A 56,722-nucleotide genomic window follows, 5' to 3' on the forward strand; every position below is an offset into this window, starting at 1 on the left:
CGGGCCCAGGTTTTGTAGGCCTGATAAGCGTAGCGCCATCAGGCAATGCCGCGCCGGATGGCGACGCAGGCGTCTTATCCGGCCTACGGGGCGTAGCGCCATCTGTATCAGGTTCGTTTCGGGGAGGCCATCATGACCACCGACCAACACCAGGAAATTCTCAGTACCGAGGGGTTAAGTAAATTTTTCCCCGGCGTAAAGGCGCTTGATAACGTCAACTTCAGCCTACGCCGGGGCGAAATTATGGCGCTCCTCGGTGAAAACGGGGCCGGTAAATCGACGCTCATTAAGGCGTTGACCGGCGTCTATCATGCCGATCGCGGCGTTATCCGCCTCGAAGGCAACGAGATCTCACCTAAAAACACCGCCCATGCCCAGCAGTTGGGCATTGGGACGGTCTATCAGGAGGTTAATCTACTGCCGAACATGTCGGTGGCGGATAACCTGTTTATTGGACGTGAACCCCGGCGCTTTGGTTTTCTCCAGCGCAAAGAGATGGAGCGCCGCGCCACGGCGCTGATGGCCTCCTATGGCTTCTCCCTCGACGTACGCGAGCCGCTGAACCGCTTCTCGGTGGCGATGCAGCAGATCGTCGCCATCTGCCGCGCTATTGACCTCTCGGCAAAGGTGTTGATCCTTGATGAGCCTACCGCCAGCCTCGATACCCAGGAGGTGGAGATGCTCTTCACCCTGATGCGCCAGCTGCGCGCCCAGGGGGTGAGCCTGATCTTCGTCACCCACTTTCTCGATCAGGTCTATGAGGTGAGCGATCGCATCACCGTTCTGCGCAACGGCGGCTTCGTCGGCTGCCGGGAGACTCGCGAGCTGCCGCAGATCGAGCTGGTCAAGATGATGCTGGGGCGCGAGCTGGAGAGCAACGCCCTGCAGCGGGCGGGCCGGACCCTGCTCAGCGACAAGCCGGTGGCCGCGTTTACTGATTTTGGCAAGAAGGGCACCATCGCGCCCTTTAGCTTCGAAGTACGTCCCGGCGAAATTGTCGGCCTCGCCGGGCTGTTAGGCTCCGGGCGGACCGAAACCGCCGAGGTGATCTTCGGCATCAAGCCCGCCGACAGCGGCAGCGCAACGATCAAAGGCAAGCCGCAGACCCTACGCTCGCCGCATCAGGCGTCGTGCCTGGGGATCGGCTTCTGTCCGGAGGATCGCAAAACCGACGGCATCATTGCCGCCGCCTCGGTGCGGGAGAATATCATCCTCGCCCTGCAGGCCCAGCGCGGCTGGCTGCGGCCCATTCCCCGCCGGGAGCAGAACGAGATCGCCGAGCGTTTTATTCGCCAGCTGGGTATTCGCACCCCCAGCGCCGAGCAGCCGATTGAGTTTCTCTCCGGCGGCAACCAGCAGAAGGTGCTGCTCTCCCGCTGGCTGCTGACCAAACCCCAGTTCCTGATCCTCGATGAGCCGACGCGCGGCATCGACGTGGGGGCGCATGCCGAAATCATCCGGCTTATTGAAACCCTGTGCGCCGACGGCTTAGCGCTGCTGGTGATCTCCTCCGAGCTGGAGGAGCTGGTCGGCTATGCCGATCGGGTGATCATCATGCGCGACCGCAAGCAGGTGGCAGAGATCCCGCTCGCGGAGCTATCGGTTCCGGCGATCATGAATGCCATTGCGGCATAAGGAGTAGAGTGTGATGCCCCGATCCCTTCCGCAAACCGGCCAGCCGAAGCGGCGCATAAGCTGGCCGACGGGTATGCCGCAGCTGCTTGCGCTGATCCTGGTGCTGGTGGCTGACAGCCTGGTTGCGCCGCATTTTTTCCAGATCGTTCTGCAGGATGGGCGGCTGTTCGGTAGCCCCATCGACATTCTTAACCGTGCCGCACCGGTCGCGCTGCTGGCGATCGGCATGACGCTGGTGATCGCCACCGGCGGGATCGATCTCTCCGTAGGGGCCATCATGGCCATTGCTGGCGCGACGGCGGCGTCGATGACCGTGGCCGGGCACAGCCTGCCGGTTGTGCTGCTGGCGGCAATCGGCAGCGGCGTGCTGGCCGGGCTGTGGAATGGCGTGCTGGTGGCCATCCTCAAGATCCAGCCCTTCGTCGCCACGCTGATCTTGATGGTCGCCGGGCGCGGCGTGGCGCAGCTGATCACCGCCGGACAGATCGTCACCTTCAACGCCCCCAGCCTCTCCTGGCTCGGCAGCGGCTCGCTGCTGCTCTTCCCGACGCCGGTGATCATCGCTCTGGTGACGCTGGTTATTTTCTGGCTCTTTACCCGCAAGACGGCGCTGGGCATGTTTATCGAAGCGGTGGGGATCAACATCCGCGCGGCGAAAAACGCCGGGGTGAATACCCGGGTGGTGGTGATGCTGACCTACATCCTGAGCGGCGTTTGTGCCGCCATTGCCGGCATCATCGTCACGGCGGACATTCGCGGCGCGGATGCCAACAACGCCGGGCTGTGGCTGGAGCTGGATGCCATCCTCGCGGTGGTCATTGGCGGCGCCTCGCTAATGGGCGGTCGCTTCAACCTGCTGCTCTCTATCGTCGGGGCACTGATTATCCAGGGAATGAACACCGGCATTTTACTCTCCGGCTTCCCGCCAGAGCTAAACCAGGTCGTGAAGGCCGTCGTCGTCATGTGCGTGCTGATTGTGCAGTCGCCGCGCTTTATCGACCTGATTAAGAGGAGCCGTGGTCATGATAAAACGTAACCTGCCGCTGATGATCACGCTCGGCGTGTTCGTGCTCGGCTATCTCTACTGCCTGACCCAGTTTCCCGGCTTTGCCTCGACGCGGGTCATCTGCAATATTCTGACCGATAACGCTTTTCTGGGGATTATCGCCGTCGGTATGACCTTTGTGATCCTCTCCGGCGGCATCGACCTCTCGGTAGGGTCGGTGATCGCCTTTACCGGCGTCTTTTTGGCGAAGGTAATTGGCTTCTGGGGGATCTCGCCCCTGCTGGCCTTCCCGCTGGTGCTGGCGATGGGCTGCGCCTTCGGGGCCTTTATGGGCCTGCTGATTGACGCCCTGAAGATCCCGGCGTTTATTATCACCCTCGCCGGGATGTTCTTCCTGCGTGGTGTCAGCTACCTGGTCTCGGAGGAGTCGATCCCCATTAACCACCCGATCTACGACACCCTCTCCAGCCTGGCGTGGAAAATTCCCGGCGGCGGTCGTCTGAGCGCGATGGGGCTGCTGATGCTGGGCGTGGTGGTGATAGGCATCTTCCTCGCCCACCGCACGCGCTTTGGTAACCAGGTGTATGCCATCGGCGGTAGCGCCACCTCGGCCAACCTGATGGGTATCTCTACCCGCAGCACCACGATCCGCATCTATATGCTCTCTACCGGGCTGGCGACGCTGGCGGGCATTGTCTTCTCTGTCTACACCCAGGCGGGCTACGCCCTGGCGGGCGTTGGGGTAGAGCTGGACGCCATCGCCTCAGTGGTGATTGGCGGCACGCTGCTCAGCGGCGGCGTGGGGACGGTTCTGGGCACGCTGTTTGGCGTGGCGATCCAGGGGCTGATCCAGACCTACATTAACTTTGACGGCACGCTCAGCTCGTGGTGGACAAAGATCGCCATCGGCATTCTGCTGTTTATCTTTATCGCCCTGCAACGCGGCCTGACGGTGCTGTGGGAGAACCGGCAGAACTCTCCGGTAACACGGGTGAGCATTCCGGCAACGAAGTCATAACTTTTTGATATGGCTAAAAAATAACTAAAGCTTTCCCGGTAGCGGTCGATAACTGTTCGAATCAGCACTATTCACGCTACGAAGTCTCTCTGCTACCGGGATCGCCATCATGCTTAGAACGCTTTCGATTCGCACAGGCCTGCTCTCTCTGCTGGCCGTAATGACGTTACTCCTCCTTCTGGTCAGCGGCATGGGTATTTATGCCCTGACCCAAAGCTCCTCCTCGCTACAGCGTATTAACCACCTTCAGGGTGAGCAGATGGCACGCCTGAACGAGGGCTACACCCTGATCCTACGCGCGCGCAACGAAGCCGGGCAGGCGGTGCGCATGATGGAGGTCGGGCTGCTGGACGACGCGGGCAAGTCAGTAAAAAATATCAATAGCGAGGTCGCACAGGCCCAGAAAGGGTTGCAGGAGACTATCGGCGCGGGCGTAGAGGACGAGCGCGGCCAGGCCCTGCTGACGGCGGTCGCCAAAAGCTATCAGGCTTACAATAGCCAGGGTATCGTTCCGATGCTGACGGCGCTCAATCAGCAGAGCGCGGACGACTACTATTCGCTGCTGGAGAACCAGCTGGTGCCGGTGTCACGCCAGTTTGATAACGATATGCAGGCGTTCCTGAAGTGGGGCGAAGCGCGCGGCAAAGCGGAAGTGGACGCGGTGCAGGCAAGTAAAAAACGGGTGATGGCGTTGATCGTCATCGCCGCGCTGGTAACCGCCGGCATCATCGCCCTGGCCTGGCTGGCGCTGCGCCATATGCTGCTTAAGCCCCTTAACGTCTCTATTCAGCAGCTGGAGCAGGTGGCCGCGGGTAACCTGACGCCCACGCAGGCTGAGTTAACCAGCAAGGAGTTCTCCCGCCTCAACGCCGCCATTGAGAACATGCGCCACTCGCTGGTGAGTTCGGTAACCCGCGTGCGCGACGCCAGCGCCCAGATTGATACCGGCAGCCGGGAGTTAACCGCAGGCAACGTCGATCTGGCCCAGCGCACCGAATCTACCGCCTCCTCCCTTGAGCAGACTGCTGCCAGCATGGAGCAGATCACCGCCACGGTGAAGCAGAACGCCGCCAACGCCGAGCAGGCGCACCAGCTGGCGAAGACGGTCTCTGATACCGCCGATCGCGGCAGCGAAATGGTCTGTTACGTGATCGAGAAGATGCAGGATATCTCCGGCAGTTCGGCGCGTATTGCCGATATACTTAGCGTTATTGACGCCATTGCCTTCCAGACCAATATTCTGGCCCTTAACGCCTCGGTAGAAGCGGCGCGGGCAGGGGAGCAGGGCCGCGGCTTTGCCGTGGTGGCGGGCGAGGTACGTAACCTGGCGAGCCGCAGCGCCGATGCAGCGAAAGAGATCCGCACCCTGATCACCGACTCGCAGACCCACGTTGGCGAGGGCAGCAATCTGGCAATGCAGGCCGGTGAAACGATGGACGAGATCGCCAGCGAAGTAACGCGCATGACGAAGCTGATGCGGGAGATTGCCAACGCGTCCCACGAGCAGAGCCGGGGTATTGAGCAGGTGAATATTGCGGTGAACCAGATGGATGAGACGGCCCAGCAGAATGCGGCGCTGGTGCAGCAATCCTCCGCTGCGACCCACTCCCTGGAGCAGCAGTCTCGCGAGCTGCTGGCCGCGATGGCCTCGTTCCGCCTGCAGACCGCAGGCTAACGGAATTTACCCTCTCCTGGCGGAGAGGGTAGCGTGACTGCGTATTAGGCGTCCGGATATTCGCGCATAAAGCGCTCTACGTCCTCGACCATTGCTTTCGTGCCAACGAAGAACGGACGACGCTGGTGCAGCGACTCGGGAATAATATCCAGAATACGCTCTTTACCGTCGCTCGCCTTGCCGCCCGCCTGCTCGGCCAGGAAGGCCATCGGGTTGCACTCGTACAGCAGACGCAGCTTGCCTTCCGGATGGGTCGCAGTGCTCGGATAGAGGTAGATCCCACCCTTCACCAGGTTACGATGGAAGTCCGCCACCAGCGAGCCGATATAGCGCGAGGTGTAAGGGCGGTGGGTGATTTTATCTTCTTCCTGGCAGAACTTGAGGTACTTCTTCACGCCCTGCGGGAACTTGATGTAGTTGCCTTCGTTAATGGAGTAGGTGTTACCCAGCTCAGGGAACTGCATGCGCTCCTGGCAGAGGGCGAAGACGCCGAGGGAGGGATCGTAGGTGAAAGCGTGTACGCCACAGCCGGTGGTGTAGACCATGATGGTCGAGGAGCCGTATAGCACATAGCCCGCCGCAACCTGCTTGTTGCCCGGCTGCAGGAAGTCTTCCACGGTGACCGGGGTGCCTACCGGCGTGACGCGGTGGTAGATAGAGAAGATGGTGCCAACGGAGACGTTAACGTCAATGTTGGAGGAGCCATCCAGCGGATCCATCAGAACCACATACTTCGCGTGCTCGTAGCCATCAAAAACAACGATCTCATCTTCTTCTTCTGAGGCGATACCGGCCACGATATTGCGCGCGCGCAGCGCCGCCTTCAGTTTTTCATTTGCGAACAGATCGAGCTTTTGCTGCACCTCGCCCTGCACGTTTTCGGCCCCGCTGGCCCCCAGAATATCGACCAGCCCCGCTTTATTAATATCGCGGTGGATGATTTTGGCGCCCAGCTTTATCGCCGACAGCAGCGAGGTCAGTTCCCCGGTAGCATGGGAGAAATCATGCTGCTTCTCGACGATAAATTCACCTAACGTTTTCATAACACTTTCCCTGCAATTAATGTGGAGTAAAGCGACTGTAACAATACTAACAAAGATCCGAATTAATGCGCACAGGTGAATCGCGCCAGCCAGAGTGAGATTCCGCTTAAATGCATTTCTCTGGGCCGGACATGTGAGTAAAATAGGCGCCAGTTAAAATAAGGACCGACGTATGCGCATTCATATTTTAGGAATTTGTGGAACCTTCATGGGCGGGCTGGCGTTGCTGGCACGTGCTTTAGGTCATGAAGTAACGGGATCGGACGCCAATGTGTATCCGCCGATGAGCACCCTGCTGGAGAAGCAGGGCATCTCTTTAATTCAGGGTTACGACGCCAGCCAGCTCGATCCCGCGCCGGATCTGGTGATTATTGGTAACGCCATGAAGCGGGGAAATCCGTGTGTTGAGGCGGTGCTGGAGAAGGGCATTCCCTATATGTCCGGCCCGCAGTGGCTGCACGATTTTGTGCTGCGCGACCGCTGGGTGCTGGCGGTAGCCGGTACTCACGGCAAAACCACCACCGCCGGTATGGCGACCTGGATCCTCGAAGCCTGTGGCTATCAGCCCGGCTTTGTGATCGGCGGCGTACCGGGGAACTTCGACGTCTCCGCCCGTCTCGGCGACAGCCCGTTCTTCGTGATTGAGGCCGACGAGTACGACTGCGCCTTCTTTGATAAGCGCTCCAAGTTCGTGCACTACGCGCCGCGCACCCTGATCCTCAACAATCTTGAGTTCGATCACGCCGACATCTTTGACGACCTGAAGGCGATTCAGAAGCAGTTCCACCACCTGGTGCGTATCGTGCCGGGGCAGGGCAAAATCATCCTGCCGGAGAACGACATCAACCTGAAGCAGGTGATGGCGATGGGCTGCTGGAGCGAGCAGGAGCTGGTGGGCGAGCAGGGCCACTGGCAGGCGAAAAAGCTCACCACCGACGCCTCGCAGTGGGAAGTGCTGCTGGACGGCGAGCGCGTGGGCCAGGTGAAGTGGGATCTGGTCGGCGAGCACAACATGCATAACGGCCTGATGGCGATTGCCGCCGCCCGTCACGTCGGCGTCACGCCTGCGGATGCGGCTAACGCCCTCGGCTCGTTCGTCAACGCCCGCCGCCGTCTGGAGCTGCGCGGCACCGCCAACGGCGTCAGCGTCTACGACGACTTCGCCCACCACCCGACCGCGATTCTGGCAACCCTCGCCGCGCTGCGCGGCAAGGTCGGCGGCACGGCGCGCATTATAGCGGTGCTGGAGCCGCGCTCGAACACCATGAAGATGGGTCTCTGCAAGGACGATCTGGCGCCGTCATTGGGCCGCGCCGATGAGGTCTTCCTGCTGCAGCCGCAGCATATTCCCTGGCAGGTGTCGGAAGTGGCAGAGGCGTGCATACAGCCTGCCCACTGGCATGGGGATGTCGATGTGCTGGCGGATATGATCGTGAAGACCGCCCAGCCGGGGGATCACATTCTGGTGATGAGCAACGGCGGCTTTGGTGGGATCCACCAGAAGCTGCTGGACAGATTAGAGAAGAAATAGCGAAATTGCCCGGTGGCGCTAACGCTTACCGGGCCTACGAAGGGCATCTTGTTCGCGTGTAAACCGTAGGCCGGGCAAGCGAAGCGCCACCCGGCGTTTACAAACTACTCTTCCGCTTCCGACAGCTCGCGCAGATACTGGAAGATCAGGCGCGCGGACTTCGGCGGCTTGTTGCCGTCGCGCTCTTTCTGCGCGTTACGGATCAGCGAGCGCAGCTGCTGGCGATCGGCGTTCGGCCACAGGTTTAACACCTCCGGCACCGCGTCGTCACCCTCGGCAATCAGGCGATCGCGCAGGTGTTCAAGCTTGTGGAAAAACGCCACCTGCTGGTTATGGCGGTTTTTCAGCTTGTCCAGCGCCTGGCGGATCGGATCGACATCGCGCTGGCGCAGCAGTTTGCCAATCAGCTGCATCTGGCGGCGGCGGCCCTCTTTCTTGATACGCTGCGCCAGCTCAATGGCCGCGCGCAGATCGTCATCCAGCGGGATCTTATCGAGGGCGTTCTTGCCCAGGTCTACCATCTCTGCGCCGAGGCGTTTTAACTCTTCCGCATCGCGCTTAATTTCACTTTTACTGACCCAGATGATCTCATCATCTTCATCGTTGATATCATCACCGGGTACGTCGTCGAGCCAGTCATCGGGCTGCTTGGTCATCTCAGGCTCCTTAAAAAAGAGGCTAATACTAACACCCTGGGAGCACACTGAGAATGGGTTCTCTGTTAGACTTCTTTAAAACTCCCCTTACATTATGGCATTGGCGATGAAAGTAATCACACAAGTTGCAGAGCAACGCAAAGCACTGGAAGAGGCCGTCTCCACCGCACTGGGCTTAGCCGCAGGTAAATCAGACGGCGCAGAAGTGGCGGTATCGAAGACTACCGGTATTAGCGTCAGCACCCGCTACGGTGAGGTGGAGAACGTGGAATTCAATAGCGATGGCGCGCTGGGCATCACCGTTTATCATCAAAACCGCAAGGGCAGCGCCTCGTCCACCGATTTGAGTCCGGACGCTATCGCCCGCACCGTGCAGGCGGCGCTGGATATCGCCCGCTACACCTCGCCGGATCCCTTTGCCGGCGTCGCGGACCGCGAGCTGCTGGCGTTTGAGGCGCCGGATCTGGATCTCTTCCATCCGGCGGAGATCACCCCGGACGAGGCGATTGAGCTGGCTGCCCGCGCCGAGCAGGCGTCGCTGAAGGCGGACAAGCGCATCACCAACACCGAAGGCGGCAGCTTCAACAGCCACTACGGAATCAAAGTCTTCGGCAACAGCCACGGCATGCTGCAAAGCTACTGCTCCAGCCGCCACTCGCTCTCCAGCTGCGTGATTGCCGAAGAGAACGGCGACATGGAGCGCGACTATGCCTACACCATTGGCCGCGCGCTGGGCGATCTCAAGTCGCCAGAGTGGGTCGGAGACGAGTGCGCCAGACGCACCCTGTCACGCCTCGCGCCGCGTAAGCTCTCTACCATGAAAGCCCCGGTGATCTTCGCCAACGAAGTGGCCACCGGGCTGTTTGGCCACCTCGTCGGGGCGATTGCCGGCGGCGCGGTCTACCGTAAATCGACCTTCCTGCTGGACTCTCTCGGCAAGCAGATCCTTCCGGAGTGGCTGACCATTGAGGAGCACCCGCACCTGCTGAAGGGGCTGGCCTCAACGCCGTTCGACAGCGAAGGCGTACGCACCGAACGCCGTGACATCATCAAGGATGGCATCCTGACCCAGTGGCTGCTCACCAGCTACTCGGCGCGCAAGCTGGGGCTACAGAGCACCGGCCACGCGGGCGGCATCCATAACTGGCGTATCAAGGGCCAGGGCCACAGCTTCGAGCAGATGCTGAAAGAGATGGGCACCGGACTGGTGGTTACCGAGCTGATGGGGCAGGGCGTGAGCGGCATTACCGGCGACTACTCTCGTGGCGCGGCGGGCTTTTGGGTAGAGAACGGTGAAATTCAGTACCCGGTGAGCGAAATTACCATCGCGGGCAACCTGAAAGAGATGTGGCGCAATATGGTGACCATTGGTGACGATATTGAAACACGCAGCAATATACAGTGTGGTTCTGTGCTGCTGCCGGAGATGAAGATCGCCGGGCAGTAAGCCATTTTTGACAATAATAAAAGGACATGAGCAATGCGGAAAACGTTGTTAGCGATGTTAGCACTCTCCTCTCTCGTTCTGGCCTCGTCTGCCGCGTTTGCGGCAGATCTGGAAGAGGATATGGAGACCCTCAACGATAATTTGAAAGTGGTACAGAAAACGGATGATGCGGCGGAGATGAAGGATGCGTTAACCAAAATGCGCACCGCCGCGCTGGACGCGCAGAAAGCGACGCCGCCAAAAATGGAAGACAAAGCGCCGGACAGTCCGGAGATGAAGGACTACCGTCACGGGTTTGACATTCTGGTCGGCCAGATTGACGGCGCGCTGCAGCTGGCCAACGCCGGTAAAGTTAAAGAGGCGCAGGCGGCAGCGGAAGAGTTTAAAACCACCCGAAATACTTACCACAAGAAGTTCCGCTAATAGCGCAACGGCGGGAGTGACCTCCCGCCTGGCCTGTTCTACTCCACCCCGCTCTCAGAGTTATTATTCGCCTCAATCACCTTTATCTCCGTCGGGGAAATAGCCTGCTGAAGATCCTGTCGCGTTATTCGCTGCCCGGACAGGGTATCAATAATCTCTTCGCTGCCGTTCGGATATTTAGTGATTGAGATGAGACGGCCGCCATACAGCGGAATACCGGTTAATTCCATCGTATAGTCGGTCTTCTTTATCTCCTCTTTTTTTAGCTGCTGCTGTTTATCGATCTCATCCTGCGTTTTAGACGTGAGCGTAATCTTCGTGCTGCCGTCGTCAGAAGGGGTCGTATTATTATCGTTATTAATCTCTGCTAATTTGCTGTTATTTAGCAGAGTGGAGGGGTTATCGCCGTTAGATAAATGCGAATCACCCTGTGCGCTTATGGCACTTATTTTATCTATGCTATTCATCATCATCTCCGAAAAATACTATGCTGTGCGAAACGCAGGGGAACGGGGCCCCCAGGGGAGGTGACTACATCTGCGTTGGATAAACGAGACAGAAAAGTTATCGGCAATGGCGGGAAATGATTTAATAAAAGCCTGCGCCAGATTAGCGCAGGTGGTGGACAACCTGATTGCTGCTGCCGCGCCAGATCAGCATCGGATCTTTCAGATCCTGAACAAACTTACCGTCGATAAGCACGTTAATCAGATCGACAACGGCCAGCTGGTCGCGGCTTAGCTCGTCCAGCTTGTAGCCGGTCCAGACCCAGATATCCTTTCCGGGGCATTCGGCACGGATGCGCTGCACCAGCCGGAGAATATCCGGCACGTTTTGCGGATGGAGCGGATCGCCGCCGGAGAGCGAAATACCCTGGCGTTTGATCCGCGTATCGTTGAGATCGCTAATAATCCGGTCTTCCATCTCAACGGTAAAGGGCTTGCCCGAGTTGAGCCGCCAGGTGCTCTTGTTATAGCAGCCGGGACACGCGTGCACGCACCCCGAAACGAATAGCGTACAGCGCGTGCCGGGACCGTTGACGATGTCGACAGGGTAATATTGATGATACTGCATTACCCAATCTGCCCGTTGCCCAAATGCTTAACGCGGCGCTTCACCTCTTCCTGCTTGCCAGCGTTGAACGGGCGCGCGTCCGGACTGCCTAAATAGCCGCAGACGCGGCGGGTTACCGAGACGCGGGCGGCGTCGTGGTTGCCGCATTTCGGGCAGGTAAAGCCTTTGCTGGTGCACTCAAACTCGCCGGTAAAGCCGCACTCGTAGCACTCATCAATCGGCGTATTGGTGCCGTAGTAGGGCACGTGCTGATAGCTGTAGTCCCAGACATCCTCCAGCGCCTTCAGGTTGTGCTGGATATTGGGGTACTCGCCGTAGCAGATGAAGCCGCCGTTGGCTAACGGTGGATAGGGCGCTTCGAAGTCAATCTTGTCGTAAGGGTTAACCTTCTTCTCCACGTCGAGGTGGAAGCTGTTGGTGTAGTAGCCCTTGTCGGTGACGCCCGGCACCACGCCGAACTCGGCGGTATCGAGACGGCAGAAGCGGTCGCAGAGGTTTTCACTCGGCGTGCTGTAGAGGCTGAAGCCGTACCCGGTCTCCTCTTTCCACCGATCTACCGCCTGGCGCATCCGCTCGACGATGGCGATGCCTTTAGCGCGCAGCGTCTCGCTGTCGTACATGTGCGTCTCGCCAAACAGAGCGTTAATCGTTTCGTGGATCCCGATATAGCCCAGCGAAATCGACGCGCGACCGTTTTTAAAGATCTCAGAGACGTCGTCGTCTGCTTTCAGCCGCACGCCGCAGGCGCCTTCCATATAGAGGATCGGCGCCACGCGGGCTTTAACCCCCTCCAGACGCGCAATGCGGGTCATCAGCGCCTTACGCGCCAGCGCCAGACGCTCGTCGAGCAGGGTCCAGAACGCCGCCTCGTCGCCTTTCGCCTCCAGGGCGATGCGCGGCAGGTTCAGGCTGATGACGCCAAGGTTATTACGCCCGTCGTGGATCTGCTCCCCGTCCTCATCCTCATATACGCCGAGGAAGCTGCGGCAGCCCATTGGCGTTTTAAAGGAGCCAGTCACCTTCACCACCTGATCGTAGTTGAGGATATCCGGGTACATCCGCTTGCTCGCACACTCCAGCGCCAGCTGCTTGATATCGTAGTTAGCGTCGCCAGGCTTATGGTTTAGCCCGTCGCGGATGGCGAACACCAGCTTCGGGAACACCGCCGTTTTGCGGTTTTTACCGAGGCCGGCAATGCGGTTGCGCAGAATCGACTGCTGGATCAGGCGCGACTCCCAGCGGGTGCCCAGCCCAAAACCGAAGGTGACAAAGGGCGTCTGGCCGTTGGCGGTATGCAGGGTATTCACCTCATACTCCAGCGACTGGAAGGCGTCGTAGCACTCTTTCTCGGTACGCGAGCGGGCGTAGCCGTCGGCATCCGGGATCTGCCACTCCTCCGCCGTTTTGCGGTGCTTGTTGAAGCTGGCGGTCACGAAAGGGGCCAGCACCTCATCAATACGGTTGATGGTGGTACCGCCGTAGATATGGCTGGCCACCTGGGCGATGATCTGCGCGGTAACCGCCGTGGCGGTAGAGATAGACTTCGGCGGCTCGATCTCGGCGTTGCCCATCTTGAAGCCCTGGGTCAGCATGCCTTTCAGGTCGATGAGCATGCAGTTGAACATCGGGAAGAAGGGGGAGTAGTCGAGATCGTGATAGTGGATATCCCCGCGCTCGTGGGCCAGCACCACGTCACGCGGCAGCAGGTGCTGACGGGCATAGTGCTTGGCGACGATACCTGCCAGCAGGTCGCGCTGGGTCGGGATCACCTTGCTGTCTTTGTTGGCGTTCTCATTGAGCAGGGCGGAGTTGGTCTGCTCCACCAGGCCGCGGATCTCCTGATTCAGGCGGCCGCGCTTCTCGCGGGAGATATCGCGGTCGTGGCGATACTCAATATAGGCCCGCGCCAGCTGCTTATAGGGGCCGGACATCAGCTGGTTTTCCACCGCCGTCTGGATCTCGCTGATGTCTACCTGCGAGCGCGCCTGCATCTGCTCTCTGACCACCTCTGCGACGGTTGCGCAATAGTCGGCATCATCAACGCCCGCTGCAGCGGCGGCACGCAGAATTGCTTCCTGAATACGCTCTGATTTGAACTGTACCTTACAGCCATCTCGCTTCATCACATGCGGGGTCATGATCTCTCCATAGTTAAAATGTTCTGCACGTCAGCGTTGGAATAATAGACGATCACTACAATATGTAGCGCCGGGACGGCATTTTAAGTGCTACATATAGTGATTTGCATCAAACAAGTTTGCAGTTTTATTGATGCAGAACAAGGTAAAACGGGGAGCGTACAGCGGGCGTGCGCTGCAGGAAATGTAAATCTTGCAGGAGAAATGGCCCTTGCAGATCTGGCAAACGGACGTCGTCAGGGAGACGCTGGTTGAGTGAACGTTTAGTTATTAGGGCGTATTGTACCGCCCGAATAGCCACAAAAAAGGTGGCGATATCCGTATACTGCACGTCAATTTTACTCTTTACCTTACCGGAGGCGACATGGATCCCGATCCCACCCCTCTCCCACGATGGAGACCCCCTTCTTTCCGGTAAGCCTCATTCATTGCCTTACCGGATGCGTGAGGCAGTGACGTCCTGAACGTTCCTGCATAACTTTTTCAGTGCCTGTCAGGTACGGCTTTGCCACGCCTGATGGCAGAGCTGCGCTCGCTCCGGCGAGTGCGGGAGAGGTATTATGTCTGGCAATATCACTCGCTGGCTGCTTGCACAGCTAAACCGTCATCTACCGCGTCGTCTTGTGCAGCGCGATCCCTTACCCAATGCGAAACATCTGGCTGACGTCGCCATTCCGCCAACGCTGACGGCGCAGTGCCTGCGCGCGGCGGCGATGGAGAAAAATGAGCTGTGGCGCGCATTTCACTCCCATCCAGAGGGGCTGAATGCGGGGGAGGTAGAGAAGAGCCGCGCCGGTCATGGCGATAACCATCTTCCGTCAGAGGCACCTACGCCACGGTGGAGGCATCTGTGGTTATGCTATCGCAACCCCTTTAACCTGCTGCTTACCGCACTCGGTATCGTCTCTTATGCCACAGAAGATCTCTTTGCCGCTGGCGTCATCGCGCTGATGGTGGGGATCTCTACCCTGCTGAATTTTGTCCAGGAGGCGCGCTCCACAAAGGCGGCAGATGCGCTTAAGGCGATGGTCAGCAATACCGCCACGGTTCTGCGCGTTATTAATGAGAAGGGTGAGAGCGCGTGGCTTGAGCTGCCAATCGATCGGCTGGTGGTTGGCGATATCATTAAACTGGCGGCCGGGGACATGATCCCGGCAGATATACGCCTCATTCAGGCGCGCGATCTCTTTGTTGCCCAGTCGTCGCTTACCGGTGAATCGCTGCCGGTTGAGAAAGTGGCGTCCAGCCGTAACCCGCTGCAAGCTAACCCGCTGGAGTGCGATACGCTCTGTTTTATGGGAACTACGGTAGTCAGCGGGAGCGCGCAGGCAATCGTCATTGCCACCGGGGGCAACACCTGGTTTGGGCAGTTGGCCGGACGCGTCAGCGACCAGGAGAGCGAGCCAAACGCCTTCCAGAAAGGGATTGGCCGCGTCAGTATGTTACTCATCCGCTTTATGATGGTGATGACGCCGGTGGTGCTGCTGATCAACGGCTATACCAAAGGCGACTGGTGGGAAGCGGCGCTGTTTGCACTCTCTGTTGCCGTGGGGTTAACCCCGGAGATGCTGCCGATGATTGTCACCTCGACGCTGGCGCGCGGGGCGGTGAAGCTGTCAAAGCAGAAAGTGATTGTGAAGCATCTTGATGCTATCCAGAACTTTGGCGCAATGGACATCCTCTGCACGGATAAAACCGGCACGCTCACCCAGGATAAGATTGTGCTGGAGCACCATACCGATATCTCCGGCAACGTGAGCGCGCACGTCCTGCAGGCTGCCTGGCTGAACAGCCACTACCAGACCGGACTAAAAAATCTGCTCGACGTTGCGGTGCTGGAAGGCATCGATGAAACTTCTGCTCGCACGCTTGCAAACCGCTGGCAAAAGGTCGATGAGATCCCGTTTGATTTCGAGCGCCGTCGTATGTCGGTAGTGGTCAGCGAGCAGGCCGACGTGCATCAGCTGATCTGCAAAGGCGCGTTGCAGGAGATCCTCAGCGTCTGTACCCAGGTGCGTTACCACGACGAGATCGTTCCGCTGGATGAGACCATGCTGCGCCGTATCAGACGCGTTACAGATAACCTCAATCGCCAGGGGCTGCGCGTGGTTGCCGTTGCCAGTAAAATCCTGCCGGCGCGGGAGGGAGACTACCAGCGCATCGACGAATCCGATCTGATCCTTGAGGGCTACATTGCTTTTCTCGATCCGCCGAAGGAGACTACTGCTCCGGCGCTCAAGGCGCTGAAGGCCAACGGCATTACGGTGAAAATTCTCACCGGTGACAGCGAGCTGGTGGCAGCGAAGGTGTGCCACGAGGTAGGGCTGGAGGCGGGCGAGGCGGTCACGGGCAGCGATATTGAAACGCTCTCCGATGACGAGCTGGCTCAGCTGGCGAAACGCGCCACGCTGTTTGCTCGCCTGACGCCGCTGCACAAGGAGCGTATCGTCTCGCTTCTGCGCCGCGAGGGACACGTGGTGGGCTTTATGGGTGACGGCATAAACGATGCTCCGGCGCTTCGGGCGGCGGATATCGGCATCTCCGTCGATGGCGCGGTAGACATCGCCCGTGAGGCCGCAGATATCATCCTGCTGGAGAAGAGCCTGATGGTGCTGGAAGAGGGGGTGATTGAAGGTCGCCGGACCTTCGCCAACATGCTGAAGTACATCAAGATGACCGCCAGCTCCAACTTCGGTAACGTCTTCAGCGTCCTGGTCGCCAGCGCATTTCTGCCCTTTTTGCCCATGCTGCCGCTGCATCTGCTGGTGCAGAACCTGATGTACGATCTCTCTCAGGTGGCGATCCCGTTTGATAACGTAGACGAGGAGCAGATCCGCGAGCCGCAACGCTGGAACCCCGCCGATCTTGGACGCTTCATGCTGTTCTTTGGCCCGATCAGCTCTATTTTCGACATTCTGACTTTCTGCCTGATGTGGTTTGTCTTTCACGCCAATACGCCAGCAGAACAGGGGCTGTTTCAGTCCGGCTGGTTTGTGGTCGGGCTGCTGTCGCAAACCCTGATTGTGCATATGATCCGTACCCAGCGCGTGCCGTTTATCCAGAGCCGTGCCGCCTGGCCGCTGATGCTCATGACGCTGCTGGTAATGGCTATCGGGATTGTGCTGCCGTTCTCTCCGCTGGCGAGTTACCTACAGCTTCAGGCGCTGCCGCTGAGTTACTTCCCGTGGCTGATTGCGATTCTGGCAGGGTATATGACGCTAACGCAGCTGGTGAAAGGACTTTATCGTCGTCGGTATGGCTGGCAGTAAAACAGAAAAGGGCCTGGCAGGCCCTTTTTCTTATATGCGTGATTAACGACGTACGGCGATCGCTTCGATCTCAATCTTCACGTCTTTTGGCAGACGGGCCACTTCAACGCAGGAGCGCGCCGGGAAGGCAGCCTGATGCTCGTTAAAGAACGCTTCATAGGTGGCATTAACGGTGGCGAAATCGTTGAGATCTTTCACAAACACCGTGGTCTTAACAATATCGCCCACCTTCAGGCCAGCGGCTTCCACGATAGCCTTAACGTTATCCAGCGACTGGCGCGCCTGGGCGGCGATATCCTCCGGCACGCTGCCGGTTTTTGGATCGACCGGGATCTGGCCGGACGTCAGGATCATATTGCCGAGATCGACTGCCTGAACGTAAGGACCAATGGCTGCCGGTGCATTTTCCGTCGCGATGATTTTTGTCATGATTTCTCCTGAAAGCGAATGGTATTGAGGTTCCGCGCCATTATAGGCAGCGCGGAGGCGATGACCAATCTGAATTAACGGGTGTGCGCCAGCACCACCGTATGCGAAAACTCTTTTTCGCAATATTTGCACTTCAGGGCAATGTCGTTGGCGCGCTGCTTCACCGCAAAGCTGGAGAACACCGGCTCCGCATGGCTGATACAGTTGCTGTTGGGGCAGATCAGCACTGCCTCAATGCGCGACGGCAGATTAGGCCGCGATTTGCCTACCACCTCATAGTCATCAATGCGGTTCACCGTCGCCTGCGGGGCATAGAGCGCCAGCTGGTTAACCTGCTCGTCGGTGAGGAAGGTGTTTTCGATCTTGATTAAATCCTTGCGGCCCATCTCGCCCGAAGGCAGGTTCAAACCGATGGTGATCCGCTGGTCGGTTTCGGTCAGCTTAAACAGGGTCAGCAGCTTAAAGCCCACCTGCGCCGGAATATGATCGATCACCGTACCGCGCTTAATCGCTTCGACCTGCAGTTTATTATCGTGTGTCATCTCGTTTCCCCCTCTGTTAGGCCAAATCTCGTTTGAGCACCAGCGCCAGCAGCGCCTGCCGCGCATAGATACCGTTGCCTGCCTGCTGGAAATACCAGGCGTGCGGCGTCTTATCCACGTCGGTGGCAATCTCATCGACGCGCGGCAGCGGATGCAGCACCTTCATATTGCTGCGGGCGCTATGCAGGTCGCTGGCGCGCAGGACAAACTGCGCCTTCACGTTGGCGTATTCGGACGGATCCAGACGCTCTTTCTGCACGCGGGTCATGTAGAGGATATCCACCTCCGGGATCACCTCTTCAATGGTGGCGTGCTGGCTCCAGGCAATACCGCGCTCATCCAGCATATCGAGAATGTACTGCGGCATCGCCAGCGCATCGGGGGCGATAAACAGGAAGCGGTTGCCGTTAAACTTCGCCAATGCCTGAGCCAGCGAGTGAACGGTGCGGCCATACTTGAGGTCGCCCACCATCGCGATGTTGAGGTTCTCCAGCCGGCCCTGAGTCTCCTGGATGGTAAAGAGATCGAGCAGGGTCTGGGTCGGATGCTGGTTTGCGCCGTCGCCCGCGTTCAGCACCGGAATGCCGCCGGAGAACTCGGTGGCCAGCCGCGCCGCGCCCTCCTGCGGATGACGCATCACGATGGCGTCCACGTAGGTGCTGATAACGGAGATGGTGTCCGCCAGGGTCTCGCCTTTTTTACCCAGCGAAGTGTTGCTGCTGTCGGAGAAGCCGACCACGCTCGCGCCCAGGCGATGCATCGCGGTCTCAAACGACAGGCGGGTACGGGTAGAGGCTTCAAAGAAGCAGCTGGCGATCACTTTGTGCTTCAGCAGCTCCGGCTGCGGGTTAGCCTTCAGGCTGGCAGCGGTCTCCAGCACGCGTTCCAGTTCTTCGCGACTGAGATCGTTTATGGAAATGATATGTTTCTGATAGAGCGGATTAGTCATAGCTATCTCCTGACGTCTGCGCAAAAAAAAGCCCCTCAAAAGAGGGGCTATAGAAATGGGTGAGCAGCGGGAAGAAAAACGGCAGGTCAGCGCCCTCTTTCAGGCGCGGTGAGACAGTGTGTCGAACGGACTTGACCATGCTTCCTCCCGGCAAATTGTCCGCGATTATACTCAGCTCATAAGGCGAATCAAGCGATCGATGCGCTAATTATTCGAAGCAAACGGTTATTTTGCATATAAATGCATTTTTAGCAGGTGGTTAACGCGGTTGCGTACCTGCGGGGTACGCTGTATATCGCGCGGGGCGACCCAAACGATGCTGCTGCCTGCCACTACGCCGAGGATTTCAGGCAGGGCGTGATAGTCGAGGATCCGGGCCACCGCTCGCCCATAGCCTGCGGCAGTATGAATAAGAATAAACTCGCGGTTGTGCTCGACCTTAAGAACCATATCAGAGAGACAGCGCGCGGCATCCGGCGCCGGGCGCAGCTGAGGGTTAAAGGCATAGATGCGCTGCCCCTTGGCATTGCGGATCTTAATGATGCCCAGCAGCTTCAGCAGGCGCGATACCGTAGACTGGCTAATGGTGTCAAAGCCGTGGCGCTGAAGGTCCCGGCGGATCGCCTCCTGGGACAGGTAGCTCTTCTCGGTGACCAGCCGGCGGCAGGCGGCCAGCTGCAGTTGCTCTTTGGCGGAGCAGTCGCGATAGTCCTTCATACTCTTTCCTCCCTGTTGTCGTTAAAGCAGCGCGCCGAGGCTTAATATCAGGCAGATCAGCACGGTCAGCAGCAGCAGCAGCGGCGCGACCCACTTCAGATAGCGGACGTAAGGCACGCGAGCAATCGCCAGCCCGCCCATCACCACCGCCGAGGTCGGGGTAACCAGATTGACAATGCCGGAGGCGGCCTGATAGGTGGTGACCACCAGATCGCGATCGACGCGGGCAAAGTCCGCCAGCGGGGCCATAATCGGCATCGTCAGTACCGCCAGCCCGGAGGAGGAGGGCACCAGGAAAGAGAGCACGACTTCCAGCCAGTACATGACGTTAATAAATACTATGCTGGAGAGGCCGCTCACCAGCCCCTCGGCGCTGTGCAGAATGGTATGAGTGATCATGCCCTTGTCCATCACCACCACGATGCCGCGGGCGATGCCGATGATTAACGCCACCCCAAGCAGATCCCGCGCGCCGTCAATAAAGGTGGAGGTCAGCTCCTCCTCGCTCATACGGGCCAGCAGGCCGGTGATAATGGCCGCGGCGAGAAAGACGCCGGAGATCTGCCCCATCCACCAGCCCAGCACCGCCACGCCGTAGATCATCACCGCAAATGCGAGGGCGAAGATGACCAGGATCAGCTTGCGCGTACCGGTGAAGGCCAGATCCTGCTGGCGCTTGCCGCCCAGGAAGTGGGCGATGTTCTCCTCCTGCTTATCCGCCACGACGGAGCGGCTGGGATCCTGGCGTACCTGGCGTGCATAGCGCATGACCCACGCGACGCAGATAAGCCAGCCCGCCACCAGCAGCGCCACGCGCAGCCAGATGCCGGTCGTAAAGGGAATGCCCGCCGCGTTGGCGGCAATCACCGTCGCAAAGGGATTGATGGTTGAGCCGAGGGTGCCGATGCCCGCCCCCAGCAGTACCGTTGAGGCGGCCACCAGCGGGTCGAAGCGCGCCGCCATCATGACCGGCACCAGCAGGGTGTAGAAAGGCAGCGACTCTTCCGCCATGCCGTAAATGGTGCCACCGGCGGCAAAGAGTCCCATCAGGATCGGGATCATCCACTCTTCGCGGCCGCTCAGCCTCTTCGTGACGCGTTCAATCCCCGCGTCAATGGCCCCGGTTTTATTAACGATCCCCAGAAATCCTCCGATGATCAGCACAAACAGCGCGACATCAATCGCCCCGGCCTGGCCGGTGTCGGGGTCGTACAGGCCGCTGATGGGGGCCATAATAACGGATACGATCCCCTGCGGATGGGCTGCAACGTGCGCATAGGTGCCCGCGACAGGGACCTCCTTACCGAGGGTTTCGTTCATGACCATCTGGTAGTGCCCGGCAGGGACGATCCAGCTCAGCGCCGCAACAAGCGCGATCAGGATAAACAGAATGGTGTAAGCAGAGGGAAATTTGAATCTGCGCATAGGGTACTCTCCCTGTTTGGGCGTCGCAGTGTCGCGACGCCCGGAGTGGTTACTCGCCGAGGGTCGCTACCATCACGGCTTTGATGGTGTGCATCCGGTTCTCTGCCTCATCGAACACAATGGAGTGGGCGGATTCGAACACCTCCTCGGTGACCTCCAGCCCCTTGAGGCCATAGGCCAGCTCGATTTCGCGTCCTACGGTGGTGTGCTCGTTATGGAAGGCGGGCAGGCAGTGCATAAACTTCACCTGTGGATTGCCGGTGGCCTCAATAACCTGCTGATTAACCTGATAGGGTTTCATCAGGTTGACGCGCTCGCGCCAGGCCTCTTTGGGCTCACCCATTGAGACCCACACGTCGGTGTAGAGAAAGTCGACGTTGGCGACACCCTCTGCAACCTCCTCGGTCAGGGTGATTTTTGCCCCGGTTTCCCAGGCAATCTCGCGGCACTGCGCCACCAGCGCCTCTTCCGGCCAGAACGCTTTTGGGGCCACCAGCCGAATGTCCATGCCCATTTTGGCTGCGCCGACCATCAGACTGTTGCCCATGTTGTTACGCGCATCGCCCAGGTAGGCAAAGCGCAGCTCGGAGAGGCGTTTACCTGGCGCGTGCTCCAGCATGGTCATCAGATCGGCCAGAATTTGCGTGGGGTGAAACTCGTTGGTCAGCCCATTCCATACCGGGACGCCTGCGTACGCTCCCAGCTCCTCAACAATCGCCTGGCCATAGCCGCGATACTCAATGCCATCGTACATGCGACCAAGTACGCGGGCAGTGTCTTTCATCGACTCCTTATGGCCAATCTGCGACCCGCTCGGTCCGATGTAGGTTACCTGCGCACCCTGATCGAACGCGCCAACCTCAAAGGCGCAGCGGGTGCGGGTAGAGCTTTTCTCGAAGATCAGCGCAATGTTCTTACCGCACAGGGTCTGTTTTTCATGCCCCGCTTTTTTGGCGGCTTTTAGCTCCATCGCCAGGTCGATCAGGAAATGGATCTCATCCGGGGTAAAGTCGAGCAGCTTCAGAAAATTACGGTTTTTTAAAGAGATGTTCATAACTCGTCCTTAATAAGTTTATTGAAGAGGCACATTGCGGATCAGGGTTCCCCGCTCGCCAGCCAGAATGGCCGGGCCATCCGCCAGAGAGCCGATCCCGGCGATGCCGTCACAGGTCTTAACAAAGCGGCAGCAGGCGGCGACTTTCGGTCCCATCGAGCCGGCGTCGAAGCTAAACCCGCTAAGCTGCTGCGGCGTGGCCTCGGTGAGCGGGCGCTGCTCTGGCGTACCCCAGTTGAGATAGACCGCGTCGGCATCGGTGAGGATCAGCAGCGCGTCAGCCTCCAGCTGGCGTGCCAGCAGGGCGGCGGAGAGGTCTTTATCAATCACCGCTTCAATACCGTGGAAGCCATCCGCCTTCTCCACTACCGGCACGCCGCCGCCGCCGTTGCAGATCACCAGATGGTCGCGTTGGATAAGGGCTTCAATGGCATCGCGCTCGACGATGCGCATCGGCTGCGGGGAGGGAACCACGCGGCGGAAATAGCTGCCGTCGACCTTAAAGCACCACCCTTTTTCTTTAGCCAACGCGTCGGCTTGCGGCTGGTCATAAACCGGACCAATGTATTTAGTGGGATTGCTCAGAGCGGGATCGGCGAGATCCACCGCCACCTGGGTGAGCAGGACGCTCACTTCGCAGTCGGGAAGCCGGTTTTTCAGCGACTGTTGCAGCATGTAGCCAATCATTCCCTGGCTTTCGGCCCCCAGCACATCCAGCGGGTAGGGGGTAACGCCGGTATAGGCGCTGTTTTGCAGCGCCAGCAGTCCCACCTGCGGACCGTTGCCGTGCACCAGCACTACCCGCCAGCGCTGGGTAAGTTGAGCAATCACCTCGGCTGCCAGATCGATATTTTTACGCTGGATCGCGGCCTCCAGCGGCTCGCCGCGTTTCAGCAGGGCATTGCCGCCGAGGGCGACGACGAGGGTCGGTTTCGTCTTCGTTTCCATTCTCATCTCCCTGCCTTAAATCGCGTCGCGTTCCAGCGGACAACTCATGCAGCGCGCGCCGCCGCGCCCGCGTCCTAGCTCATCGCCGGGGATCGGCAGAACGGTGATCCCTGCCTTGTCATATTTCTCGTTGGTCCAGACGTTGCGCTCGTAGCCGATCACCACTCCAGGGCGCAGGGTCAGCACGTTATTGGCGTCGTTCCACTGCTCGCGCTCGGCTTCAAAGGCGTCGCCGCCGGTGGTGATCAGCTGGATCTGCGTGACGCCGAGCGCTTTCTCCAGCGCCCGCAGCAGGGTCGTCTCCTGGCGGCGGGCGATGCCGCCGTGGCCGTCCGGCGTCAGCGTCCAGCACTGCACATCCGGGCGCACCACTTCCGGATAGACGGAGAAGGTGTCGATATCGATATGGGTCATCACCGTGTCGAGGTGCATACAGGAGCGGTGCTTCGGCAGCTCGACGGCGATAACGCGTTCGGCCTGACGATGCGTAAATAGGGCGGAGGCGAGGAACTCAACGCCCTGCGGCGTGGTGCGCTCAGACATGCCGATTAATACGGTGCCCCGGCCAATGACTAATACATCGCCCCCTTCCAGGGTGGCATGATCGTAATTAATGTCTTCATCGCCGAAATATTTAATAAAGTCGCCGTTAATGAATTGCGGATGCCAGCGGTAGATGGCCCGTAGATTATTCGTTTCACGCTGGCGGGCCGGTTTGGCCATCGGGTTTATTGAGACGCCGTTATATATCCAGCAGGAGGTATCGCGAGTAAAAAGGTGGTTGGGCAGCGGCTTCATAATAAAGTCATTCGCGGTATGAATATCGACAACCATATTGTTAATCGAAGCCGGTATTTCACCGTAGGTTAGCCCGCCGCTTAAACGCCGGGCCAGCTCCCGGTGGGGCATATCCGCCAGCCAGCCGCGTACATCGCTGGCGAAGGCGGGCCCCAGGCGGTAGTCAGAGACCTGGGTTTGCAGCAGCCACTCTTTGGCGTCTGGTGTATTCAACGTCTCGGTTAAGAGATCGGTGAGTAACAGAACGTCGACGCCCTGTTCACGCAGGGTATTCGCAAAAATATCGTGCTCTTCACCCGCGCGCTCAACGGATAATACATCATCAAATAACAGCTCCTGACAATTTGAGGGCGTCAGTCTTTTCAGGCTCAGATTAGGACGGTGCAGCATTACGCTGCGTAACTGACCCACTTCCGATCCGACGTAGTGTTTTTCCATAACTCATCCTTACGTTTTCCGGCAATAAGAGAGGGAGGCCATGAAATGGGTTATTTCATAACGCTCGGAGCTACTCTGAATTTCGAAGGTATAATAGATGTCCGTTGCATTAATTATGTGACGTTGTTCACGAGGAAGTAGTGATGGAATAACCCGATTTGGTTTATTTGAGGTGGGTCAGAGAATGATTTTTTTATTGCATTGACGCGATGCATCGCTACGCATTAATACGTGGCAATATTTTAATTTGTTAATAATGTGTACGACCGCATGCTATCTGTCCATTTTTATATTATTGAAAAATAAACATATTATTTCATAAGATGCATGGGCATTCATTTTGTTGTAATTTTTATTTGCGCGGGCGGTAAAGGGTAAAATAAGTATGCGGATGTAATGGCTGATCTGTTGTGAAGTAATTTGTGATCATGCGGAGGTTTTTTTGCGTAGTGCTGGTTTTTCAACAGCATGCTGCTCAACAGAATAATTATAAAGCAGCGCTTATGCGACGAGAGTGCATAATATTGCTCTGCCGTTTAACAAAAGCTTAACTTCTTTGGCAATAAATATGCGCTACCGCAAGGGTTCGTGAAAAAGCAGTGGTAGGGTAGGCAAAATTCTCGTATAAATGTAAAAAATGAAACGCTGTTTTATATTGAGGGGTTACGCATGATCACAGGCAACATTCACAACCTTCAGCCCTGGCTGCCGCAGGAGCTGGCCCAGGCTATTGAGTACGTCAAACAGCACGTTAACGACGCGACGCCGACCGGTAAACATGATATCGACGGCTCACGCCTCTTTTTCCTGCTCTCGGAAGATATGACCGAGCCGTTTACCAAACGCCGTGCGGAGTATCACGCCCGCTATCTGGATATCCAGATCGTACTGAAAGGCCAGGAGGGGATGACCTACAGCACCCTGCCAGCCGGCAAGCCGGACACCGACTGGCTGGCGGATAAGGACATCGCGTTCCTGCCGGAAGGCGAGCAGGAGAAGACCGTGGTGCTGAGCGAAGGCGATTTCGTGGTCTTCTATCCGGGCGAGGTGCATAAGCCGCTGTGCGCGGTGGGCAATCCGGCTCAGGTACGTAAGGTCGTCGTTAAGCTGCTGGTGAAATAGAGAATACGCCGGGCGGCGGCATTCGCCTTGCCCGGCCTGGATTATTTACTCGGCGAGGGTAGCGACCATCACCGCTTTGATGGTGTGCATCCGGTTTTCCGCCTGGTCGAACACGATGCTGTTCGGCGACTCAAACACCTCGTCGGTCACCTCCATGCCGCCGTGCAGGCCAAAGGTTTCGGCCATCTGCTTGCCGAGGGTGGTCTGATCGTCATGGAAGGCGGGCAGACAGTGCAGGAACTTCACCTGCGGGTTGCCGGTGAGGGCCAGCATCTGGTTGTTCACCTGGTAGTCGCGCAGCAGCGCGATACGCTCGGCCCACTTCTCTTTGGCTTCGCCCATCGATACCCACACGTCGGTATAGATAAAGTCCGCGCCTTTTACCCCCTCGGCAATATTCTCTGTCAGGGTAATGCTGCCGCCGTTCTGCTGCGCCAGGGCACTGCACTCGGTTACCAGACTCTCTTCTGGCCAGCAGGCCTGGGGAGCGACCAGACGCAGATCCAGCCCCACCAGCGCGGCGGCCTCGAGCATCGAGTTGCCCATGTTGTTACGCGCATCGCCCGCATAGACCAGCGTCATCTCGCTCAGGGCCTTGCCCGGCAGATGCTCCTGCATGGTCAGCAGATCCGCCAGCAGCTGCGTTGGGTGAAACTCGTTGGTCAGGCCGTTCCACACCGGCACGCCAGCGAATTCGGCCAGCGCCTCGACGATTTCCTGGCCGTGGCCGCGATACTGAATGCCGTCATACATGCGGCCCAGCACACGGGCGGTATCCTTAATTGACTCTTTATGCCCGATCTGGCTTCCGCTCGGCCCTAAATAAGTCACGCGAGCACCCTGGTCGTAGGCGGCAACTTCGAAAGAGCATCGGGTGCGGGTAGAGTCTTTTTCGAAGATGAGCGCGATGTTTTTACCCGTCAGCTTTGGTACTTCAGTACCTTGTTTTTTATCTTTTTTCAGCTGGGCGGCGAGCTGGAGCAGAGCGTGAATTTCGGCAGGGGTAAAGTCGAGCAGTTTTAAAAAGTGTTTCTGGTAGAACGCAGACATGTTTCCCTCACATGGCTCAAGCCAATTATTGAATTAAAATTCACTTTATATGTCTAAATATTCATTTGCAACCCTGTTTAACAAATCTTTTCCGTCAGGAGTGGAGGCATTGGCAACGGTATGTGAAAATAAGAGTATCTGCCGCACATTATGAGGAACAACCTATGGCAAACCCGGAATTACTCGAAGAGCAGCGTGAAGAGACCCGTCTGATTATTGAAGAGCTGCTGGAGGACGGTAGCGATCCTGATGCGCTCTATACTATCGAGCACCATCTCTCCGCTGACGATTTTGAAACGCTGGAGAAAGTGGCGGTAGAGGCGTTCAAACTGGGTTATGAGGTGACCGAGCCGGAAGAGCTGGAAGTGGAAGAGGGTGACACGGTGATCTGCTGCGACATTCTGAGCGAGTGCGCGCTGAACGCCGATCTGATCGACGCTCAGGTCGAGCAGCTGATGACCCTGGCAGAGAAGTTTGGCGTTGAGTACGACGGTTGGGGCACCTACTACGAAGATCCCAACGGCGAAGAGGGTGATGACGAAGACGATGAAGATTACGTCGACGAAGATGATGACGGCACCCGCCATTAATAAGATTTAATTGTTCGTGCGGTAGCGCCTGCTGCCGCACTGCAAGGAACGTCATGGACTACGCCCAGATACTCTCCCCGATACACACTTTCCTGCACTGCCCAACGCCGCAGGCGTGGATCGACAAAGCCCGCGATCCAGCCAACCTGCCCCTGCTGCTAACTGACCATATGGTGTGCGAGCTGAAGGCTGCGCAGACGGCAATGCTGCTGGTCCGCAAATACGTGGCGGATAAGAGCGGCGGCGATACGCTGCTTGAGTGGCTCAAACCCTACGAGGCCTTCACCTTTCGTGAGGGGCCAGAGCCGGATTTTGTCGCTCTGCACCGGCAGATTGGTAAGGGCGTGATGCCGCAGACCGACGATCCCTGGGGCCGCCTGCTGATCGACAGCATGGTGCTGCTGATTAAAGAGGAGTTGCACCACTTCTGGCAGGTGCGCGAGGCGATGACGGCCCGGAATATTCCCTACGTCAAAATCACCGCCAGCCGCTACGCCAAAGGGATGCTGAAGGAGGTGCGGACCCACGAGCCGCTGACGCTGATTGATAAGCTGATCTGCGGGGCCTATATCGAGGCCCGCTCCTGCGAGCGCTTTGCCGCCCTGGCGCCCTATCTCGAAGAGGATTTGCAGAGGTTCTATCTGTCGCTGCTGCGATCCGAGGCGCGCCACTACGAAGACTACCTGACGCTGGCCCAGGCGATATCACCCCAGGATATTACGCCCCGGGTGCGCTTTTTTGGCGAGGTGGAGGCGGCGCTGATCGCCACCCCCGACAGCGAGTTCCGTTTTCACAGCGGCGTACCGGCCTGACTCAGGCCAGCGCTTTTAACATCCGCACTTCACAGTCGACGTGCCCGGTACAGCCCAGCGGTCCGTCGATGTGTTCAAAGCCCAGATGCTCATAGAGGCCAATCGCCTCCTTCAGGAAAGCCGTGGTCTCGAGATAGCAGCGGGTAAAACCCTGAGTACGGGCGTGATCCAGCGCGGCGAGCGCCAGCTTTTTCGCCATCCCTTTGCCGCGTATGGCGGGCAGGAAGTACATCTTCTGCAGTTCACAGATATCCGGTTCGCTGCACTGGAGCGGGGCGATGCCGCCGCCGCCCACCACCTGGCCATCCTGCTCAATCACCCAGTAGGCGTGACCCGGCTGGCTGTAGAGGGTATACAGCTCATCAAGATTAGGATCGGCCACGGTATAGCCTTTGTCGGCGGTCAGGCCATACTCCGCTGAAACCTGGCGAATAACGGCGGCGATGGCCGCGTTGTCTTCAGGCGTGATGCGGCGCATGTGCAGTTGAGTGGCGGTTGCAACATTCATGGTGAGGCTCTTTGTTGATTAAGTGCCCCTTACCAGAGAGGTAAGGGGCGGACGCGATTACAGCGCGCTGATGACGCCCTGCTGTTCAACGAGTTTGGTTTTCGCTTCGGCCAGGCTGCTCAGACGCTCACGCTCTTTGGCAACCACCGCTTCCGGCGCGCGCGCCACGAAGCCTTCGTTACCCAGTTTGCTCTCGATACGACCAATCTCTGCTTCAACCTTAGCAACTTCTTTCGCCAGACGCTCCAGCTCGGCGGCTTTGTCGATCAGGCCAGCCATCGGGATCAGCAGCTCAGCGCCGTCGACGATCTTGGTCACGGAGACCGGACCTTTATCATCGGCAGGCAGCAGGGTGATGCTCTCCAGACGCGCCAGGGTCTGCAGGAAGCTGCGGTTGTCATTCACACGACGTGCCGCATCGCTGCTGCAGCCGCGCAGCAGCAGCGCCAGCGGTTTAGCCGGAGAGAGGTTCATCTCGGCGCGGATATTACGCACCGCAACAATCGCCTGCTTCAGCCACTCGGTATCCGCTACCGCCGCTTCATCCACCTGGGCGGCATCGAAGGCCGGGAACGGTTGCAGCATGATGGTGTCGGCGTTGTTACCGGCAATCACCTTCACGCGCTGCCAGATGGTTTCGGTAATGAACGGGATGATAGGGTGCGCCAGGCGCAGCAGACCTTCCAGCACCGTGACCAGGGTGTTGCGCGTACCGCGCAGCTCGGCTTCAGAGCCACCGTTCATCACCGGCTTGGTCAGCTCCAGATACCAGTCACAGAACTGGTTCCAGGTGAACTCATACAGGATGCCCGCGGCAATATCAAAGCGGAAGCTGTCCAGCGCTTCACGGAAGGCTTTCACCGTCTGGTTGAACTCGGCACGGATCCAGCGATCTGCCAGGGAGAGGGTCATCTCGCCGCCGTTGAAGCCACAATCCTGATCTTCGGTGTTCATCAGCACAAAGCGGCTGGCGTTCCACAGCTTGTTACAGAAGTTGCGGTAGCCTTCCAGACGCTTCATATCCCAGTTGATGTCGCGGCCAGTAGAGGCCAGCGCCGCCAGGGTAAAGCGCAGGGCGTCGGTGCCGTGCGGCTCGATGCCGTTCGGGAACTGCTTCTCGGTGCGCTTGGCAATCTTCTCAGCCAGCTGCGGCTGCATCATGTTGCCGGTGCGTTTCTCCAGCAGATCCGCCAGGGAGATACCGTCCACCATATCCAGCGGATCGATAACGTTGCCCTTGGATTTGGACATCTTCTGGCCTTCGTCATCGCGGATCAGACCGGTCATGTAGATGGTCTTGAACGGGATCTGCGGCTTGCCATCTTCATCTTTGATGAAGTGCATGGTCATCATGATCATGCGGGCGATCCAGAAGAAGATGATGTCGAAGCCGGAGACCATCACCGAGGTCGGGTGGAACTGACGCAGGGCGTCGGTGTTCTCCGGCCAGCCGAGGGTAGAGAAGGTCCACAGCGCGGAGGAGAACCAGGTGTCCAGCACGTCTTCGTCCTGGCGTAGCGCCACGTCGGCACTCAGGTTGTTCTCCTGGCGCACTTCCTCTTCCGTACGGCCAACAAAGACGTTGCCTTCGTTGTCGTACCAGGCCGGGATGCGGTGGCCCCACCACAGCTGACGGGAGATACACCAGTCCTGAATATCGCGCATCCAGGAGAAGTACATGTTCTCGTACTGCTTCGGCACAAACTGGATGTCACCGTTCTCAACCGCTTCCACCGCCGGTTTCGCCAGCACGTCAGCGCGGACGTACCACTGGTCGGTCAGCATCGGCTCGATCACCACGCCGCCACGGTCGCCGTACGGCACGGTCAGGTCGTGAGGTTTAATCTCTTCCAGCAGGCCAAGGGCGTCAACGGCAGCCACTACCGCTTTACGGGCAGCAAAGCGCTCCAGCTTCTGGAACTCAGCCGGGATCTCGCTGGAGTAGACGTCGGTTTCGTTTCCTTTGGTGTCGTACACCTCTGCGCTCTCACGGATATCGCCGTCAAAGGTCAGGATGTTGATCATCGGCAGGGCGTGACGACGGCCCACTTCGTAGTCGTTAAAGTCGTGCGCCGGGGTGATCTTCACGCAGCCGGTGCCTTTCTCCATGTCCGCGTGCTCGTCGCCCACAATCGGAATGCGACGGTTAACCAGCGGCAGCACCACGAATTTACCGATCAAATCTTTGTAGCGCGGATCTTCCGGGTTCACCGCGACGCCGGTATCCCCCAGCAGGGTCTCCGGACGGGTGGTGGCAACGACCAGGTAATCTTTACCGTCGGCGGTTTTCGCGCCGTCGGCCAGCGGGTAGCGGATATGCCACATGGAGCCTTTCGATTCGCGGTTCTCAACTTCCAGGTCGGAAATCGCGGTGCGCAGCTTCGGATCCCAGTTTACCAGGCGCTTGCCACGGTAGATCAGATCTTCTTTATAGAGGCGAACGAACACCTCTTTCACGGCGTTGGAGAGGCCTTCGTCCATCGTGAAGCGCTCGCGCTCCCAGTCCACGGAGTTGCCGAGACGGCGCATCTGGCGGGTAATGGTGCCGCCGGACTCTGCCTTCCACTGCCAGATTTTATCGATGAAGGCATCGCGACCGTAGTCGTGGCGGGTTTTTCCCTCTTCAGCGGCAATCTTACGCTCCACCACCATCTGGGTGGCGATACCCGCGTGGTCGGTACCGGCCTGCCACAGGGTGTTTTTGCCCTGCATGCGCTGGTAGCGGATCATGGTATCCATGATGGTCTGCTGGAAGGCGTGGCCCATATGCAAACTGCCGGTCACGTTCGGCGGCGGGATCATGATGCAGAAGCTCTCCTGGCTCTCATCGCCATTCGGTTTGAAGTAGCCCTGCTGCTCCCAGTGCTCGTAAAGCGGCTGTTCGATATCTTGGGGGTTATATGTCTTTTCCATTATTTCCAGGTTGCCGTGTTCAGGTTGAAACCAGCCAGGCGATAGGCTTTATAGCGCTCGCGAGCCAGTTGTTTCAGAGTTTCTTCGTGAGGAACGAAGTCTATCACTTCTGTGAAAGCGGTGGCAAAATCTGCAAAGTTTACCCGCAGACTGATCAGCAGATCGCGCGGGCTGCTGTTGCGTTTTTGCGGCCAGGCGATCTCCACCGGCGCACCGCCGCGCGGCCCTTCGCCCGCCAGATTATGCGGCACAAAGCTCTCTGCCGGACGCGCCCACAGGGCCTCGTCGAGGCGGATCGCCTGCCGCTCATCTTCGCAGGCGATCAGAACGCGTTTACCTGCGCGCCAACGTTCTGCGGCAATCTCACACACCAGTTGTTCAACGGCGCTTAAGCCATCCTGCTGCGTGTCATTGTCCAGAAGGTAGAACGTTGCATTCTTCATATATGGGGCTTCTTGTGGTCACTTTAAATGCGAAGCCGGGTGGCGCTACGCTTACCCGGCCTACAATTTACTGCTCTATTACGCCTACTCTTCGCCGTTAAACCCGGCGCGGTTCAGCAGGAACTGCGACAGCAGGGCGACCGGACGGCCGGTTGCGCCTTTGGCTTTGCCGGAGCGCCATGCGGTCCCGGCGATGTCGAGGTGCGCCCAGTTGTACTTCCGGGTAAAGCGCGACAGGAAGCAGCCCGCGGTGATCGCGCCGCCAGGGCGTCCGCCGATGTTGGCCATATCGGCAAAGTTCGACTCCAGCTGCTCGTAGTACTCGTCGCCCAGCGGCAGACGCCATGCGCGATCTCCCGCCTGCTCGGACGCGCCGATCAGCTCGTGGGCCAGCGGGTTGTGGTTCGACATCAGGCCGGTGATGTGGTGGCCGAGGGCAATCACGCACGCGCCGGTCAGGGTAGCGATGTCGATCACCAGCTCGGGATCGAAACGCTCTACGTAAGTTAATACGTCGCACAGCACCAGACGCCCTTCGGCATCGGTGTTCAGCACTTCTACGGTCTGGCCGGACATGGTGGTCAGAACGTCCCCCGGACGGAAGGCGCGACCGCCGGGCATGTTCTCACAGCCCGCCAGCACGCCCACCACGTTCAGCGGCAGCTTCAGCTCGGCGACCATGCGCATTACGCCGTAGACCGCCGCCGCGCCGCACATGTCATACTTCATCTCATCCATGCCTTCGGCAGGCTTGATAGAGATACCGCCGGAGTCAAAGGTCAGCCCTTTGCCCACCAGCACAATTGGGCGCGCGTCTTCATCAGTGCTGCCCTTGTACTCGATGACCGACATCAGGGATTCGTTCTGCGAGCCCTGGCCTACTGCCAGGTAGGAGTGCATCCCCAGCTCGCGCATCTGCTGCTCGCCGATCACCCGGGTGGTGATGTTCTCGCTGTTGGAGTCGGCCAGCTGGCGTGCCTGCGAGGCGAGGTAGCCCGCGTTACAGATATTCGGTGGCATATTGCTGAGATCTTTCGCCGCTTTAATGCCGCAGGCGATTGCCAGACCGTGCTGAATGGCGCGCTCACCGCTGGTCAGCTCCCGGCGGGTCGGCACGTTGAAGACCATCTTACGCAGCGGACGACGCGGCTCGGATTTGTTGGTTTTCAGCTGATCGAAGCTGTAGAGCGTCTCTTTTGCCGTCTCTACCGCCTGGCGCACTTTCCAGTAGGTGTTGCGCCCTTTAACGTGCAGTTCGGTCAGGAAGCAGACCGCCTCCATCGAGCCAGTATCATTTAGCGTATTTATCGTTTTCTGAATAACCTGCTTATACTGGCGCTCGTCCAGCTCACGCTCTTTCCCGCAGCCAATCAGCAAAATGCGCTCTGACAGGACGTTAGGAACATGGTGCAGCAACAACGTCTGTCCCGGCTTGCCTTCCAGCTCTCCACGGCGCAGCAGCGCGCTGATGTAGCCGTCGCTGATCTTATCGAGCTGCTCGGCGATAGGGGAGAGCCGACGCGGTTCAAACACGCCAACCACGATGCAGGCACTCCGCTGTTTCTCCGGGCTACCGCTTTTTACACTGAACTCCATGCACTACGCTCCTGAATCTTAAAGACAACAGCCGGGGCTACGGATAGAATTGCAAGCTTTCGTAACTCATGTCCGCTGTTGCGGTGACTTCGTGTTAATCTTAGTTCGACACGTCAGAACATATCCTGAAACGTGCATCCGCTAAGTTTCTTATATCTTAGCGATGCTTTCGACGACTCAAGAGAATAAATGACGTTTAAGCCATGAAACAAGCGATTTTCCTGCAAAAAGACGGGTTTTTACGGGCGTATTTATAGTGATAATCATAAGATATCTGGTTCGGGAGACGCTAAAAAGTCAACTTGCGATCCTATTCATCCTGCTGCTGATCTTCTTCTGTCAGAAGCTGGTGCGGATCCTCGGTGCAGCCGTTGACGGTGATATCCCGACAAATCTGGTGCTCTCCTTACTGGGGCTGGGCGTACCTGAAATGGCGCAGCTGATCCTGCCGCTTAGCCTCTTCCTTGGGCTGCTGATGACCTTCGGCAAGCTCTATACCGATAGCGAGATCACGGTGATGCACGCCTGCGGCCTGAGCAAGGCCGTGCTGGTGAAGGCCGCGATGGTGCTGGTTGTCTTCACCGGCATTCTGGCCACCGTTAACGTGATGTGGGCCGGACCCTGGTCCTCGCGTCATCAGGATGAGGTGCTGGCGGAAGCCAAAGCCAACCCTGGCATGGCGGCGCTGGCTCAGGGGCAGTTCCAGCAGGCCACCGACGGTAACTCGGTGCTGTTTATCGAGAGCGTCAGCGGCAGCAGCTTCCACGACGTCTTCCTTGCGCAGCTGCGTCCTAAAGGCAACGCCCGCCCATCGGTGGTGGTGGCCGACTCCGGCCAGCTCTCACAGCGCAAAGACGGTTCGCAGGTGGTGACCCTGACCAAGGGAACGCGCTTTGAAGGCACCGCGCTGCTGCGCGACTTCCGCATTACCGACTTCCAGGGCTACCAGGCGATTGTTGGCCATCAGGCGGTGGCGCTGGATCCGGACGATACCGAGCAGATGGATATGCGCACCCTGATGCGTACCGACACGCCGCGGGCGAGCGCGGAGCTGCACTGGCGCTTAACCCTCATCTTCGCCGTGTTTGTGATGGCGCTGATGGTGGTGCCGCTCAGCGTGGTGAACCCGCGTCAGGGCCGCGTGCTGTCGATGCTGCCAGCGATGCTGCTCTACCTGGTCTTCTTCCTGGTGCAGACCTCGCTGAAGTCCAACGGCGGCAAGGGCAAGCTCGATCCGATGATCTGGATGTGGGCAGTGAACCTGCTCTATCTGGCGCTGGCGGTTGTGCTGAACCTGTGGGACACGGTGCCGATGCGCCGGATACGCGCCCGTTTTGTGCGTAAAGGAGCGTTATAATGCAGGCTTTTGGCGTACTCGATCGCTATATCGGTAAAACCATCTTCACCACCATCATGATGACGCTGTTCATGCTGGTGTCGCTCTCCGGCATCATCAAGTTTGTCGATCAGCTCAAGCGTGCCGGGCAGGGGAGCTATGACGCGATGGGCGCGGGGATGTACACCCTGCTCAGCGTGCCGAAAGATATTCAGGTCTTCTTCCCGATGGCGGCCCTGCTGGGCGCGCTGCTGGGCTTAGGGATGCTGGCCCAGCGCAGCGAGCTGGTGGTGATGCAGGCTTCCGGCTTCACCCGTTTCCAGGTCGCGCTGTCGGTCATGAAGACGGCGATCCCGCTGGTGCTGCTGACGATGGCCATCGGCGAGTGGGTAGCACCGCAGGGCGAGCAGATGGCGCGTAACTATCGTGCCCAGGCGATCTACGGCGGTGCGATGCTCTCTACCCAGCAGGGGCTGTGGGCTAAAGACGGTAACAGCTTCGTCTACATCCAGCAGGTCTCCGGCACCAACGAGCTGAACGGCGTAAGCATCTACAGCTTCAACGACCAGCGTCGCCTGCAGTCGGTGCGCTATGCGGCCCACGCCTCCTTTGATGAGCAACAGAAGGAGTGGAAGCTGTCGCAGGTAGATGAGTCTAACCTGCAGGATCCGAAGCAGATCACCGGCTCCCAGACAGTGAGCGGCACCTGGAAGACCAACCTGACCCCGGACAAGCTGGGCGTGGTGGCGCTGGAGCCGGATGCGCTCTCCATTAGCGGCCTGCGCGACTATGTGAAGTATCTGAAGTCAACCGGGCAGGACTCCGGGCGCTACCAGCTCAACATGTGGAGTAAGATCTTCCAGCCGCTGTCGGTGGCGGTGATGATGCTGATGGCGCTGTCGTTCATCTTTGGCCCGCTGCGCAGCGTACCGATGGGCGTGCGCGTGGTCACCGGGATCAGCTTCGGCTTCGTCTTCTACGTCATGGACCAGATCTTCGGCCCGCTGACGCTGGTGTACGGCATCCCGCCGATTATTGGCGCGCTGCTGCCGAGCGCCCTGTTCCTTGCCATCAGCGTCTGGCTGATGATGCGCCGGGCCTAATCCTGCCTCCCCGCTCTTTTTTGAGCGGGGAAAATCTCGCTTTCATACTTTGCGCTTCGTCACACCGTCTATGCTTTCCTTACGATTAATTAACCGCTCGGGAAGCTATGTCCAAATTTTTCTTCAACGACCGCAAGCAGCTGGTCAATGATGCCATCGAAGGCTTAATTATCTCCGCGCCGCACGCTAACCTGGTGCGTCTCGATATCGATCCCGCTATCCGCATCGTGGCGCGCGGCGACTGGGACAAGGGGCGTGTGGCGGTTATCTCCGGCGGCGGCTCGGGCCACGAGCCAGCCCACGCCGGCTTCGTCGGCAAAGGTATGCTCACCGCTGCCGTCTGCGGGGACGTGTTCGCCTCCCCCAGCGTCGACGCCGTACTTAACGCCATCGTCGCCGTTACCGGCGATCGCGGCTGCCTGCTGATTGTCAAAAACTACACCGGGGACCGCCTCAACTTCGGCCTCGCGGCGGAGAAAGCCAAACGCCACGGCCTGAAGGTGGAGATGGTGATTGTCGCTGACGATATCGCCCTGCCGGATAACAAACAGCCGCGCGGCATCGCCGGCACGGCGCTGGTGCATAAGATTGCGGGCTACGCCGCCGAGCAGGGTAAATCCCTCGGCGAGGTGCGAGCGATAGCCCAGCAGGCCAGCGACAGCGTCTGGAGCCTTGGGCTGGCGATGGAGACCTGCAACCTGCCGGGCAGCGGCGAAGAGGAGGAGAACCGCATCCAGCGCGGTAAGGTCGAGCTGGGCCTCGGCATCCACGGCGAGCCAGGGGCCAGCACCGTCGACACCCACAACAGCAAAACCCTTATCGACACCCTCGTTGAACCGCTGAAGGCGCAGGCGGGTAACGATCGCGTGGCGGTGCTGATCAACAACCTCGGCGGCGTCTCGGCCCTGGAGATGGCCCTGCTCACCAAAGAGCTGGCGCACTCGGCGCTCAAGGATCAGATTGCTTACCTCATCGGCCCCGCGCCGCTGGTCAGCTCCCTGGATATGAAAGGCTTCTCCCTCTCGCTGCTGCGCCTCAACGATGAGTTCGAGCGCGCCCTCAACGCGGACGTCGAGACCGTCGGCTGGCAAAAACCGGTGGCCTTCGCCCCGGTACGCACGGTTAAGCACAGTGCGATTAACACCGGCATTGAGATCCAGCCCTCCGACAACCCCCAGGTTAGTGCCATAGTCAAAGCCGCCGCCGAGACGCTGATCGGCCTCGAGAACCGGCTCAACGCGCTGGATGCCAAAGTGGGCGACGGCGATACCGGTTCGACCTTTGCCGAAGGGGCGCGAGATATTGCCCAGCAGCTTGAACAGGGTAAGCTGCCGCTGGACAACAGCGCCCAGCTCTTTCAGCTCATCGGCGAGCGCCTGGCGACGGTGATGGGCGGCTCCAGCGGGGTGCTGATGTCGATATTCTTTACCGCTGCCGGGCAGGCGATCCACGACGGAGCGAGCATCGCCGATGCGCTGTTAAAAGGCCTTAAGCAGATGAAGCACTACGGTGGAGCGGATCTGGGTGACCGGACGCTGATCGACGCGCTACAGCCCGCCCTGGAGGCGTTGCAGAGCCAGGATCTTAGCGCTGCGGTTGCGGCCGCTAAAGCCGGGGCAGAGAGTACGGCTAAGATGCAGAAAGCGGGCGCGGGGCGCTCGTCGTACGTTAACAGCGACAGCCTGACCGGCGTTACCGATCCAGGTGCAGTGGCCGTTGCCGAAGTCTTTGCCGCTCTGGAGAAGGTCTAAATACGTAGGCCCGGCAAGCTCGCGCCGCCGGGCGTTTACTATTTAAAAATCTGCCTTCAACACCACGCGATAACGGGCCTTGCCGTCACGAACGTGCTGCAGGGCCTCGTTGATCTGCGACATCGGGAACAGCTCGGTCTGCGGTGCCACCTTGCTGCGACCGGCAAAGCGCAGCAGCTTGCGCAGCTCGTACGGCGTCCCGGTTGCGGAACCGGAGATGCTGCGGTCACCGCCAATGAGGGTAAAGGCCGGGACCGGCTTCAGCACCGCGCCGACGGTGTGGAAATTACCGCCGTGTGCCAGTGCCTCGAAGTAGGGCTGCCAGTTCAGGTCGACGTTAACGGTGTTGATAATCAGATCGAACTGACCCGCCAGGGCTTTTAACGCCTCTGGATCGCGGCTGTTCACTACCTTATCCGCACCGAACCCTAATACTTCCTGCTCTTTCGCCGGATTAGAGCTGAACGCCGTCACCTCGCAGCCCATCGCATGCAGCAGCTTAATGGCGATATGACCCAGACCGCCGATACCGATCACCCCGACGCGGCTGGTGGCGGTAATGTTGTGCATCAGCAGCGGTTTAAACACCGTGATGCCGCCGCAGAGCATTGGCCCGGCGGATTCAATATCGATGCTGTCCGGAAGCGGGATCACCCACTGCCAGTCGGCGCACAGCTTATCAGCAAAGCCGCCGTGGTTGAGGATGGTCGGCGTCGCGCCTTCCAGACAGTTGATCTGGTTGCCGCTGATACAGGCATCGCAGTGGCCGCAGCTACGCGCCGTCCAGCCGATACCCACACGCTGGCCCACCTTCAGACCTTTGTCCTGCGCCGCGCTGCCCAGCGCCACCACGCGACCAATCACCTCGTGCCCGGCGATCAGCGGATACTGGGACATGCCCCACTCGTTGTCGATCATCGACAGGTCAGAGTGGCAGATCCCGCAGTAGTCTACCTGTACCTCAACGTCCCCCGCCTGCAGTTCACCAGGATCGTACTCGTACAGCTCCAGTTCGCTCCCAGCTTCTTTCGCGGCATAGCTTTTTATTGTGCTCATTGTGATTTCCTCAGGTTCAGCGTTGATTAGGAAGTGTAGAGCATGGGGTAGGGGCACGCATGGGCGTAAGGTGCGAGATGGCAGGCTATTCAGTCAGATGCTTACGCAGAAGGGCGTTCAGCCAGACCTCGTCGCGCTCAGGGCGTTTATCCTGCGTCGTCCACTGCTCGATGATGCTCACCTGCGGCAGAGCAGATACCAATGTTTGCAGGCCAGCCTCATTCAGATCGGTAAAATGCCGCCCCTCCTTTTCCCGCTCGGTAGTACCGTATTTAAACGACAGATACCAGACGCCACCCGGTTTCAGTGCGCGGGCGAGACGATGCATCGCCGCGGGCAGCTCGGCCTGAGGAAGATGCAGCAGCGAGGCGCAGCACCAGATCCCATCGTAGCGCTCTTCGGCCTTCAGCGCGCTGAACGTCATCTGCCTGACCGGCAGGCCGGTATAGGCCGTGGCAAGCTCCACCATCTCCGCCGAGGCGTCGAAAGCTTCCACCTGGTAGCCCCGCGCGCTGAACGCTTTGGCGTCGCGCCCGGAACCGCACCCTGCGTCCAGCACGCATCCACCGGGAGCAACAAAGCGCAGGAAGGGCGCGTAGAGGGAGGACATATCAACCCCTACTGTGGCGTCGAAAAACGTCTGCGCGTTGCGCTGGTAATACGTCATCGTCATCTGAACATCACCTCTCCGGCGGCAACCGGCTGCCAGGTGTGGAACCGACAGGCGAGAGCGGCGTTCCAGCTATCGTTTAAGAACGTGCGGCGCACCGGCTCGCTCTTGCCGGTCTGGTTAATGATCGCCTCATGCAGCGGCAGCCTGCTGTTAATAAAATACTCGTTGCGGGCATGGAGACGATAGAGCAGATCGAGGGTCGGAACTTGCGCGAACTTGCCGTTCTCCCCCCGGTTGCAGGCCTGGCAGGCCAGGACCAGGTTCCAGACACCGTTGAGGTTCATGCCTGGCATATCCTTTTGGGCAACCAGCGGGATAAAGTGATCTACATCGGCCAGCAGCGGATGCCCGGACTCCAGGCTTATCGGCGCGTTGCAGTAGAAGCAGTGTCCCTTCTGATAGCCGTTAAGGCTGTTGCGGCAGCTGGTAAGCGAGATGCGGTAGCTGTTGAGCTGGGTAAAGAGGGTTTCACTTCCCGCATCGTAATGCACGTCCAGCAGCTGCGGGGGCAGAGCCATCTCCCAGGCCTTCTCAACCAGCCGCCAGCGGGCATCGGTTTCATGCACCAGGTTGTGGAACTGCTGCGTCTCCGTCAGGCGGTAGAACTCATCCGTCAGACGGATGCCCTTGTGCTCCCGGCGTTCATTGATGAAGAACTGCTTCTCCAGCGGCCCACCGTTGACGTTGTGGAAGGCCTTTAGCACTACCGAGAAGCCGTAGCGCACCGTCACCTGACGCAGCTCATCCTCGTCAATTTCACCCAGATTATACTGCTGGCAGGCGGTAAGCAGCGGGCCGGGTTTCTTGTCATTGAGGATCTGCCGGGGGGCGTTTTTCAGGTGCTCGCAGATATGCCGGCTAAAGGGCACGGCCAGATCGTCGAGTTTAATCAGAGTATCGCTGCGATCGACATCATACAGGGCATGGGCTAGGGCGAACTTGTAGGTGGCAAAGTTGTTGCCGAAGAGGATCACGCCGCGCCAGTAGTTCTCCAGCGTGGGATCGACCTGATAGAAACGCATGCCTGCATCCTGATGTCTGTTGATGGGGTAACCCCAGCCAATAACAGAATCAAATAACAAACAGGGGATAATGTAAACCTCAGATTGTGTTGCAGGTTTTTGCGAGGCGGGTCGAGAGGGGGAAGGCAAGGGCGGGGCAACGGTGGTTTTTTATGCGGTTAGCGTTGGAGGCTAGAAGGGGAGCTTGCATGGCGATCCGCAACGGGTATAATGCAACCGCTATCTGTACATCCCCTTCAGTGCCGGAGTGGCGAAATCGGTAGACGCAGTTGATTCAAAATCAACCGTAGAAATACGTGCCGGTTCGAGTCCGGCCTTCGGCACCAATCACTTAAATTTCTTATAAATCAATGAGTTAGTGTGAAAAAACCGTCTCATTTGCATGTAAGAAATGTCAGTTTCTCATCAAGTACAAAAGCCACTGTGAATGTTAATGGCTTTGGTATGTTATCACGCAGTGGCAAGTAGTTACCAGGCTCAACCTTGTATCGCTTTTCCCTTTGAAGCCGGAAGACGTGCCGCCGTCTCTAAATCCTATACCAAACACTTTTAACCGTTCCACACTTAGCGCGGTGTCCCGTAACAGCCTGTCGTGATGACACGCCACGGATAAACGAGCAAATGTTGGGAAGCCTAACCAGATCGGGAAAGGGTCTGGCTCTGCCGTGGTGTTCACCGTGCCATAAACGAACGGTACTCGATAAGAGAGCGGTTAACTGACAAATACCCCTGATGACACGCCTGCGGCGCTTTTTGTTGGTATACCCAATACGGCGCTAAGCGGTTGCTATTGCTGTAATTAATATGCGGGGGAGCTTCCCCCGCAGCTGTGTTGTTTAAGGTAAGTATTTAAGAATGTCAGCTGACCAACTTCGCCGATGGATGACGCGGGCAAGATGCAAGTCATTATCTAAGATTTCAGCTTTTGTAAGCTGTGATAAGTTTGGCCAGTTGTCATCAAAAACATAAGTTGCGTTATTGCTCTGAGAGCTTTCAAGTATGTAGGTGTTTTTACTAGAAAAGCCAAACACTACATAGCCTTGAAACCCAGCTCTTCCAACTGCGACAAGGTCGGGTTTTTTGCTGTTAACAAGTTCCAGTCTACCTTCAACAACAGCAGCATTTCCCTTACCCCTAATATTAATCGCGTTGAGAATCTGTGAACCAATAGTTTTCCAGGGATGTTGGCCTTGCGGAAGAAGATTCCAATTAAGTTTTAACGATTTGCTGGTGACAATGGTATCTAACTGCTCGTCAACCACCTCGCACTGACCGAAAATCTCTAAAAAAAGATTAATGCAGTGAGTTGCTAAAACTTTGTTTTCATCACTTAAAGTCAACTTAGGAGAGATTACCAACTTTTCCCCTTTCAGGTTTTCGACAATTTTCAACTCGATGCTCGGAGGTGGAGTGAAAATCCTCTGATATCGCTGATACTCAATTTCCCGTGTTTCCGTGACCTCTTCAGTTTGCCCTTTTCCTGCCCATTTCTTCCATGTCCATGAGACTTGACGATAAGCAGTTTCTTTAGGGACTGTTTTATCTGGCACGGATTTGCCGCTGGCATTAAATCTAGATATTGCTCCAACGATACGAGGAAGAACTTCCTCGCCAAGCGATTGATTGGAGGTGAACCCGATCAATTCACTTTTTTGCTGACCCGGCAATGGATGAGCGATAAAAACACTTCTACCATCAAAAGGAGTAATGTAGTTATCAATGTTTCTAACCCGTTTCTTCTGAATAAGCATTGGTATTACCTTTTGCGTAATAACTTAGGGTTTACACAACCAACCAAGCCGGGCACAATCAGGCCGTCAGGAATGATGGTGAGGCTAACATACGTTATGAGTTTGCAGACTCATGGCGGTCATGCTTCATAAACCGGATTCACATTGTGAGTCCGGTTTTTCTATGCCTGCATTCTAAATGCAGATACTACATATAGTGGGAGACTGGAACTATCTCCCCCATATGCTGAGTATTTTAGTAAGGATTCATTTCAGTACAAGAGTTGATTTTGAGGTTAAATTGCGGTTGCGGAAAGGTAAGAGTCGCTAAACCCACGAACGATAAGGGCTACACGAAAGTCAACGCATGCGAAAAAAAAAACTGAATGTGATCGAACGCTGATTTTGTCAATATGATTTAGGATAAGTAGACGCAAGTTACTGGTAACTTGGATGAAAAAATATGCTTAGTACTACCTATTTTTCGTTCTCTGACGTGTCGAAGGTTTTAGCATACGGGCATTTCCCCTTAATTACGTAGGTGAACAGGTAGATGCTGTTCTCATACACGCACAGCGTTTTCCCGTTCTCCGTCTGTTCTTCCTGTGGTTTGGTCATCGTAATTTGTCCGGCATTCGCCAGGGCTGGCAGTAGCGCCAGCGTCAGCACAAGGCGTTTCATGTATACCCCCTTATAAATCCATCTCATTGATCACACGGCTAACGGCTTGCTTGTCTAAGTCCAGATAGCGTCTGGTGTCGGTGATGTTGCTGTGATTGAGCACGGTCATAGCGAGAGCGATGTTGTTTGCAGAACGCTTGTAAATTGCATTGCTGCCCGCCTTCCGAAAGCTGTGTGCTGAGACAGTGCCATAAATCCCGATAGCTTTAGCGGCTTCTGCGATCTGTTTGCTCACTTCTTCACGCCGTACAGGAGCTTGCTTGTTCATCGAGCGGTTACGCTGGCTCCTGAACACATGCACATCATGCGGGTACTCAGCACGGCGACGTGCGATCATCTGCACCACTGGAGCAGGAAGGGTGAGAGCTTTACGCTTCCCTGTCTTCTGTTCTTCTATGTCTATCTCACCGTTGATCACTTCGTCGAAGCGTAACGCTACGGCATCCCCCACACGCAGTACGGCAGCTTGCATCATTAACGTAACGTCAGCTATCAGGCTTTTGTTATGAGCGTTTAGCCACTCCCTGATCGCTTTAGCTTGCTGTTCGTCTAACACCATTGCTCTGTTCAATTTATCCTCCTTCAAGGTCACACATCTAAAATAATGAAATAAACATTATGATCAATTTCATGCAGTTACAAGACAAAAGATCAAAAAATGATCTGTGTTGTGTGTGGTAAGTGGCGCGGTTGTGTCCAGTGCTGAACGCAAAGATCAGGCTCACCCAGATCGGAATTTGCACAATTTCAAAATATCTTTAACAAAATCATAAGCTTGGCATTTACAAACATGTGTTTGCACATTGCCAAATCATCAGATCGGCACGAAGAAGAGTAGAAATACTGGAACATCACACTACAGAAGGTTGTGTGTGGTGGTTGCGTAACTATTTGATTTAATGTCGTTAAATGTGGGTGGGTTAGGCGTGGGTAGCGCTATCTTTCCTGTATGCACGGATTATGCATCAGTTATGCACTTGCAATTGATTGCATTGTGAAATGATTAGAATGCTAACTAAGTGGCGATTTTGGCATGTAAAATCGAGTGGTGGATTTTTAACGATGAAATGAGAGAACTCGTTCAACGAATGTTGCATTAATGAAAGTGTACATTATAGACAATGATCGCTGGGAGCTGCACGGTGCAAGAGTTTATGCAATGTGTGTGATAGTAACATTGGTTATCATTAAAGTGAGATTGCTAGTTCTGCTTCTCATCATTTCGGTCTATTTTCATAGGATTAATACTAACATTTACCTGTTATTTAGCCTTCATTATCTATAAGATTATCCTCGCTACATAGGCAGATTATGATAATAAGAATGGCTATCCGAGATGATTTTTATAGATGGATAGGATACGGAGTATGTAATAAATGCCTAGGGCGGGCGTATCGCCAGCTTACAAAGGGAACCAAAATGAAAAAAATTATCATCGCCACTATCTTGGCTGTAACAAGTATAAATGCTGTAGCAGATACCCGTATGGATCTGATGACAGCAGAAAACGCCTTACGCGATAGCACGGAACGTTTTATGTTAGTAGAAGGCAAAGTAAAAGACACTTACTTAGCATCCTATCAGTTTGTAAAAGATCTTAAACGTGTTACGACTCCAATTATAGTAAACACATTAAATAATACTTCTATGACCTGTGAAGAAATAGGAGCTAAATTTACATCACTAAATAATCAGAAAACCGAGGGTAAAATTCCTGCTACCAATAAGTTATTGGCACATGCAGCAAAAGATCTAAGCGATAAAATAGGCGATTGGGCGATGTATCAATGTTTTGACCTTAAGGGTTAATAATAATTGTGTCAATTTGGCACCGATTGTCAGAATGGCATTGTTGTATAGGTGTCAATTTGGCACCTATTCGAGGATAACAGGTGTCAAAATGGCACTGATTGAGGTGGAATTGGTGTCAATTTGGCACTCTATACAAAGAGATTTTCAAAGCGACTTGTAAAAGAGAGCTTTGAAAAGATCTTGTGAAAGATTCGCTTTGCTGGCGCGTGTCGCCTGGCAAATGACCTGATTCGCCTTTGGGTGGCTACTCGGTCAGCCGCTCACTACGCAGCGTAGCGTATCTATCTGTAATTGTGCCAGGGCTTCGCCCTCGTGAAACGAGGCACAAAAGCTGTGCGCCCTGTGCGCAATGTCTTTCGGCATAACTTCTGCCTGTCTTCCATGCTCCGCATTTCATCCATGCAAAGTTAGCCCACGGCTAAGGCTTCACTGGTCACTGATGGCTTCCAGTTCATCCAGCCTCAATCCGATTCCAACACCTACTATCCTGATAACTACCGTTATCCCTCTGTAGTTGTGCAATTGGTTTCGGGAAGTGCCAGAGGCGCAGCCAGAATGCGCATGGAGCGTTTCAAAGAGGACAGGGAATACCAATGTAGCGCATGTGAATGAAAACCTCGTATAGATCGATACAGCGCGTTTAATGATGATCGAAATAGCTTCCTTATAAACATGGGTTGTGATAGATTATTAAATGGGAAAAAATTAAGTTCACCTATTGACATTGCAAGCTTTTCATGTTACTATGAGTTATAAGGTGAAGAAAAAGATTCTTACCTTCTCTCTGAGATGTTCAGCCTCTCTAAGTAATTCAAATCGCAACGCACTTTGAGCCGTCAGGCTGCAAGGTGTTTTTATTTTATCTCAACTAAGGAGAGCCATTATTAAATACTTCGACATAGATACTACGGTATCACAGCTTGTTAACGGTGAAATCACCCGTTTCCAAATTAAAGCTATACGCAACACCAATCGTAAGCACGGTTATAAAGAGCGTGAAGAGTTCTTTAACGAAGTACTTCGCCGTTTCGATCTAATCAGAACGGAACAGAAAGAAACTAACGAATAACCAAGAATAAGGAGAAAACCACATGAGCGAAACTCAAAAGAAGAAACCAGCCGGAACATTCGTAAAACTGCCTGATGAAGTGTTTACCACTTTATTTAAAGAGGCACGAGCGCGAGGCGTAACAGTGCAGGAGATGTTAATTGACGCTGCAACCACACTTTCATTATCAATCAAGAGCGGAGAACGTTCTACTAAATAAGGATGCACCCTAACATGACCGACATTATAAACGGAGAAATTTACAAGTATTTTGGTACAGAAGAAGCATTATCCGAAGCAAGCCACATCACCAACCTTAAAACAGGTGAGCGCGTGGAACTCTCCAACGATGCTAAATTATTATACTCACGAATGCGCAAGCGTTACCATTTTTTCACCACGTCCAGCACTGGCGGGAATAAAGGCACATACTACGACAACATAGAAGAGCTTGCAGATAGTATTAACATTTCTAAAAGTACAGCGTTACGATGCTTGAGAGTGTTAAAGCAAGTTGGTTTAGTGGTTGCCACGCTGTCAGGAAGATCAAACCAATGGACGATAACCGACATTACACCAGACTGTTTCTTGCTTGAGCGTAACGCTGGAACTGCAAAAAAACCTGTCTGGGTGGACTGTCTGAAATATCCCGTGTTTGGGAACACCAAAGAAGCACCGCCAGAGGCGCAGGAAGAAAAGCAGCAACTTACCCCCGAAGCCGATCCAATGTGCGAGTTTGACGAAATGCCGGAAGCGCCAGAAAAAGTGGAGCCAGCACCGAAGCCAAAACCCGCACCTAAGAAAGCCTTAGACAAGCAACAAGCCGTTTCCCCATTCGAGTTTAAAAAGCCACGGGATGAAACTAAAGACTGGTTTTATTTTCAACGTTGCAACGATGCTGATCAGTTTACAGTTCTCAACGACTTTGATTTACCTTATTTGGCAATGTTCGAAAGTCAGGGAAAGTTAATAAATCAACATTCAATCCAACATTTGAAAGCGAAACGTGAAGTATACGCACGGACAAAACAAACATAAGAGGAACAATGAATAATCTTTACCTACTGAACGAAGACACAAACTTTCAGCTTGGTTGTAATGACGTATGCAGACGCATCTATAATCATCTTGCAAGCCTCCACCGTGAAAATGGAACATTCCGTTCCAGCGTGAAGCAACTTTCAAGCGCCCTGGGCTACAGTGAATCCGGTGTGAGGTATTGGATCGAATTGCTACGCTCTGCGAAAGTGATCACCATCACCCGTAAAAGTAACTTTTACGATTTCGATGTTAATCCAAATGTGTCGTTTATCACTACAACCAACTGATGAGCAACACGAACACTAAATAACAATACGGGAAACTTTTTATGATGCTTGCACTATGGTATTTCACGGCATTCTATGGAATTTATGTTATGACAATACACAGAAGGTTTCCCAATAAAATAAAAGGGCATAATGGGACGAAAACAAAATAGGTCAAGCCTAGGCAGAATTCAAAAAGCGACAAGAGCACATCAACGCAAGTTCACCACTACATTACAAGACATAGCAAGGCAATCTGAGCCAGGTGAATGGCAGACAGAAATAATAGAACACCCTCCCTCTGTACCTTGCGGTGATGAATACAACGCCTTGCAAGAAATCCTCACCACAACATCCGGCGTATTCTGGAAACCTCGAAAAAGAAAAGAATACATTATTGACAGCAGCCAGCTTAAACCCTGGCAAATTCTCGGATTTGAACATTACGCCGATTATGTCGGGTATTCACAAACTAACGGCCTGAGTGGTCACACTGCCGATTTGGACTTTTTATTTAATGACGATAAGGAAAATTATAATGACTAACGACACAATTCAATCTCTACTCCTTAGTTTCGAAGATAACTATCATCTCCCGCTACTACAGGAAGTGAATAAAACATACATTACAGCAACGCCTGAGAGCCTCCTGAACGCTGTCAGACATACAGAGCAAGCCATTACAGCCCTTGAGCATCTTCAAGCCTCTGTAGCTCGTTTAGTGGAGCGTGACGGTAGCACCATTACCGCTGATCAGGCGTGGCGTGTAGCTAATGACCTTGAGGAGCTTGCTTGCTCCCTGCAATACATCACCGCTGAACTTGCTGAGCTGGTGCTCTCTATCGCAGAGGTATACGGTGTGTTTGATGTTGCATAATAATTCACTTTAAGTGCATAAATGGCTTGACAAGTGCATAACTATTATGTTACTATGTAAATAAGGGTTGAGTATTCGAATTACTTCAATCTTGTGCTTGTTTCTTGTGTGTCATGTCAATACGCACTCCAGAGAATGCCGTTTCCCATAGCGGCGCTCTCTCCTCAATGTCTTTCCGTAAAGAATGGATGATGTTCTTTAGCTACGGTTATTTCTTCTTTGTCGTTCCGAAGGTAATGCACGGTCACATTATTATGTTGTGGTAATGGTGTGAACAATCACCGTGCATCTCCTTTCTTTACGGAAAAGCATTGTGCTTTTCAAATCTCAAACCCCCGTTAGGGTTGAGTAGTTGTCAAACTAAATAGTTCTGGAGAACTGTATAATCTCAGTGATTCAGGAATTACGTTAGGTTGGCAATCTTCTATTAATAACACTCCCGAAAGTGTCAGCGATAGATAATGAAAGCCTCATTTATTCCAGGGCGCTGCAACACGCTTTTAAATGAGGCGCAATGATGGGCGATCCTACTTCTGTTATTCGTAACAGTTGCGCCCTCATTATTTTGAATTTATTCTGCAAGAAGCCATTCTTAACTTCATTCTTCCTTAAATGACGTTAACAATGCTTTCTCTAGCAAGGAGCATTCTCTCCAGGGGCTTAATCGCCCCTTTTTAACAATCTGTGTGTAACGCTTTCGTTATTAATGCACAGACCAACGCGAAGGAAACGGCAATGTTTCTATTAAACAATCGCGACCGAATCCTAAAATACAAAGATGAAGTGATTCTGTGTAACCCTGAATTAATAGCTAAAGTGGCTGAAATGGCAGGATGCACTGTAGAAGAAATTGAAAAAGCTGTAGAGCGTTATTTCCCTTCTGAAAACACCACTCCAAATAAATTAAGTATTCAGGAACAGATCGCCAATAAAGTAAAAAAGGAATCAACCAAACAATGATTATTGATCTATCAGAAGTCTTTCCGGTTCGTAAAAGCTACACAGACATTGTGAGTGCTGCGACCGACAATTTTGCAGCAGTAGACAGTAAAGTGTTTGCTTCTCTTCCTGCTGATGTGCAGTGCGGCGATGTTATAGGCGAATCCGGCGCTCTCTATACATCTGGGAATGTGGCTTATGTCGTCGTGTCCGACCTCGTTAAAGCTGGCAGCAATAAGCCTGTGAACGTCCTACGCGCTCCCAACGTTGGATCATACGTTGCCCTCAAGAGCGACAATCTCAACGCAGCTAACCACGCAGCAGCGATCAGCGCATTACAGGCGCAAGGCTTCGCCACTCGTGAATTTTTCACCTCTTAAGCAAGGAAGATAAATAATGATTATTGGAAATGAAGTTGTGGATCTTAGTCCACTATTCGGGCTAACCAGTACCCGCAATTTTTTACTATCGTCACTAAACATTTTTGATGGCGACGGAGTTACATCTCATAAAGTTAGTGTGTCCCGTCTGCTGGAAGATAACACCAGCCTGTTTAACCAGCCTACGGCGCGTTTCTCAAATGAGCATAACGTAACAGCACGTCAGAGCGGTAAAGAATGGCTTATTGAGCTTCCGTATTTCCTACGCGAAGACGTGATCACTCCGGCAGACATTCAGGGCAAACGTAAGCCTGGAAGCGACATTCAAGAAACAGTGACGGACATTTACAGTGATTACATGAATAAACACGCTGTAGCGTTTATGCGCACTCGTGAAAGCTATCTTGCTCGTAGCCTGTTCTCTGGTCAGGTGTATACGCCTAAGACAGACGATCTGTTAATCGACTTTGGCGACCTGTTCGGCGTAGCCCCGATGAATGCCACTCTTGATCTGTCAGCTACAGATAGCAGTGCTCTACGTGCGATTGACGACATGGTGAGCCAGATTACCGAAGCGGCACAAAGCCAGGCGGCGGCAGTGGAGCGAATCATCTTATTTGCTAAAGGCTCATTTTATAGCGATCTGCGTTTCAGCCCTGCAATGGAAGCGGCTTTCCGCTATGTCAGCCCACTGGACGAAGGAAACGTAGTATTCCAGCGTCGTGACCTCCTGCCAGGCGTGAGCACTTTTAGCATTCCTGGAACCAACGTGGATGTGCTCAAAGTAACTGATCCGCTGTTACTTGCACAAATGGGTAATTCTGACGCTATCGCTATCCCGCAATTCGCTAAAGGAAGTGGTATTTACACCAACATTTACGGCGCAGCCAGCAGCACCTTTGAACTTCTTAATGCAGCACCTGCGGAAGTGTATAGCTGGAGCTTCGAAAGCGACCGTGGCAACGCAATTAACGTGATTTCTGAGAACTCAGCACTGCCAGTTAACCACGGCCTGAACTTCTCCGTTCACATTAAAGCCTCAGAATAATAGGCAAGCGGGAGCCTGACCCGCTGGAAATAATCAGGCTTTGAATAGGGCGTGTGAACGTTGGGAACTATGAGAGCGCAAATCTCCCCAGTGTTCCCGCCCTTTTTTATTTCCAGAATAAGAGGAAAGATAGATGCAAGTGATTGTAAAAAGCGCGGGGCTTCACCTCGCCGTAAATGCTGAAACAGCAGAAGAATTGTTAAATCTGGCGGGGGTGTGTCGTGTGCTTGAAATAGATCACGGACACCTCCGGCAGTTATTGCACCGTGGGCGTAGTGTGTCTGATGCACTCAACTACTTGGTGAGCAAGAAAGGCGGTGAATAATGCTTGAAATTAACACTTCAAAAATTAATAACACGGTGACATTTAGTGTTGACCGTAATTCAATGAAGGAAGCTATGGATGCTTTCGATCAAATTCAGAAGAAAGCGAAAGGGATAAAAGATCCTACTTTGAACATGAAGAGATTCAGCCAGGGGCTAAAGTCTGCTGAAAGAGAATTAGATAAGCTGAATAAGAAAGCCTCTAAGCCACGTAATAGCGATGAACGGGAAAAGGCAAGGGCAGCTAAGGCGCAAGCCCGTGTAGAGGCTCAGGCAGCGAAAGAGGCCACAAGAAACGCCACAAGAAACGCACAGCGCCGTGAACGTGCGGAGTTAAAACTTCTCGACACTGCCAGCAGTTTTCGCAGCATGCAACATCTTACCAATGTTGAGCTAACACAGGCCGCGCTTGCAGCGTCACGTATCACCAAAGCCTATGCAGCGGGTAATATCTCCCTGCAACGCCAGAACAGCGAGATTAAGCGCTTACAGCAGGGTTATCGCAGGCTCGATGCTTCACGTAGGGAAGCAGCTAAGCGAGGCGCTACGCCTCCTGTAAGTGGATCTAAGGCTACAGGTGCTATCTCTGGCTCTCTGATGGGGTTAGGCACTGGTGCGCTTGCTGGCGCTGGTGTGGGAGCGGCGGCTTACGGTGCTTATTCATGGTCGAGGAATGCGGTAACGGCACAGGAAGAGCGCAGCGAAATCGTCGCCCGTGCAAAACTGGGCGGGGTGGATTATAACGTTTTGCAGGCAATCTCTCAGTATGCCACGGCTAACGGGATCGACTCCCTGATGGGAACGCAAGGGCAGAGGAAAGGACTCGACCAGGCGAAAGACATTTCCGAAAAGCTGGCAGATAGCTACACCAACAGCACCTTTGATAAAAAGTCTGGACAATGGAAAGGCGGGAACGCTGCTGTAGATACAGCCCTGAACATGGGATTCACTAAAGATGACCTAAAAGGCTTTCAATCAAACCCGTTCTCCTTCGTCTCTGCTTACACCAACACCATGCAGGGTAAAGGGTATTCTCAAGAGCAAATCCTCCATAACCTTGAGGATTTAGCCGATGATCTCGGTCTTTTGCATGGTGCTTTCTCGAATGGTGGTAAGGCACTAACTGATCAGGTGGATGTGCTTAAGCGTAATGGTCAGTGGTTATCGCAGGAGCAGCAGAACCAGCTTGTTCAATATCGTAGGTTTAATCAGGAACTAGATATTCTCAATGATAGCCAGAAGCTGGCCTTCTTCGAAGGATTCCTGTCAGAGATTGACCCTGACACCATGCGAGAATTTAAAGAAGCTATGCAGGAGGCGTTACCCTTCTTTGTTGGCTTAGGGAAAGCAGCCGGTGATGTGGTGGACGGTCTGATGAAGCTAACCAACTGGATCACAGGTAAGCTAAACCTCCTGAACGGTGACAACACCACTAAAGAAGCGGTGAGCCAGCATTACGGCACGACTTCTCTACCTGCAAAACCTGATGATAACGCAGTCGCTAACGCTTACGGAGCCAGCCAGCCTAAAGCTGATGGCACACAACATGAGCATAATGTGTTTGATTCAGTGCGTGAATGGTGGAACGGTACAACGCCAGCATCTCCAAAGCCGGGAAGTGATTCTGTGGCTAATGCCGAAGATGACACCCAACCTAAGCCCAAAGCTAAATCTGAGCCTCCTGTACATGAGCCTACTGTGTTTGATTCAGTGCGTGAATGGTGGAATGGCAGCACATCAGATGCTAAAGATGTGAGCAGCTACACACAGAGCGTTAACGAAGATTACTCTCCTGTCTCCATGTTGAAACAGAGTGCAGCAGCCCCAGCTAAGCCAACCAATACACCGATCATGCAGCCTGTGGTATTGCAAAACCAACTACCGGAAGGGCTAATCAATCTCACTATATCGGCTGATCCCACGTTCGGTAACATGCTTAATGCTGTAGTTGATCAACGCATCACTGAAAACAATCAGCGTCTGGTGCTGGCTGTTTCATCTGGACAAGGGGCGGGGGGCTAATTGCCCCTCTCCGTAAGGAATAAAATTAAATGGCAACACCTGGAAGTTTAACAATCGGGGGCGATTCTTCCCGAATCAATTCAACTCAGAACAGTAATAACAGTAGTGCTACCCGCACCAAAGGTGAAAACGGCTTCACCATTCTTGCATCTGTTTATAATTCAGCCTCTGATAGCTACATCCAAAACTATCAGGCGATAGTGTTCGATGCAGTGACGGATACCGGGATACGCAGACAGGCAGACATTACAAGCTATCCCGTTGAGAACGGAGCAGAGGTGAGCGATCACGTTCAGCTCAAGAATAACACATTCAAGCTATCTGGTATTATTTCCGAAACTCCGGTAAGGCTGGAGAAGGATTTACTATACAGTGCTGGCGTTAATGGTACTCGTATTTCCCAGGCTATCGAATACCTTGACCAGATGTTTGACAGTCGCCAGCCCATCACATTAGTGACCGAGCACAAAGTGTATGAGAATGTCATTCTCTCTGGTATCTCATACGATTATAAGTCTGAATTTGCTATGCAATTTGATCTTGAATTTGAACAGCTCAGGCTTGTCAGCACCGCTACGGTAAATGTGATTGCCACTAAAACTAAAGCCAACAAGAACGTTGGAGGAACGGTGAAACAGAAGGTGGTAAATAATGCACCTAAGAAAACTGAATCTGACACTGTCACGACGGAGTTTAAAAAATAAGGGGCTTGCGCCCCTTTTTGTTGCTCATAGCTTTTTGGTATCGAGTCCAGCGGCTTTCAGGCGTTCAGTGAGATTCCTCATTTTACTGAACTCAGTGCCAAAACTGGCTTTCAGCCCGACACCCTCACAGAACTCTTTAGCCGTTACGTTTGTAAGGTCATCAGCGTATTTGATCATCTGGAGGTGCATTTCCACTGTCTGACCTTTGCGCGGTGCGCTGCTGATTGCCTGTTTAATGTTTTCGTAGATCTGTGCTTCGGTCATCTCTTATCTCATTTATCAAATTTAGATAAATAATATAAATTAGCTAATTTAGATAGTCAACAGGTTCTCTATCTCTGGATAGCGTAATAACTCGATGTATTGCCGTAGCTCAATGGGAGAGGCGGCATTTTTGGAGTACGTCTTAAAACTCTCTGTACTGCCACGCTCATGGCCCAAAAGTAGCGCCACGCGGTCTTCTGGTACAGGTTTTAACTTCTTACCTATGCCGCCCCTATCCAAAATTTGCGCGGCCTGGTGACGCAGCGAGTGATATACTTTTCTCTCTGATCCTACTTCCCCCAAAGCCTTACGTTTAGCCCTCGTAAAACGCTGTGAATGCCACGTAGAGCGCTTTCCGTCTGCCCGGTCAATCATTGACGCCCGATAGAATAAAAAGCCGTTGTGGGGCTTCTCACGCAGCGACAATACCAACGGAGTGATCAAGCTATGCACCGGAATGATACGGGCTGCTGATTTGGTCTTCCCCTCCGTCACTTCGAAACATAACACCCCTTCAATCTCTCGGATGTTGGCTGCACGTAGTGAACAGATTTCATTAAGGCGCATACCGCTGTACATGCCGATCAGCGTTACATTCTGCATCTCTTCATCATCTGCCATCGCTACGAACACTTTCGCCAATTCGCCAGGCTCAAAAATTTCGTAGCTCACCTTGCTACCTTTGGCCTCCAGCGAATGCCCCCGCCAGATGTTTTCTTGCGGTGCATCGTGGTAGCGGTTACGAGCCAGATCCCAGATTTGAGCCAGTGCGCTGACGTAGTTTTGTATGGTCTGTGGTGCTTTCTCCGTCTTGAGCTTATCAAGCCAGCCTGTAACGGTGGTTCGGTTAATGTCACGAAGCTGAACATCACGTTTTTTCAGATGTTCTAAGAGCACCTCGACGGCCTTGTTCGTCTTTGAAAGGGTGGTGAGCTTGCGCTTCTCGCTGAACTGGAGAATGTACTGATCCAGCATCCTCAAAAGGGAAGGGCAACTCATTACAGGGGTGCTTAGTGGTTCTGGTGCTTCATGTGCATACGTCCCGATCCGGCGTAGCTCATTCAGGATTTGCTCCACCTTCGAGCCGCGATCACGCTCAGGCTTTAGCTGGCTACGTATCTTGATCCATTCCAGGGCCACCGCATCACGAAAGAGACGGGCTTCGCGCACATCGCGTGTGCCTGTGCTCTTCACGTAACTGTGCCGTCCTCCGAACAGGTGACGCATGTACTTTGGTATGGCTATCCTCACCAGATAGTTTCCGCAAGGATCTAAAACTAAGTAACGATCTCTCTTGTAAATCATGCAAACCCCAGCTATTTTGTCAGGGCTTTTGCACTTGATTTTGTATAGTGTGAAATGTCGAAGTCTTTTCCTGTTTTTGCAGTTGATTCAAAGCATTACAGGAGCTTGCAAGACAAGCGAACGACCGTAGAAATACGTGCCGGTTCGAGTCCGGCCTTCGGCACCAAGTGATGCAAAAGTGAGCTACCTAAGGGTGGCTTTTTTTGTGCCTGGAATTCACGTTATATAAGGCTTTCCTCGCTTTTTCAATCAACCTAAGTCAACCTAAGTCAACCTGATTCAATCTACATCAACTTACTGATGCGGGTACAACTGCGGGTATATCCCGGTTCGATAATGTTTGTACCCACACAGAACCCTTGAAAGGATACTCATCATGGCTCTGAGTGATGTGAAGGTTTGTTCGGCTAATCCTGAAGCAAAAACCTATAAACTTACTGACGATGAAGACACGGTTTTGCTGGTTCACCCGAACGGTTCTAAATACTGGCGGCTTTGTTATTGCTTTGGCGGTAAAGAGGAAATGCTGGCGCTGGGGAAATACCCTGAAGTGTCATTGGCGGATGAGCGTGAGCTGTTGGAAGGTGTTAAGCATTCTCAGCGTGGTTCGAAGATCCGTACTTCACATCTTGTTCCCTTGTCGCGGTAGGCTCTAGCCATTTTGGAACAGATTAAAAGCATGAATGGGAATTGAGAGCTGATTTTCGTAGGCGATCACGATTCGCGTAAGCCGATGAGTGAAAATACGGTTAAAAAGGCTCTACGGGTGATGGGCTATGATACAAAAACGGAAGTATGTGGGCATGGTTTCAGGCCGATAGCTTGTAGTTCTCTGATTGAGTCAGGATTGTGGTCGAGGGATGCGGTGGAGCGGCAGGCGAGTCATCAGGAGCGTAGCTCTGTGTGCGGCTTATATCCATAAGGCGGAACATCTTGGGGAGCGTAGACTGATGCTGCAGTGGTGGGCTGACTATCTGGATGCGAATCGGGTGAAGGGGGTTAGTCCGTTTGATTTTGGGAAACGGATAATGGGGGAAATGAGAATATATTCTAAAGGACATAGTAGGCTAGACTTATTATTCATCAGCTCATATATCTGATGATAATTAGTAGGTTAGATTGTAGTTTTGTGTCATTCCCGCAAGATACAATCTAACAGGATGGGACATGTCCAGTCCGTCAACCTCGACTGAATGCTGAAGCGATGTGCTAGCCACCATAATCTTCTTATGCTAGTAACGATGCAGTCATTGATGCAAGGGATTGCAAAATGACGCCGTCTCTATCTACTCATATATGATTTCTTGCTAGCTTTTTGGAGAGAATTGGTCAATAGCTGGATGTGCTCTACAGCAGCGATACCCACAGTTGCTGGAATCTGGCTAGGCTCAAGAATATGCACGATGACGTGATTATTAATCTGATGATGGGGTCAATGTCTTTTGGTGTTACCAACGTTTTGCCCAAGGGCAAAGATGTGGGCTGGCGCGGGTTTAGCGTGAGAGTGAATAGGGCTATACCTTCAGGAGTTAGTGATGTGCAACAAAACATAGGGCAGTAGGTAAAATGATCGTGAAGTGACAGAGCAGGCAAAATCAGCGACAACGATAGCCACCTTTAACGTTCAGTTGCGTTATAATCCTCGCCAAATTTTTGCTCTTCGTCATATGTCAGTGACTTGGCGAGAAGTGGACAGCTAAGAGATCCTTATGACAACCGAAACCGCACCTGAAAAAATTTCTCTCGACGAACTGAAAAGCTGGCTATGGGGCAGTGCCAACATCATGCGTGGTACTGTCGACAGCAGTGACTTCAAAAACTACATTTTTGGCCTGATCTTTCTCAAACGCCTCTCTGATGTCTTTGATGAGCGTATTGCTGCCATCATGAAAGATGAAAAATGTTCAGAAGCGTTGGCGATGGCACTTATCAAAGAAGATAACCCTGAGCAGTTTGTTCCCGAACAAGCACGTTGGTCGAATCTTGTTAAGAAAACTGAAAACGTAGGCGAAAGCATCGACGAAGCCTTTGCAGAAATAGAACGTCAGAATCCGTCACTCGAGAAGGTACTGACTGCCATTCAGTTTGGTG

54 protein-coding genes, 1 tRNA gene and 1 pseudogene (1 of these 56 cut by a window edge) are annotated in these 56,722 nt (G+C 54.9%); 28 read left to right on the top strand and 28 right to left on the bottom strand.

Annotated elements, in window-relative coordinates; translation table 11 throughout:
• Nucleotides 1-132 precede the first annotated feature (132 nt).
• The 4 genes from ytfR (at nt 133) to RTX96_RS17415 (ending at nt 5,334) form a co-directional block, all read left to right on the top strand.
• A complete protein-coding gene (gene ytfR, locus RTX96_RS17400) occupies nt 133-1,635 on the top strand; it encodes a galactofuranose ABC transporter, ATP-binding protein YtfR (RefSeq protein ID WP_103818592.1) in 1,503 nt (500 codons plus the stop codon).
• A gap of 10 nt (nt 1,636-1,645) precedes the next feature.
• A complete protein-coding gene (gene ytfT, locus RTX96_RS17405; protein WP_103818591.1) occupies nt 1,646-2,671 on the top strand; it encodes a galactofuranose ABC transporter, ATP-binding protein YtfT in 1,026 nt (341 codons plus the stop codon).
• A complete protein-coding gene (yjfF, locus tag RTX96_RS17410) occupies nt 2,658-3,659 on the top strand; it encodes a galactofuranose ABC transporter, permease protein YjfF (RefSeq protein WP_312671649.1) in 1,002 nt (333 codons plus the stop codon). Before ytfT ends, yjfF begins: the two co-directional genes overlap by 14 nt.
• A gap of 109 nt (nt 3,660-3,768) precedes the next feature.
• Nucleotides 3,769-5,334 carry a methyl-accepting chemotaxis protein gene (locus RTX96_RS17415; protein WP_312269359.1) on the top strand — a complete coding sequence of 522 codons (1,566 nt, stop codon included), beginning with the start codon at nt 3,769-3,771 and terminating at the stop codon, nt 5,332-5,334.
• Nucleotides 5,335-5,378: 44 nt separating this feature from the next.
• Here the strand turns inward: RTX96_RS17415 and fbp are convergent, their stop codons facing one another.
• Nucleotides 5,379-6,377 carry a class 1 fructose-bisphosphatase gene (gene fbp / locus RTX96_RS17420; protein ID WP_141092910.1) on the bottom strand — a complete coding sequence of 333 codons (999 nt, stop codon included), beginning with the start codon at nt 6,375-6,377 and terminating at the stop codon, nt 5,379-5,381.
• 172 nt (nt 6,378-6,549) lie between these two features.
• Between fbp and mpl the strand changes: the two genes are divergently transcribed.
• Entirely contained in the window at nt 6,550-7,908 is a 1,359-nt protein-coding gene (gene mpl, locus RTX96_RS17425) for a UDP-N-acetylmuramate:L-alanyl-gamma-D-glutamyl-meso-diaminopimelate ligase (protein ID WP_312671650.1), read from the top strand.
• A 104-nt stretch (nt 7,909-8,012) separates the two neighbouring features.
• Here mpl and yjgA read toward each other — a convergent pair whose 3' ends face one another.
• A complete protein-coding gene (gene yjgA, locus RTX96_RS17430) occupies nt 8,013-8,564 on the bottom strand; it encodes a ribosome biogenesis factor YjgA (protein ID WP_103818587.1) in 552 nt (183 codons plus the stop codon).
• 94 nt (nt 8,565-8,658) lie between these two features.
• On the opposite strand from yjgA, the gene pmbA reads away from it, so the two are divergent.
• Both pmbA and cybC read left to right on the top strand, forming a co-directional pair.
• Complete coding sequence (gene pmbA / locus RTX96_RS17435) at nt 8,659-10,011, top strand: metalloprotease PmbA (RefSeq protein ID WP_103818586.1); 1,353 nt, start codon at nt 8,659-8,661, stop codon at nt 10,009-10,011.
• Between the two features lie 33 nt (nt 10,012-10,044).
• On the top strand, nt 10,045-10,434 hold the full coding sequence (gene cybC, locus RTX96_RS17440; protein WP_103818585.1) for a cytochrome b562: 390 nt from the start codon (nt 10,045-10,047) through the stop codon (nt 10,432-10,434).
• A 38-nt stretch (nt 10,435-10,472) separates the two neighbouring features.
• On the opposite strand, the gene RTX96_RS17445 is transcribed toward cybC, so the two are convergent.
• From RTX96_RS17445 to nrdD, 3 genes are all read right to left on the bottom strand, one after another.
• Nucleotides 10,473-10,901: a hypothetical protein gene (locus RTX96_RS17445; protein ID WP_312671651.1), complete on the bottom strand. Its 429-nt coding sequence runs from the start codon at nt 10,899-10,901 to the stop codon at nt 10,473-10,475.
• Nucleotides 10,902-11,043: 142 nt separating this feature from the next.
• A complete protein-coding gene (gene nrdG / locus RTX96_RS17450; protein ID WP_312671652.1) occupies nt 11,044-11,508 on the bottom strand; it encodes an anaerobic ribonucleoside-triphosphate reductase-activating protein in 465 nt (154 codons plus the stop codon).
• A complete protein-coding gene (gene nrdD / locus RTX96_RS17455) occupies nt 11,508-13,646 on the bottom strand; it encodes an anaerobic ribonucleoside-triphosphate reductase (protein WP_312671653.1) in 2,139 nt (712 codons plus the stop codon). The genes nrdG and nrdD overlap by 1 nt, the downstream gene beginning before the upstream one ends.
• A gap of 560 nt (nt 13,647-14,206) precedes the next feature.
• On the opposite strand from nrdD, the gene mgtA reads away from it, so the two are divergent.
• Nucleotides 14,207-16,915: a magnesium-translocating P-type ATPase gene (gene mgtA / locus RTX96_RS17460; protein WP_312671654.1), complete on the top strand. Its 2,709-nt coding sequence runs from the start codon at nt 14,207-14,209 to the stop codon at nt 16,913-16,915.
• 42 nt (nt 16,916-16,957) lie between these two features.
• Here mgtA and ridA read toward each other — a convergent pair whose 3' ends face one another.
• From ridA to arcA, 9 genes are all read right to left on the bottom strand, one after another.
• On the bottom strand, nt 16,958-17,344 hold the full coding sequence (gene ridA / locus RTX96_RS17465; protein WP_042388394.1) for a 2-iminobutanoate/2-iminopropanoate deaminase: 387 nt from the start codon (nt 17,342-17,344) through the stop codon (nt 16,958-16,960).
• Nucleotides 17,345-17,418: 74 nt separating this feature from the next.
• Nucleotides 17,419-17,886: an aspartate carbamoyltransferase regulatory subunit gene (pyrI, locus tag RTX96_RS17470; RefSeq protein WP_103818580.1), complete on the bottom strand. Its 468-nt coding sequence runs from the start codon at nt 17,884-17,886 to the stop codon at nt 17,419-17,421.
• 16 nt (nt 17,887-17,902) lie between these two features.
• On the bottom strand, nt 17,903-18,835 hold the full coding sequence (pyrB, locus tag RTX96_RS17475) for an aspartate carbamoyltransferase (protein ID WP_312671655.1): 933 nt from the start codon (nt 18,833-18,835) through the stop codon (nt 17,903-17,905).
• Nucleotides 18,828-18,974, bottom strand: coding sequence for a pyrBI operon leader peptide (locus RTX96_RS17480; RefSeq protein ID WP_409418571.1), 147 nt, complete (start codon nt 18,972-18,974; stop codon nt 18,828-18,830). The genes pyrB and RTX96_RS17480 overlap by 8 nt, the downstream gene beginning before the upstream one ends.
• Before the next feature lie 86 nt (nt 18,975-19,060).
• On the bottom strand, nt 19,061-19,552 hold the full coding sequence (locus RTX96_RS17485; RefSeq protein WP_103818578.1) for an arginine repressor: 492 nt from the start codon (nt 19,550-19,552) through the stop codon (nt 19,061-19,063).
• A gap of 21 nt (nt 19,553-19,573) precedes the next feature.
• Nucleotides 19,574-20,977 carry a YfcC family protein gene (locus RTX96_RS17490; protein ID WP_312671656.1) on the bottom strand — a complete coding sequence of 468 codons (1,404 nt, stop codon included), beginning with the start codon at nt 20,975-20,977 and terminating at the stop codon, nt 19,574-19,576.
• A gap of 49 nt (nt 20,978-21,026) precedes the next feature.
• Entirely contained in the window at nt 21,027-22,031 is a 1,005-nt protein-coding gene (gene argF / locus RTX96_RS17495; RefSeq protein WP_312671657.1) for an ornithine carbamoyltransferase, read from the bottom strand.
• 18 nt (nt 22,032-22,049) lie between these two features.
• Nucleotides 22,050-22,979, bottom strand: coding sequence for a carbamate kinase (gene arcC / locus RTX96_RS17500; RefSeq protein WP_312671658.1), 930 nt, complete (start codon nt 22,977-22,979; stop codon nt 22,050-22,052).
• A 15-nt stretch (nt 22,980-22,994) separates the two neighbouring features.
• A complete protein-coding gene (arcA, locus tag RTX96_RS17505; RefSeq protein ID WP_312671659.1) occupies nt 22,995-24,215 on the bottom strand; it encodes an arginine deiminase in 1,221 nt (406 codons plus the stop codon).
• Between the two features lie 669 nt (nt 24,216-24,884).
• On the opposite strand from arcA, the gene RTX96_RS17510 reads away from it, so the two are divergent.
• Nucleotides 24,885-25,337 carry a YhcH/YjgK/YiaL family protein gene (locus RTX96_RS17510; protein ID WP_312671660.1) on the top strand — a complete coding sequence of 151 codons (453 nt, stop codon included), beginning with the start codon at nt 24,885-24,887 and terminating at the stop codon, nt 25,335-25,337.
• Between the two features lie 45 nt (nt 25,338-25,382).
• On the opposite strand, the gene argF (RTX96_RS17515) is transcribed toward RTX96_RS17510, so the two are convergent.
• A complete protein-coding gene (argF, locus tag RTX96_RS17515) occupies nt 25,383-26,387 on the bottom strand; it encodes an ornithine carbamoyltransferase (RefSeq protein WP_312671661.1) in 1,005 nt (334 codons plus the stop codon).
• Nucleotides 26,357-26,431: a hypothetical protein gene (locus tag RTX96_RS20865; protein ID WP_238085486.1), complete on the bottom strand. Its 75-nt coding sequence runs from the start codon at nt 26,429-26,431 to the stop codon at nt 26,357-26,359. Before RTX96_RS20865 ends, argF (RTX96_RS17515) begins: the two co-directional genes overlap by 31 nt.
• A gap of 120 nt (nt 26,432-26,551) precedes the next feature.
• On the opposite strand from RTX96_RS20865, the gene rraB reads away from it, so the two are divergent.
• The gene (gene rraB / locus RTX96_RS17520) at nt 26,552-26,977 is read left to right on the top strand and encodes a ribonuclease E inhibitor RraB (protein ID WP_103818571.1); all 426 of its coding nucleotides are present in this window, start codon (nt 26,552-26,554) and stop codon (nt 26,975-26,977) included.
• Between the two features lie 53 nt (nt 26,978-27,030).
• Complete coding sequence (gene miaE / locus RTX96_RS17525; RefSeq protein WP_409418572.1) at nt 27,031-27,789, top strand: tRNA isopentenyl-2-thiomethyl-A-37 hydroxylase MiaE; 759 nt, start codon at nt 27,031-27,033, stop codon at nt 27,787-27,789.
• 1 nt (nt 27,790) lies between these two features.
• Here miaE and RTX96_RS17530 read toward each other — a convergent pair whose 3' ends face one another.
• From RTX96_RS17530 to pepA, 4 genes are all read right to left on the bottom strand, one after another.
• Nucleotides 27,791-28,297, bottom strand: a complete 507-nt coding sequence (locus tag RTX96_RS17530; protein WP_103818569.1) for a GNAT family N-acetyltransferase — start codon at nt 28,295-28,297, stop codon at nt 27,791-27,793.
• A gap of 57 nt (nt 28,298-28,354) precedes the next feature.
• The gene (locus tag RTX96_RS17535; RefSeq protein ID WP_312671662.1) at nt 28,355-31,210 is read right to left on the bottom strand and encodes a valine--tRNA ligase; all 2,856 of its coding nucleotides are present in this window, start codon (nt 31,208-31,210) and stop codon (nt 28,355-28,357) included.
• The gene (holC, locus tag RTX96_RS17540) at nt 31,210-31,653 is read right to left on the bottom strand and encodes a DNA polymerase III subunit chi (RefSeq protein WP_312269727.1); all 444 of its coding nucleotides are present in this window, start codon (nt 31,651-31,653) and stop codon (nt 31,210-31,212) included. Before holC ends, RTX96_RS17535 begins: the two co-directional genes overlap by 1 nt.
• 84 nt (nt 31,654-31,737) lie before the next feature.
• A complete protein-coding gene (gene pepA / locus RTX96_RS17545) occupies nt 31,738-33,249 on the bottom strand; it encodes a leucyl aminopeptidase (protein ID WP_103818566.1) in 1,512 nt (503 codons plus the stop codon).
• Nucleotides 33,250-33,505: 256 nt separating this feature from the next.
• Between pepA and lptF the strand changes: the two genes are divergently transcribed.
• From lptF to RTX96_RS17560, 3 genes are all read left to right on the top strand, one after another.
• Nucleotides 33,506-34,606, top strand: a complete 1,101-nt coding sequence (gene lptF, locus RTX96_RS17550; protein ID WP_103818565.1) for an LPS export ABC transporter permease LptF — start codon at nt 33,506-33,508, stop codon at nt 34,604-34,606.
• The gene (lptG, locus tag RTX96_RS17555; protein WP_312671663.1) at nt 34,606-35,688 is read left to right on the top strand and encodes an LPS export ABC transporter permease LptG; all 1,083 of its coding nucleotides are present in this window, start codon (nt 34,606-34,608) and stop codon (nt 35,686-35,688) included. Before lptF ends, lptG begins: the two co-directional genes overlap by 1 nt.
• A 107-nt stretch (nt 35,689-35,795) precedes the next feature.
• Nucleotides 35,796-37,439 carry a dihydroxyacetone kinase subunit DhaK gene (locus RTX96_RS17560; RefSeq protein ID WP_312671664.1) on the top strand — a complete coding sequence of 548 codons (1,644 nt, stop codon included), beginning with the start codon at nt 35,796-35,798 and terminating at the stop codon, nt 37,437-37,439.
• Between the two features lie 42 nt (nt 37,440-37,481).
• Here RTX96_RS17560 and RTX96_RS17565 read toward each other — a convergent pair whose 3' ends face one another.
• The 3 genes from RTX96_RS17565 to RTX96_RS17575 all read right to left on the bottom strand — a co-directional run bounded on the left by RTX96_RS17565 (nt 37,482) and on the right by RTX96_RS17575 (nt 40,190).
• A complete protein-coding gene (locus RTX96_RS17565) occupies nt 37,482-38,495 on the bottom strand; it encodes an NAD(P)-dependent alcohol dehydrogenase (RefSeq protein WP_312671665.1) in 1,014 nt (337 codons plus the stop codon).
• A gap of 85 nt (nt 38,496-38,580) precedes the next feature.
• Nucleotides 38,581-39,168 carry a class I SAM-dependent methyltransferase gene (locus RTX96_RS17570; RefSeq protein WP_312671666.1) on the bottom strand — a complete coding sequence of 196 codons (588 nt, stop codon included), beginning with the start codon at nt 39,166-39,168 and terminating at the stop codon, nt 38,581-38,583.
• Entirely contained in the window at nt 39,165-40,190 is a 1,026-nt protein-coding gene (locus tag RTX96_RS17575) for an HNH endonuclease domain-containing protein (protein ID WP_312671667.1), read from the bottom strand. The genes RTX96_RS17570 and RTX96_RS17575 overlap by 4 nt, the downstream gene beginning before the upstream one ends.
• 241 nt (nt 40,191-40,431) lie before the next feature.
• On the opposite strand from RTX96_RS17575, the gene RTX96_RS17580 reads away from it, so the two are divergent.
• Nucleotides 40,432-40,516 (top strand) — tRNA-Leu (locus RTX96_RS17580).
• Nucleotides 40,517-41,026: 510 nt separating this feature from the next.
• On the opposite strand, the gene RTX96_RS17585 is transcribed toward RTX96_RS17580, so the two are convergent.
• From RTX96_RS17585 to RTX96_RS17595, 3 genes are all read right to left on the bottom strand, one after another.
• Nucleotides 41,027-41,941, bottom strand: coding sequence for a hypothetical protein (locus RTX96_RS17585; protein WP_312671668.1), 915 nt, complete (start codon nt 41,939-41,941; stop codon nt 41,027-41,029).
• A gap of 456 nt (nt 41,942-42,397) precedes the next feature.
• Nucleotides 42,398-42,601 carry a hypothetical protein gene (locus tag RTX96_RS17590; RefSeq protein WP_312671669.1) on the bottom strand — a complete coding sequence of 68 codons (204 nt, stop codon included), beginning with the start codon at nt 42,599-42,601 and terminating at the stop codon, nt 42,398-42,400.
• 10 nt (nt 42,602-42,611) lie between these two features.
• Nucleotides 42,612-43,172 (bottom strand): tyrosine-type recombinase/integrase, encoded by a 561-nt coding sequence (locus tag RTX96_RS17595; protein WP_312671670.1) that lies wholly within the window; start codon nt 43,170-43,172, stop codon nt 42,612-42,614.
• An 848-nt stretch (nt 43,173-44,020) separates the two neighbouring features.
• Here RTX96_RS17595 and RTX96_RS17600 point away from each other — a divergent pair.
• From RTX96_RS17600 to RTX96_RS17650, 11 genes are all read left to right on the top strand, one after another.
• Complete coding sequence (locus RTX96_RS17600; RefSeq protein WP_312671671.1) at nt 44,021-44,410, top strand: hypothetical protein; 390 nt, start codon at nt 44,021-44,023, stop codon at nt 44,408-44,410.
• Between the two features lie 1,094 nt (nt 44,411-45,504).
• Nucleotides 45,505-45,681 carry a hypothetical protein gene (locus RTX96_RS17605; protein ID WP_162838206.1) on the top strand — a complete coding sequence of 59 codons (177 nt, stop codon included), beginning with the start codon at nt 45,505-45,507 and terminating at the stop codon, nt 45,679-45,681.
• Nucleotides 45,682-45,695: 14 nt separating this feature from the next.
• Nucleotides 45,696-46,499: a winged helix-turn-helix domain-containing protein gene (locus tag RTX96_RS17610; protein ID WP_312671672.1), complete on the top strand. Its 804-nt coding sequence runs from the start codon at nt 45,696-45,698 to the stop codon at nt 46,497-46,499.
• 422 nt (nt 46,500-46,921) lie between these two features.
• The gene (locus tag RTX96_RS17615; RefSeq protein WP_312671673.1) at nt 46,922-47,314 is read left to right on the top strand and encodes a hypothetical protein; all 393 of its coding nucleotides are present in this window, start codon (nt 46,922-46,924) and stop codon (nt 47,312-47,314) included.
• Complete coding sequence (locus RTX96_RS17620) at nt 47,307-47,645, top strand: hypothetical protein (RefSeq protein ID WP_312671674.1); 339 nt, start codon at nt 47,307-47,309, stop codon at nt 47,643-47,645. Before RTX96_RS17615 ends, RTX96_RS17620 begins: the two co-directional genes overlap by 8 nt.
• 735 nt (nt 47,646-48,380) lie before the next feature.
• Nucleotides 48,381-48,605 (top strand): hypothetical protein, encoded by a 225-nt coding sequence (locus RTX96_RS17625; RefSeq protein ID WP_312671675.1) that lies wholly within the window; start codon nt 48,381-48,383, stop codon nt 48,603-48,605.
• The gene (locus RTX96_RS17630; RefSeq protein ID WP_312671676.1) at nt 48,602-48,964 is read left to right on the top strand and encodes a hypothetical protein; all 363 of its coding nucleotides are present in this window, start codon (nt 48,602-48,604) and stop codon (nt 48,962-48,964) included. Before RTX96_RS17625 ends, RTX96_RS17630 begins: the two co-directional genes overlap by 4 nt.
• 16 nt (nt 48,965-48,980) lie before the next feature.
• Nucleotides 48,981-50,012 (top strand): major capsid protein, encoded by a 1,032-nt coding sequence (locus RTX96_RS17635; RefSeq protein WP_312671677.1) that lies wholly within the window; start codon nt 48,981-48,983, stop codon nt 50,010-50,012.
• A 133-nt stretch (nt 50,013-50,145) separates the two neighbouring features.
• A complete protein-coding gene (locus RTX96_RS17640; protein WP_143993159.1) occupies nt 50,146-50,337 on the top strand; it encodes a hypothetical protein in 192 nt (63 codons plus the stop codon).
• Nucleotides 50,337-52,358, top strand: coding sequence for a hypothetical protein (locus tag RTX96_RS17645; RefSeq protein ID WP_312671678.1), 2,022 nt, complete (start codon nt 50,337-50,339; stop codon nt 52,356-52,358). Before RTX96_RS17640 ends, RTX96_RS17645 begins: the two co-directional genes overlap by 1 nt.
• A gap of 29 nt (nt 52,359-52,387) precedes the next feature.
• Nucleotides 52,388-53,062 (top strand): phage baseplate protein, encoded by a 675-nt coding sequence (locus RTX96_RS17650; protein WP_312671679.1) that lies wholly within the window; start codon nt 52,388-52,390, stop codon nt 53,060-53,062.
• Nucleotides 53,063-53,086: 24 nt separating this feature from the next.
• Here RTX96_RS17650 and RTX96_RS17655 read toward each other — a convergent pair whose 3' ends face one another.
• Complete coding sequence (locus tag RTX96_RS17655; protein ID WP_050858643.1) at nt 53,087-53,326, bottom strand: hypothetical protein; 240 nt, start codon at nt 53,324-53,326, stop codon at nt 53,087-53,089.
• Nucleotides 53,327-53,374: 48 nt separating this feature from the next.
• Entirely contained in the window at nt 53,375-54,631 is a 1,257-nt protein-coding gene (locus RTX96_RS17660; protein WP_312671680.1) for a tyrosine-type recombinase/integrase, read from the bottom strand.
• A gap of 376 nt (nt 54,632-55,007) precedes the next feature.
• On the opposite strand from RTX96_RS17660, the pseudogene RTX96_RS17665 reads away from it, so the two are divergent.
• Both RTX96_RS17665 and RTX96_RS17670 read left to right on the top strand, forming a co-directional pair.
• Nucleotides 55,008-55,731 (top strand): annotated as a pseudogene (locus tag RTX96_RS17665) (tyrosine-type recombinase/integrase).
• Nucleotides 55,732-56,340: 609 nt separating this feature from the next.
• On the top strand, nt 56,341-56,722 hold the 5' end (the start) of the coding sequence (locus RTX96_RS17670; protein WP_312671681.1) for a class I SAM-dependent DNA methyltransferase. It continues 1,295 nt past the right edge of the window; the window shows 382 of its 1,677 coding nt (coding positions 1-382); it begins with the start codon at nt 56,341-56,343; the stop codon falls past the right edge of the window.

It is taken from the genome of Pseudescherichia sp. (assembly GCF_032052675.1).
Lineage (GTDB): Bacteria > Pseudomonadota > Gammaproteobacteria > Enterobacterales > Enterobacteriaceae > Pseudescherichia.

Bases quoted from the DNA above. Each gene is read 5' to 3' on its own strand.
- ytfR (WP_103818592.1), top strand. From the start codon at position 133: ATGACCACCGACCAACACCAGGAAATTCTCAGTACCGAGGGGTTAAGT.
- yjfF (WP_312671649.1), top strand. From the start codon at position 2,658: ATGATAAAACGTAACCTGCCGCTGATGATCACGCTCGGCGTGTTCGTG.
- RTX96_RS17415 (WP_312269359.1), top strand. From the start codon at position 3,769: ATGCTTAGAACGCTTTCGATTCGCACAGGCCTGCTCTCTCTGCTGGCC.
- fbp (WP_141092910.1), bottom strand. From the start codon at position 6,377: ATGAAAACGTTAGGTGAATTTATCGTCGAGAAGCAGCATGATTTCTCC.
- mpl (WP_312671650.1), top strand. From the start codon at position 6,550: ATGCGCATTCATATTTTAGGAATTTGTGGAACCTTCATGGGCGGGCTG.
- yjgA (WP_103818587.1), bottom strand. From the start codon at position 8,564: ATGACCAAGCAGCCCGATGACTGGCTCGACGACGTACCCGGTGATGAT.
- pmbA (WP_103818586.1), top strand. From the start codon at position 8,659: ATGGCATTGGCGATGAAAGTAATCACACAAGTTGCAGAGCAACGCAAA.
- cybC (WP_103818585.1), top strand. From the start codon at position 10,045: ATGCGGAAAACGTTGTTAGCGATGTTAGCACTCTCCTCTCTCGTTCTG.
- RTX96_RS17445 (WP_312671651.1), bottom strand. From the start codon at position 10,901: ATGAATAGCATAGATAAAATAAGTGCCATAAGCGCACAGGGTGATTCG.
- nrdG (WP_312671652.1), bottom strand. From the start codon at position 11,508: ATGCAGTATCATCAATATTACCCTGTCGACATCGTCAACGGTCCCGGC.
- nrdD (WP_312671653.1), bottom strand. From the start codon at position 13,646: ATGACCCCGCATGTGATGAAGCGAGATGGCTGTAAGGTACAGTTCAAA.
- mgtA (WP_312671654.1), top strand. From the start codon at position 14,207: ATGTCTGGCAATATCACTCGCTGGCTGCTTGCACAGCTAAACCGTCAT.
- ridA (WP_042388394.1), bottom strand. From the start codon at position 17,344: ATGACAAAAATCATCGCGACGGAAAATGCACCGGCAGCCATTGGTCCT.
- pyrI (WP_103818580.1), bottom strand. From the start codon at position 17,886: ATGACACACGATAATAAACTGCAGGTCGAAGCGATTAAGCGCGGTACG.
- pyrB (WP_312671655.1), bottom strand. From the start codon at position 18,835: ATGACTAATCCGCTCTATCAGAAACATATCATTTCCATAAACGATCTC.
- RTX96_RS17480 (WP_409418571.1), bottom strand. From the start codon at position 18,974: ATGGTCAAGTCCGTTCGACACACTGTCTCACCGCGCCTGAAAGAGGGC.
- RTX96_RS17485 (WP_103818578.1), bottom strand. From the start codon at position 19,552: ATGAAGGACTATCGCGACTGCTCCGCCAAAGAGCAACTGCAGCTGGCC.
- RTX96_RS17490 (WP_312671656.1), bottom strand. From the start codon at position 20,977: ATGCGCAGATTCAAATTTCCCTCTGCTTACACCATTCTGTTTATCCTG.
- argF (WP_312671657.1), bottom strand. From the start codon at position 22,031: ATGAACATCTCTTTAAAAAACCGTAATTTTCTGAAGCTGCTCGACTTT.
- arcC (WP_312671658.1), bottom strand. From the start codon at position 22,979: ATGGAAACGAAGACGAAACCGACCCTCGTCGTCGCCCTCGGCGGCAAT.
- arcA (WP_312671659.1), bottom strand. From the start codon at position 24,215: ATGGAAAAACACTACGTCGGATCGGAAGTGGGTCAGTTACGCAGCGTA.
- RTX96_RS17510 (WP_312671660.1), top strand. From the start codon at position 24,885: ATGATCACAGGCAACATTCACAACCTTCAGCCCTGGCTGCCGCAGGAG.
- argF (WP_312671661.1), bottom strand. From the start codon at position 26,387: ATGTCTGCGTTCTACCAGAAACACTTTTTAAAACTGCTCGACTTTACC.
- rraB (WP_103818571.1), top strand. From the start codon at position 26,552: ATGGCAAACCCGGAATTACTCGAAGAGCAGCGTGAAGAGACCCGTCTG.
- miaE (WP_409418572.1), top strand. From the start codon at position 27,031: ATGGACTACGCCCAGATACTCTCCCCGATACACACTTTCCTGCACTGC.
- RTX96_RS17530 (WP_103818569.1), bottom strand. From the start codon at position 28,297: ATGAATGTTGCAACCGCCACTCAACTGCACATGCGCCGCATCACGCCT.
- RTX96_RS17535 (WP_312671662.1), bottom strand. From the start codon at position 31,210: ATGGAAAAGACATATAACCCCCAAGATATCGAACAGCCGCTTTACGAG.
- holC (WP_312269727.1), bottom strand. From the start codon at position 31,653: ATGAAGAATGCAACGTTCTACCTTCTGGACAATGACACGCAGCAGGAT.
- pepA (WP_103818566.1), bottom strand. From the start codon at position 33,249: ATGGAGTTCAGTGTAAAAAGCGGTAGCCCGGAGAAACAGCGGAGTGCC.
- lptG (WP_312671663.1), top strand. From the start codon at position 34,606: ATGCAGGCTTTTGGCGTACTCGATCGCTATATCGGTAAAACCATCTTC.
- RTX96_RS17560 (WP_312671664.1), top strand. From the start codon at position 35,796: ATGTCCAAATTTTTCTTCAACGACCGCAAGCAGCTGGTCAATGATGCC.
- RTX96_RS17565 (WP_312671665.1), bottom strand. From the start codon at position 38,495: ATGAGCACAATAAAAAGCTATGCCGCGAAAGAAGCTGGGAGCGAACTG.
- RTX96_RS17570 (WP_312671666.1), bottom strand. From the start codon at position 39,168: ATGACGATGACGTATTACCAGCGCAACGCGCAGACGTTTTTCGACGCC.
- RTX96_RS17575 (WP_312671667.1), bottom strand. From the start codon at position 40,190: ATGCGTTTCTATCAGGTCGATCCCACGCTGGAGAACTACTGGCGCGGC.
- RTX96_RS17585 (WP_312671668.1), bottom strand. From the start codon at position 41,941: ATGCTTATTCAGAAGAAACGGGTTAGAAACATTGATAACTACATTACT.
- RTX96_RS17590 (WP_312671669.1), bottom strand. From the start codon at position 42,601: ATGAAACGCCTTGTGCTGACGCTGGCGCTACTGCCAGCCCTGGCGAAT.
- RTX96_RS17600 (WP_312671671.1), top strand. From the start codon at position 44,021: ATGAAAAAAATTATCATCGCCACTATCTTGGCTGTAACAAGTATAAAT.
- RTX96_RS17605 (WP_162838206.1), top strand. From the start codon at position 45,505: ATGAGCGAAACTCAAAAGAAGAAACCAGCCGGAACATTCGTAAAACTG.
- RTX96_RS17610 (WP_312671672.1), top strand. From the start codon at position 45,696: ATGACCGACATTATAAACGGAGAAATTTACAAGTATTTTGGTACAGAA.
- RTX96_RS17615 (WP_312671673.1), top strand. From the start codon at position 46,922: ATGGGACGAAAACAAAATAGGTCAAGCCTAGGCAGAATTCAAAAAGCG.
- RTX96_RS17620 (WP_312671674.1), top strand. From the start codon at position 47,307: ATGACTAACGACACAATTCAATCTCTACTCCTTAGTTTCGAAGATAAC.
- RTX96_RS17625 (WP_312671675.1), top strand. From the start codon at position 48,381: ATGTTTCTATTAAACAATCGCGACCGAATCCTAAAATACAAAGATGAA.
- RTX96_RS17630 (WP_312671676.1), top strand. From the start codon at position 48,602: ATGATTATTGATCTATCAGAAGTCTTTCCGGTTCGTAAAAGCTACACA.
- RTX96_RS17635 (WP_312671677.1), top strand. From the start codon at position 48,981: ATGATTATTGGAAATGAAGTTGTGGATCTTAGTCCACTATTCGGGCTA.
- RTX96_RS17640 (WP_143993159.1), top strand. From the start codon at position 50,146: ATGCAAGTGATTGTAAAAAGCGCGGGGCTTCACCTCGCCGTAAATGCT.
- RTX96_RS17645 (WP_312671678.1), top strand. From the start codon at position 50,337: ATGCTTGAAATTAACACTTCAAAAATTAATAACACGGTGACATTTAGT.
- RTX96_RS17650 (WP_312671679.1), top strand. From the start codon at position 52,388: ATGGCAACACCTGGAAGTTTAACAATCGGGGGCGATTCTTCCCGAATC.
- RTX96_RS17655 (WP_050858643.1), bottom strand. From the start codon at position 53,326: ATGACCGAAGCACAGATCTACGAAAACATTAAACAGGCAATCAGCAGC.
- RTX96_RS17660 (WP_312671680.1), bottom strand. From the start codon at position 54,631: ATGATTTACAAGAGAGATCGTTACTTAGTTTTAGATCCTTGCGGAAAC.